Annotated in this window: 48 protein-coding genes, 1 tRNA gene and 3 pseudogenes (2 of these 52 running past the window's edge); 24 read left to right on the top strand and 28 right to left on the bottom strand. The window is 60.3% G+C overall.

Translation table 11 applies throughout. The features are described 5' to 3' along the window. The 9 genes and pseudogenes from ACYZT7_RS19860 to sorB all read left to right on the top strand — a co-directional run. Window positions 1–1,423 carry the 3' portion of a DUF1302 domain-containing protein gene (locus ACYZT7_RS19860; RefSeq protein ID WP_462037902.1) on the top strand. The gene continues 581 nt to the left of window position 1, outside the view, so the window shows 1,423 of its 2,004 coding nt (coding positions 582–2,004); its start codon lies off the left edge, out of view; its stop codon occupies window positions 1,421–1,423. 41 nt (window positions 1,424–1,464) lie between these two features. Then, window positions 1,465–2,823, top strand: a complete 1,359-nt coding sequence (locus ACYZT7_RS19855; protein ID WP_462037901.1) for a DUF1329 domain-containing protein — start codon at window positions 1,465–1,467, stop codon at window positions 2,821–2,823. A 123-nt stretch (window positions 2,824–2,946) separates the two neighbouring features. Further along, window positions 2,947–4,020, top strand: coding sequence for a WD40/YVTN/BNR-like repeat-containing protein (locus ACYZT7_RS19850; RefSeq protein WP_462037900.1), 1,074 nt, complete (start codon window positions 2,947–2,949; stop codon window positions 4,018–4,020). A 31-nt stretch (window positions 4,021–4,051) separates the two neighbouring features. Beyond that, window positions 4,052–6,568 (top strand): efflux RND transporter permease subunit, encoded by a 2,517-nt coding sequence (locus ACYZT7_RS19845; protein ID WP_462037899.1) that lies wholly within the window; start codon window positions 4,052–4,054, stop codon window positions 6,566–6,568. Window positions 6,569–6,575: 7 nt separating this feature from the next. Next, complete coding sequence (locus tag ACYZT7_RS19840; RefSeq protein ID WP_462037898.1) at window positions 6,576–8,354, top strand: acyl-CoA dehydrogenase C-terminal domain-containing protein; 1,779 nt, start codon at window positions 6,576–6,578, stop codon at window positions 8,352–8,354. A 31-nt stretch (window positions 8,355–8,385) separates the two neighbouring features. Further along, window positions 8,386–10,038 (top strand): fatty acid--CoA ligase, encoded by a 1,653-nt coding sequence (locus tag ACYZT7_RS19835; RefSeq protein WP_462037897.1) that lies wholly within the window; start codon window positions 8,386–8,388, stop codon window positions 10,036–10,038. Next, window positions 10,037–10,414, top strand: a pseudogene (locus ACYZT7_RS19830) (reverse transcriptase domain-containing protein); the annotation flags it as partial. The gene ACYZT7_RS19835 and the pseudogene ACYZT7_RS19830, both read left to right, overlap by 2 nt. 126 nt (window positions 10,415–10,540) lie before the next feature. Continuing rightward, entirely contained in the window at window positions 10,541–11,782 is a 1,242-nt protein-coding gene (sorA, locus tag ACYZT7_RS19825) for a SorA family sulfite dehydrogenase catalytic subunit (RefSeq protein ID WP_462037896.1), read from the top strand. Between the two features lie 10 nt (window positions 11,783–11,792). Continuing rightward, window positions 11,793–12,440 carry a SorB family sulfite dehydrogenase c-type cytochrome subunit gene (gene sorB / locus ACYZT7_RS19820; RefSeq protein ID WP_462037895.1) on the top strand — a complete coding sequence of 216 codons (648 nt, stop codon included), beginning with the start codon at window positions 11,793–11,795 and terminating at the stop codon, window positions 12,438–12,440. A 158-nt stretch (window positions 12,441–12,598) separates the two neighbouring features. On the opposite strand, the pseudogene tnpC reads toward sorB, so the two are convergent. Continuing rightward, window positions 12,599–13,129, bottom strand: a pseudogene (tnpC, locus tag ACYZT7_RS19815) (IS66 family transposase); the annotation flags it as partial. Between the two features lie 196 nt (window positions 13,130–13,325). Beyond that, window positions 13,326–13,413, bottom strand: a tRNA-Ser gene (locus ACYZT7_RS19810). 123 nt (window positions 13,414–13,536) lie between these two features. Between ACYZT7_RS19810 and ACYZT7_RS19805 the strand changes: the two genes are divergently transcribed. Next, on the top strand, window positions 13,537–14,208 hold the full coding sequence (locus ACYZT7_RS19805; protein WP_042609827.1) for a Bax inhibitor-1/YccA family protein: 672 nt from the start codon (window positions 13,537–13,539) through the stop codon (window positions 14,206–14,208). 65 nt (window positions 14,209–14,273) lie between these two features. Here the strand turns inward: ACYZT7_RS19805 and ACYZT7_RS19800 are convergent, their stop codons facing one another. Continuing rightward, window positions 14,274–14,711 (bottom strand): Lrp/AsnC family transcriptional regulator, encoded by a 438-nt coding sequence (locus tag ACYZT7_RS19800; RefSeq protein WP_008155029.1) that lies wholly within the window; start codon window positions 14,709–14,711, stop codon window positions 14,274–14,276. Between the two features lie 135 nt (window positions 14,712–14,846). Here ACYZT7_RS19800 and ACYZT7_RS19795 point away from each other — a divergent pair, with 135 nt between their 5' ends. Continuing rightward, window positions 14,847–15,740: a DMT family transporter gene (locus ACYZT7_RS19795; RefSeq protein ID WP_462037894.1), complete on the top strand. Its 894-nt coding sequence runs from the start codon at window positions 14,847–14,849 to the stop codon at window positions 15,738–15,740. 7 nt (window positions 15,741–15,747) lie between these two features. Here the strand turns inward: ACYZT7_RS19795 and ACYZT7_RS19790 are convergent, their stop codons facing one another. Beyond that, entirely contained in the window at window positions 15,748–16,767 is a 1,020-nt protein-coding gene (locus ACYZT7_RS19790) for an FUSC family protein (RefSeq protein ID WP_462041835.1), read from the bottom strand. A 68-nt stretch (window positions 16,768–16,835) separates the two neighbouring features. Further along, a complete protein-coding gene (locus ACYZT7_RS19785; RefSeq protein WP_462037893.1) occupies window positions 16,836–18,461 on the bottom strand; it encodes an NADP-dependent glyceraldehyde-3-phosphate dehydrogenase in 1,626 nt (541 codons plus the stop codon). Window positions 18,462–18,646: 185 nt separating this feature from the next. On the opposite strand from ACYZT7_RS19785, the pseudogene ACYZT7_RS19780 reads away from it, so the two are divergent. From ACYZT7_RS19780 to ACYZT7_RS19770, 3 genes and pseudogenes are all read left to right on the top strand, one after another. Then, window positions 18,647–18,787, top strand: a pseudogene (locus ACYZT7_RS19780) (metallophosphoesterase family protein); the annotation flags it as partial. Between the two features lie 249 nt (window positions 18,788–19,036). Next, window positions 19,037–20,191: a hypothetical protein gene (locus ACYZT7_RS19775; RefSeq protein ID WP_462037892.1), complete on the top strand. Its 1,155-nt coding sequence runs from the start codon at window positions 19,037–19,039 to the stop codon at window positions 20,189–20,191. Window positions 20,192–20,262: 71 nt separating this feature from the next. Further along, window positions 20,263–21,381 (top strand): glycosyltransferase 61 family protein, encoded by a 1,119-nt coding sequence (locus tag ACYZT7_RS19770; RefSeq protein WP_462037891.1) that lies wholly within the window; start codon window positions 20,263–20,265, stop codon window positions 21,379–21,381. 37 nt (window positions 21,382–21,418) lie between these two features. Here ACYZT7_RS19770 and ACYZT7_RS19765 read toward each other — a convergent pair whose 3' ends face one another. Next, window positions 21,419–22,090: a class I SAM-dependent methyltransferase gene (locus ACYZT7_RS19765; protein ID WP_462037890.1), complete on the bottom strand. Its 672-nt coding sequence runs from the start codon at window positions 22,088–22,090 to the stop codon at window positions 21,419–21,421. Window positions 22,091–22,282: 192 nt separating this feature from the next. On the opposite strand from ACYZT7_RS19765, the gene ACYZT7_RS19760 reads away from it, so the two are divergent. After that, on the top strand, window positions 22,283–22,675 hold the full coding sequence (locus ACYZT7_RS19760; protein ID WP_462037889.1) for a GFA family protein: 393 nt from the start codon (window positions 22,283–22,285) through the stop codon (window positions 22,673–22,675). Window positions 22,676–23,021: 346 nt separating this feature from the next. On the opposite strand, the gene katG is transcribed toward ACYZT7_RS19760, so the two are convergent. The 4 genes from katG to ACYZT7_RS19740 form a co-directional block, all read right to left on the bottom strand. Then, entirely contained in the window at window positions 23,022–25,277 is a 2,256-nt protein-coding gene (katG, locus tag ACYZT7_RS19755) for a catalase/peroxidase HPI (RefSeq protein WP_462037888.1), read from the bottom strand. A gap of 378 nt (window positions 25,278–25,655) precedes the next feature. Beyond that, complete coding sequence (locus tag ACYZT7_RS19750) at window positions 25,656–27,692, bottom strand: LTA synthase family protein (RefSeq protein ID WP_462037887.1); 2,037 nt, start codon at window positions 27,690–27,692, stop codon at window positions 25,656–25,658. 32 nt (window positions 27,693–27,724) lie between these two features. Beyond that, window positions 27,725–28,339, bottom strand: a complete 615-nt coding sequence (locus ACYZT7_RS19745) for a hypothetical protein (protein WP_462037886.1) — start codon at window positions 28,337–28,339, stop codon at window positions 27,725–27,727. After that, complete coding sequence (locus ACYZT7_RS19740) at window positions 28,336–29,634, bottom strand: sialidase family protein (protein WP_462037885.1); 1,299 nt, start codon at window positions 29,632–29,634, stop codon at window positions 28,336–28,338. Before ACYZT7_RS19740 ends, ACYZT7_RS19745 begins: the two co-directional genes overlap by 4 nt. Before the next feature lie 326 nt (window positions 29,635–29,960). On the opposite strand from ACYZT7_RS19740, the gene ACYZT7_RS19735 reads away from it, so the two are divergent. The 3 genes from ACYZT7_RS19735 (at window position 29,961) to ACYZT7_RS19725 (ending at window position 32,482) form a co-directional block, all read left to right on the top strand. Continuing rightward, the gene (locus ACYZT7_RS19735) at window positions 29,961–30,467 is read left to right on the top strand and encodes a GNAT family N-acetyltransferase (protein WP_462037884.1); all 507 of its coding nucleotides are present in this window, start codon (window positions 29,961–29,963) and stop codon (window positions 30,465–30,467) included. 129 nt (window positions 30,468–30,596) lie between these two features. Next, window positions 30,597–31,817 (top strand): helix-turn-helix domain-containing protein, encoded by a 1,221-nt coding sequence (locus tag ACYZT7_RS19730; RefSeq protein ID WP_462037883.1) that lies wholly within the window; start codon window positions 30,597–30,599, stop codon window positions 31,815–31,817. Window positions 31,818–31,852: 35 nt separating this feature from the next. Continuing rightward, window positions 31,853–32,482 (top strand): Vgb family protein, encoded by a 630-nt coding sequence (locus tag ACYZT7_RS19725; RefSeq protein ID WP_462037882.1) that lies wholly within the window; start codon window positions 31,853–31,855, stop codon window positions 32,480–32,482. Between the two features lie 16 nt (window positions 32,483–32,498). On the opposite strand, the gene ACYZT7_RS19720 is transcribed toward ACYZT7_RS19725, so the two are convergent. Continuing rightward, the gene (locus tag ACYZT7_RS19720) at window positions 32,499–33,359 is read right to left on the bottom strand and encodes a CAP domain-containing protein (protein WP_462037881.1); all 861 of its coding nucleotides are present in this window, start codon (window positions 33,357–33,359) and stop codon (window positions 32,499–32,501) included. Between the two features lie 102 nt (window positions 33,360–33,461). Continuing rightward, on the bottom strand, window positions 33,462–34,352 hold the full coding sequence (locus tag ACYZT7_RS19715; protein WP_462037880.1) for a DMT family transporter: 891 nt from the start codon (window positions 34,350–34,352) through the stop codon (window positions 33,462–33,464). Window positions 34,353–34,435: 83 nt separating this feature from the next. Here ACYZT7_RS19715 and ACYZT7_RS19710 point away from each other — a divergent pair, with 83 nt between their 5' ends. Continuing rightward, window positions 34,436–35,767 carry an aminotransferase-like domain-containing protein gene (locus ACYZT7_RS19710; RefSeq protein ID WP_462037879.1) on the top strand — a complete coding sequence of 444 codons (1,332 nt, stop codon included), beginning with the start codon at window positions 34,436–34,438 and terminating at the stop codon, window positions 35,765–35,767. Window positions 35,768–35,973: 206 nt separating this feature from the next. After that, window positions 35,974–36,390: an organic hydroperoxide resistance protein gene (locus tag ACYZT7_RS19705; RefSeq protein ID WP_462037878.1), complete on the top strand. Its 417-nt coding sequence runs from the start codon at window positions 35,974–35,976 to the stop codon at window positions 36,388–36,390. A gap of 239 nt (window positions 36,391–36,629) precedes the next feature. Here ACYZT7_RS19705 and ACYZT7_RS19700 read toward each other — a convergent pair whose 3' ends face one another. After that, complete coding sequence (locus tag ACYZT7_RS19700; protein WP_462037877.1) at window positions 36,630–37,418, bottom strand: alpha/beta hydrolase; 789 nt, start codon at window positions 37,416–37,418, stop codon at window positions 36,630–36,632. Window positions 37,419–37,503: 85 nt separating this feature from the next. On the opposite strand from ACYZT7_RS19700, the gene ACYZT7_RS19695 reads away from it, so the two are divergent. Together ACYZT7_RS19695 and ACYZT7_RS19690 are read left to right on the top strand one after the other, a co-directional pair. Continuing rightward, window positions 37,504–38,790 (top strand): NTP/NDP exchange transporter, encoded by a 1,287-nt coding sequence (locus ACYZT7_RS19695; protein WP_462037876.1) that lies wholly within the window; start codon window positions 37,504–37,506, stop codon window positions 38,788–38,790. Further along, a complete protein-coding gene (locus ACYZT7_RS19690) occupies window positions 38,777–39,721 on the top strand; it encodes an aldo/keto reductase (protein ID WP_462037875.1) in 945 nt (314 codons plus the stop codon). The genes ACYZT7_RS19695 and ACYZT7_RS19690 overlap by 14 nt, the downstream gene beginning before the upstream one ends. A gap of 43 nt (window positions 39,722–39,764) precedes the next feature. On the opposite strand, the gene ACYZT7_RS19685 is transcribed toward ACYZT7_RS19690, so the two are convergent. Beyond that, entirely contained in the window at window positions 39,765–41,156 is a 1,392-nt protein-coding gene (locus ACYZT7_RS19685) for an aldehyde dehydrogenase family protein (RefSeq protein WP_462037874.1), read from the bottom strand. Window positions 41,157–41,256: 100 nt separating this feature from the next. Between ACYZT7_RS19685 and ptrR the strand changes: the two genes are divergently transcribed. Beyond that, complete coding sequence (gene ptrR / locus ACYZT7_RS19680) at window positions 41,257–42,138, top strand: putrescine utilization regulator PtrR (protein ID WP_462037873.1); 882 nt, start codon at window positions 41,257–41,259, stop codon at window positions 42,136–42,138. Window positions 42,139–42,185: 47 nt separating this feature from the next. Here the strand turns inward: ptrR and ACYZT7_RS19675 are convergent, their stop codons facing one another. Together ACYZT7_RS19675 and ACYZT7_RS19670 are read right to left on the bottom strand one after the other, a co-directional pair. Continuing rightward, on the bottom strand, window positions 42,186–42,626 hold the full coding sequence (locus ACYZT7_RS19675; RefSeq protein WP_462037872.1) for an Ohr family peroxiredoxin: 441 nt from the start codon (window positions 42,624–42,626) through the stop codon (window positions 42,186–42,188). Window positions 42,627–42,735: 109 nt separating this feature from the next. Further along, window positions 42,736–43,185: an Ohr family peroxiredoxin gene (locus ACYZT7_RS19670; RefSeq protein ID WP_462037871.1), complete on the bottom strand. Its 450-nt coding sequence runs from the start codon at window positions 43,183–43,185 to the stop codon at window positions 42,736–42,738. Window positions 43,186–43,421: 236 nt separating this feature from the next. Between ACYZT7_RS19670 and ACYZT7_RS19665 the strand changes: the two genes are divergently transcribed. Beyond that, complete coding sequence (locus tag ACYZT7_RS19665; RefSeq protein WP_462041834.1) at window positions 43,422–44,429, top strand: Ldh family oxidoreductase; 1,008 nt, start codon at window positions 43,422–43,424, stop codon at window positions 44,427–44,429. 148 nt (window positions 44,430–44,577) lie between these two features. Here the strand turns inward: ACYZT7_RS19665 and ACYZT7_RS19660 are convergent, their stop codons facing one another. The 12 genes from ACYZT7_RS19660 to ACYZT7_RS19605 form a co-directional block, all read right to left on the bottom strand. After that, on the bottom strand, window positions 44,578–46,158 hold the full coding sequence (locus tag ACYZT7_RS19660) for an aldehyde dehydrogenase (NADP(+)) (RefSeq protein ID WP_462037870.1): 1,581 nt from the start codon (window positions 46,156–46,158) through the stop codon (window positions 44,578–44,580). Between the two features lie 74 nt (window positions 46,159–46,232). Next, on the bottom strand, window positions 46,233–47,630 hold the full coding sequence (gene abaF / locus ACYZT7_RS19655; protein WP_462037869.1) for a fosfomycin efflux MFS transporter AbaF: 1,398 nt from the start codon (window positions 47,628–47,630) through the stop codon (window positions 46,233–46,235). Window positions 47,631–47,701: 71 nt separating this feature from the next. Beyond that, window positions 47,702–48,619, bottom strand: a complete 918-nt coding sequence (locus tag ACYZT7_RS19650; RefSeq protein WP_462037868.1) for a dihydrodipicolinate synthase family protein — start codon at window positions 48,617–48,619, stop codon at window positions 47,702–47,704. A 137-nt stretch (window positions 48,620–48,756) separates the two neighbouring features. Beyond that, window positions 48,757–49,785, bottom strand: coding sequence for a trans-3-hydroxy-L-proline dehydratase (locus ACYZT7_RS19645; RefSeq protein WP_415767312.1), 1,029 nt, complete (start codon window positions 49,783–49,785; stop codon window positions 48,757–48,759). 117 nt (window positions 49,786–49,902) lie between these two features. Further along, on the bottom strand, window positions 49,903–50,625 hold the full coding sequence (locus ACYZT7_RS19640) for an amino acid ABC transporter ATP-binding protein (RefSeq protein WP_458509235.1): 723 nt from the start codon (window positions 50,623–50,625) through the stop codon (window positions 49,903–49,905). Then, window positions 50,618–51,268: an amino acid ABC transporter permease gene (locus ACYZT7_RS19635; protein ID WP_008157201.1), complete on the bottom strand. Its 651-nt coding sequence runs from the start codon at window positions 51,266–51,268 to the stop codon at window positions 50,618–50,620. Before ACYZT7_RS19635 ends, ACYZT7_RS19640 begins: the two co-directional genes overlap by 8 nt. 10 nt (window positions 51,269–51,278) lie before the next feature. Beyond that, window positions 51,279–51,944 (bottom strand): amino acid ABC transporter permease, encoded by a 666-nt coding sequence (locus ACYZT7_RS19630; protein ID WP_008157202.1) that lies wholly within the window; start codon window positions 51,942–51,944, stop codon window positions 51,279–51,281. Continuing rightward, window positions 51,937–53,715 carry a cis-3-hydroxy-L-proline dehydratase gene (gene lhpI, locus ACYZT7_RS19625; RefSeq protein WP_462037867.1) on the bottom strand — a complete coding sequence of 593 codons (1,779 nt, stop codon included), beginning with the start codon at window positions 53,713–53,715 and terminating at the stop codon, window positions 51,937–51,939. Before lhpI ends, ACYZT7_RS19630 begins: the two co-directional genes overlap by 8 nt. Before the next feature lie 10 nt (window positions 53,716–53,725). Further along, entirely contained in the window at window positions 53,726–54,544 is an 819-nt protein-coding gene (locus ACYZT7_RS19620) for an ABC transporter substrate-binding protein (protein ID WP_462037866.1), read from the bottom strand. A 250-nt stretch (window positions 54,545–54,794) separates the two neighbouring features. Beyond that, window positions 54,795–55,544, bottom strand: coding sequence for an AraC family transcriptional regulator (locus tag ACYZT7_RS19615; protein WP_462041833.1), 750 nt, complete (start codon window positions 55,542–55,544; stop codon window positions 54,795–54,797). 74 nt (window positions 55,545–55,618) lie between these two features. Further along, window positions 55,619–56,875, bottom strand: coding sequence for an FAD-dependent oxidoreductase (locus ACYZT7_RS19610; RefSeq protein ID WP_462037865.1), 1,257 nt, complete (start codon window positions 56,873–56,875; stop codon window positions 55,619–55,621). Continuing rightward, window positions 56,872–56,992 carry the 3' portion of a (2Fe-2S)-binding protein gene (locus tag ACYZT7_RS19605; protein WP_462037864.1) on the bottom strand. The gene runs 116 nt beyond the window's last position, so the window shows 121 of its 237 coding nt (coding positions 117–237); its start codon lies off the right edge, out of view; its stop codon occupies window positions 56,872–56,874. The genes ACYZT7_RS19610 and ACYZT7_RS19605 overlap by 4 nt, the downstream gene beginning before the upstream one ends.

Below are 56,992 nucleotides of genomic sequence, written 5' to 3'. Positions count from 1 at the left end.
AGGACAGCACAACGTGTTCTGGGGCGAGACCACTCTCAACCCGGTGCATTCGATCAGTTACGGCCAATCCGGCCTGGACCTGGCCAAACTGGCCGCCTCGCCCGGTACCGAAGCCAAGGAGCTGTTCGTTCCGCGTAACCAGTTGTCGATGTCATTCACGGTCAATCCCGAACTGACCGTGGGTGCCCAGTATTTCCTCGATTGGGATGCCGCCCGCCTGCCTGAAGCCGGTACTTACTACGGTGGTTCCGATCTGGTCGGCTTCGGTGCGCAGTCGTTCCTGTTGGGCAACACCAATGGCGTGGTGCCGGGCAGTCCGCTGGGTTGTGGTCTGGCGCCCTGCAACGGGCTGACGAATGTGCGTCGCGGTCACGACCTGACGCCGGACAAGCGCGGTGACTGGGGCGTTATGGCCAAGTGGTCGCCGGCCTGGCTGGATGGCACCCTCGGCGTTTACTACCGCGAAACCTCGGAAATTCTGCCGCAAGCCTGGCTGGATGCCAGAGGCCTGAGTTCGGCCAACCCCAACGGCACCCGGCCGGCAGGGCAAGTGCCTGCGGTGGTCAATACGCTCAACTCGCTGAGCACCGCCACCTATCAAATGGCCTATGCCGACAACATCAAGATCGTTGGCCTGAGCCTGTCCAAGGATGTGGGCGGTGTGAGTGTGGGTTCGGACCTGAACATTCGTCACAACATGCCGCTGGCCAGTATTCCGGCGGTTGTCAGCACTAACAGTCCGCTGGGCCTGGGCGCGGGTCTTGGCCTGTTGCCGGCGCGTACGGCGGCCACCGGTGTGGTCTATGACACCCCGGAGAAGGGCGACAGCATGGCCGCCACCGGCGACACCTTGCACTGGACGCTCAACGGTCTGATGACCATTGCTAAAACGCCTGTGTTCGATTCGGCAACCCTGCTGGGCGAGCTGTATTACAGCAACCTGCTCAAGCTCGATAGCAAGAACGAAGCGCTCTACAAGGGCAATGACACCTATCGCGGCATCGACCAGCCGACCCGGGACAACTGGGGCATCGCGGTCAACTTCACACCGACCTGGTATCAAGTGTTTCCCGGTGTCGACCTCAACGCGCCGATGTCCATCAACGTCGGTCTCGATGGCGTCTCACCGGTCTCCGGTGGCGGTGCCAAAGACACCGGTAACTACGCCATCGGCCTCGGGGCCGTTGTGTACAACAAATACTTTGTCGACCTGAAGTACGTGGACTCTTTCGGCAAGGCCGACAAGTGCAATGTCAGTGGCGTGAGTACCGGCCCGAGCGGAGGTGACGGCGCTGCGCCGAACGCCTTTAGCGGCAACGAAAACTACGCCTGTTACGCCGGTGGCTACTCAGCCTTTTCCGGTGGGGGTGCAACGACTGAGGACCGTGGCGCCGTTTACCTGACGATGAAAACCACTTTTTGATTCACCACTGATTTGCTCAACGCAAGCAGGAGAATAACAAGATGAAATTCGCCAAAACCGTGTTGGCCGCTTCGCTGGCCATGGTCCTTGCCGCCCAGGCGCAGGCCGCTGTTTCACCCCAGGACGTTGCGAAACTCGGCAGCAGCCTGACCCTGGTGGGCGCCGAAAAGGCCGGGAACGCTGATGGTTCCATCCCTGCTTATGAAGGTGGCCTGACCACGCCGCCGGCCAGTTTCAAATCCGGTGACAGCATGCGTCCGGATCCCTTCGTCAACGAAAAACCGTTGCTGGTGATCGACGGCAAAAACGTCGATCAGTACAAGGGCTTGCTCAGTGCAACCACGGCGGAACTGGCCAAACGTTTCCCGAGCTTCCACGTCAATGTCTACCCGACCCACCGCACCGTTTCGCTGCCCAAAGCCATCCTCGATAACGGTGTGAAGAATGCCAGCGGCGCCAAGTCCCTCGAAGGCGGTTTGGCCATCGATAACGTGCTGCCGGGCGTGCCGTTCCCGATCCCGCAGTCGGGCAACGAAGCGATGTGGAACTTCCTGCTGCGCTATCAAGGCGTGAGCATCAATTCCAAGTACGACTCCTGGAACGTCGACTCCGCCGGCGTGCCGAGCCTGGCGACCACCGGGCAGGCGTTCATTTCCTATCCGATCTACGAAAACCTGACGCAGCCGATCAGCAGCGCCGACGTGTACTACCAGATGAAGCTGTCCTACACCGGCCCCGCACGCCGGGCCGGTGAAGCGGTGATGCTCAAGGACGCCGCTAATCCTCTGCAGCAACCGCGCCGCGCCTGGCAATACCTGCCTGGCCAGCGTCGGGTCAAGCTGGCACCGAACCTGGCGTACGACACGCCTAACCCCGGCACCGCCGGCGCGGGCACCTACGACGATGTTTTCGTGTTCAACGGTGCACTGGACCGCTACGACTGGAAGTTGGTGGGCAAGCAGGAAATGATCGTGCCGTACAACACCTACAAGCTGACCTACGCCCAGGACCCCAAGTCGCTGACCACCGCCAATCACCTGGCTCCCGATTACGTGCGTTGGGAAAAACACCGCGTCTGGGTGGTGGAGGGCAACCTCAAGGCCGGCGCTCGACACATCTATCAGAAGCGTCGCTTCTACCTTGATGAAGACAGCTGGACCGCTCTGGCCTCTGACCAATACGACGCCCGTGGTCAGCTGTACCGTGGCTCCTTCGCGTTCCTCAGCCAGAGCTACGACAAGCAGATCCCGGATTCCACGCCCTTCATGATCTACGACCTGGTGGGTGGCTCCTACAACATCAACGGCGTGGTCGGGCCTTACGGCGGCATCAAGTACATCGATCCGCTTTCCAAGGCGCAATGGTCGTCGGAATCCCTGGCCGGCGCCGGTATTCGCTGAGCCAACCGCAAAAACGCTCGCTCGACTCACTGCTCACGAGGCGGTGGGAGCGAGCGGGCGCCAGGTTTCAACGTCAGACACACGGATGTGTGTCCCGGCGCGGTTTTCCGAAGAGGACGCGGTATGTGTTCGTATAAGAATTATTTGCAGGTGGCGTTTGGCGTTGTGCTCGGCCTGTTGCAGGGCGTCACCCACGCGGCCGATTACGTTGATGTGCTGGACCTGCCCGCCAGGGTCAGCGCCTTGGCCATCAACAGTCCGTTGTCCGGCATGGCCCGCGCCGGTGAGCGCGTGATCGCCGTCGGCCAGCGTGGCCATATTCTGTTTTCCGATGATTCCGGCAAGCACTGGCAGCAGGCAGCGGTGCCGGTCAGTGCCGACCTCAATGCCGTGAGTTTTCCTTCTGCCACCCAGGGCTGGGCGGTGGGCGGCGACGGCGTGGTGTTGCACAGCAACGACGCGGGTGCGACCTGGCGCAAGCAACTGGACGGCCGCGAGATCGGTGCCTTGCTGGTCAAGCATTACCAGGCGTTGGCCCGTGCAGAACCTGGCAACGAACAATGGCCACTGCTGGTCGCCGAAGGTGAGCGCCTGGTGGCGCAGGGCGCCGACAAACCCTTGCTCGATGTCTGGTTCGCCAACGACCGCCTCGGCTATGTGGTCGGGGTGTTCAACCTGATCCTGCGCACCGAGGATGGCGGCCAGAGCTGGACCCCGTTCCAGGACCGCACCGACAACCCGCAGGGCTTTCACCTCAACGCCATCGCCTCCACCGGCGATGCGCTGTACATCGCCGGCGAGCAGGGCTTGTTGCTGAAATGGGATGACGCCCAACAGCGGTTCGCCGCCGTGCAGACACCTTATCAGGGCAGTTTTTTCGGCGTGCTCGGTAAGCCCGGGGAAGCGCTCGTTTACGGCTTGCGCGGCAATGTGCTGCGCAGCACCGATGGCGGTCGCAGCTGGACCCCTCAGGAAAGTGGCCTGCACGTCAGCATCACCGCCGGCATCGTCGATGCGCAGGGTGATTACCGCTTGTTCACTCAGGGCGGGCAGATGCTGGTGAGCCAGGGCGCCGGTGCGCAAATGCACTGGGTGCAGCAAGCCGAGCCGGTCCCGGTGACTGGCGTCACGCGCGCCGCCGACGGTGCGCTGGTGGTGGTTGGCAGCCGTGGTGCACGGACGCTGCCCGTTGAATAAGCCCTCGAACCCTTAGAGCGAGAACCCAGACATGGGCAATATCAAACAAGAAACCATGCCGGTGATCCGCGATCTGCGTGACTTCGACCGCCAATCCGGCAATCGGCTGGAGCGGCTGGTGTTCAACTACCGTCCGCTGTTCATGCTGCTGATGGCACTGGCCACCGTGGTGCTGGGCTACATGGCCGCGACTCGCCTGGAGCTGCGTCCAAGCTTCGAGAAAATGATTCCGCAGAGTCAGCCGTACATCCAGAACTTCCTGGAAAACCGCCAGTCGTTGCGCGGTTTGGGCAACTCGGTGCGGGTGGTGGTGGAGAACACTCAGGGCGATATTTTCGACCCCGGTTACCTCGACGTGCTCAAGCAGGTCAATGACAAATTGTTCCTCACCGAAGGTGTCGACCGCGCCTGGATGAAGTCGTTGTGGAGCCCGGCGGTGCGCTGGACTGAAGTCACCGAGGAAGGTTTTCAGGGTGGTCCGGTGATGCCCGATACTTATGAGGGCAAGCCTGAGCAAATCGAACAGCTGCGCCAGAACATTTCCCGCGCCGGTATCGTCGGCAGTCTGGTGGCCAGCGACTACAAGTCGAGCATGCTGATCGTGCCGCTGCTGGACAAGGCCACGGCCAGCGGTCAACGCATCGACTACCACGCCTTTTCGCAGATGCTCGAAGAGCAGTTGCGCGACAAGATCGAGTTCGCCGGCGACAGCGCTGCACGCAAGGCCGGGGAGGAGGGCACGGGCCAGTACAAAGTCCGGGTGATTGGTTTCGCCAAACTGATGGGCGACCTGATCGATGGGCTGATTCAGGTGATGATGTTCTTCGGCCTGGCCGTCGTCACTTCGCTGATCATCATTTACGCCTACACCCGATGCGTTCGCAGCACCTTGCTGGTGGTCGGCTGCTCGCTGATCGCGGTGGTCTGGCAACTGGGCATCGTCGCCTGGCTCGGCTATGCCATCGACCCGTACTCGGTGCTGGTGCCTTTTCTGATTTTCGCCATCGGTGTGTCCCATGCGGCGCAGAAGATGAACGGGATCATGCAAGACATCGCCCGTGGCACCCACAAACTCATCGCCGCACGCTACACCTTCCGCCGTCTGTTCATTGCCGGCGTCACCGCGTTGCTGGCCGACGCCGTCGGATTCGCGGTGCTGATGCTTATCGATATTCCGGTGATCCGGGACCTGGCGATCACCGCCAGTATCGGTGTGGCGGTGCTGATTTTCACCTCGCTATTGCTGATGCCGGTGGCGCTGTCTTACGTCGGTGTCGGCGCCAGGGCTGCCGAACGTGCGCTGAAAATCGACACGCGCGCAGAAGGGCACAAAGGCTTCGGCAAACTGTGGGACTTGCTCGACCGTTTCACCACGGCCAAATGGGCCACCGGGGCGGTATTGGTCGCGGTGCTGATGGGCATCGGCGGCTTCATGGTCAGCCTGCAACTGAAGATCGGCGATCTGGAAAGTGGCGCACCGGAGTTGCGTGCCGACTCTCGCTATAACCGTGACAACGCCTACATCACCAGCCACTACGCGCTGTCCAGCGACCTGTTCGCGGTGATGATCAAGACCGCACCGGAAGGCTGTCTGAACTACAAGACGCTGATCCTCGCCGACCGACTGGCCTGGGAGCTGCAGCAATATCCGGGCGTACAAGCCACGGCCTCGCTGGTCAACGCGGTGCGCCAAATCACCGCCGGCACCTATGAAGGCAACCCCAAGCTCAACAGCATCCAGCGCAATCAGGACGTGCTGAACTATGCCGCGCAGCAAGCCTCGGTCAACTCCCCGGAGTTGTTCAACACTGATTGTTCGCTGATGCCGGTGATCACCTTCCTCAAGGACCACAAGGCCGAGACGCTGGATGCGGTGGTGGGTATCGCCGAAAAATTCGCCCGGGAGAACAACAGCGAAGATCGACAGTTCCTGCTGGCGGCCGGGTCGGCCGGGATTGAGGCGGCGACCAACATGGTGGTGCGCGAGGCCAATCGCACCATGCTGTTGTACGTCTATGCGGCGGTGACGTTGTTCTGCCTGATCACCTTCCGCAGTTGGCGCGCGACCCTGGTAGCCCTGTTGCCACTGGTGCTGACTTCGATCCTCTGCGAAGCGTTGATGGTAGTCATGGGCATTGGTGTGAAAGTCGCGACCCTGCCGGTGATCGCATTGGGCGTGGGAATCGGCGTGGATTACGCGTTGTACCTGCTCAGCGTGCAGTTGCATTACCAGCGTCAGGGCCTGCCCCTGTCTCAGGCTTACCGCAACGCCGTGTCGTTTACCGGCCGGGTAGTGGGTCTGGTGGGCATCACCCTGGCGGCCGGCGTGGTGTGCTGGGTCTGGTCGCCGATCAAGTTCCAGGCTGACATGGGCATCCTGCTGACCTTCATGTTCCTGTGGAACATGCTGGGCGCGCTGGTGCTGATTCCTGCCCTGTCTTATTTCCTGCTGCGTCACCCCGTTCCGCAAGCCCAAGTGGCGCAAGCCGGTACAACCGGCACATCCCGACGCCAGGGCATGCCGCATGCCCTGACCACTTCCGAGTAAGCCAACCATGTCTGATTACAAAGCTCCTTTGCGCGATATGCGCTTCGTACTCAACGAAGTCTTCCAGGTGTCCAGGTTATGGGCCAAATTGCCTGGCCTGGCCGAGGTGATCGATGAAGAAACGGCCGCCGCGATCCTTGAAGAGGCTGGCAAAATCAGTGGCGAAGTTATCGCACCGTTGAACCGCAGCAGTGATGAACAAGGCTGCACCTGGAGCAATGGCACGGTCACGGCGCCGGACGGTTTTGCCGCGGCCTACCAGGCATTCGCCGAAGGCGGTTGGGTGGGTGTTGGCGGTGATCCGCAGTTCGGTGGCATGGGCATGCCCAAGGCTATTTCGGCTCAGGTCGAGGAGATGATCAACTCGGCCAGTCTGTCGTTCGGCCTGTACCCGATGCTGACCGCCGGTGCGTGCCTGTCGATCAATGCCCACGCCAGTCAGGAACTCAAGGAACGCTATCTGCCGAACATGTACGCCGGCACTTGGACCGGTTCGATGTGCCTGACTGAGGCGCATGCCGGCACGGATCTGGGCCTGATTCGCACCCGAGCCGAACCTCAGGCCGACGGCAGTTTCAAGATCAGCGGCAGCAAGATTTTCATTACCGGCGGTGAGCACGACCTGACCGAAAACATTATCCATCTGGTACTGGCGCGGTTACCGGATGCGCCTGCCGGTCCCAAAGGTATTTCCCTGTTTCTGGTGCCCAAGGTGCTGGTCAATGCCGATGGCTCGCTGGGCGAGCGCAACTCGCTGTCCTGCGGTTCAATCGAGCACAAGATGGGTATCAAGGCTTCTGCCACGTGCGTGATGAACTTTGACGGGGCGACCGGCTGGATCATCGATGCGCCGAACAAGGGCCTGGCGGCAATGTTCACCATGATGAACTACGAACGTTTGGGCGTGGGTATCCAGGGTCTGGCGTTGGGTGAGCGCTCGTACCAGAACGCTGTCGAATACGCCCGTGACCGTCTGCAAAGCCGTTCGCCGACGGGTGCGCAGAACAAGGACAAAGCCGCTGACCCGATCATCGTGCATCCGGATGTACGGCGCATGCTGTTGACCATGAAAGCCTTGAACGAAGGCGGGCGGGCGTTCTCCAGCTACGTGGCCCTGCAAATGGATACCGCCAAATACAGCGATGACGCGGCAACCCGCAGCCGCGCCCAGGAGCTGGTGTCGCTGCTGACCCCGGTGGCCAAGGCGTTCCTCACCGACATGGGGTTGGAAACCACGGTGCATGGCCAGCAGATCTTCGGCGGCCACGGTTACATCCGTGAATGGGGCCAGGAGCAATTGGTTCGCGACGTGCGCATCACCCAGATCTACGAAGGCACCAACGGTATCCAGTCACTGGACCTGGCCGGGCGCAAAATCGTCGGCAGCGGCGGGGCGCTGTACCGGCTGTTCGCTTCGGAAATCCGCAACTTTACCGCCAATGCCTGCGCTGACCTCGGCGAGTTCACCAAACCGTTGAACGCCGCCGTCGACACCCTCGACGAACTGACCGCATGGCTGCTGGACCGAGCCCAGAGCAACCCGAATGAAATCGGCGCGGCTTCGGTCGAGTACCTGCACGTGTTCGGCTACACCGCGTACGCCTACATGTGGACGCGAATGGCGAAAACCGCCATGAGCACGCATTCCAAGGACGCTTTCTATGCCAGCAAACTGGCCACCGCGCGCTTCTACTTCGCCCATCTGCTGCCACGCATCCACTCGTTGAGCGTGTCGGCCAAGGCTGGCAGCGAATGCCTCTATCAATTGGATGCAGAGCAGTTCTGAGCCCACGTAAAAAGGACCGGGAACCCCAACCATGATGGCGACAAAAATAATTCCGCCCGCCGACGGCGCCTACGCCTATCCCTTGCTGATCAAGCAATTGTTGCTCTCCGGTGTGCGCTACGAGCCGGGCCGGGAAATCGTCTATGCCGACAAGTTGCGCTACAGCTACCAGACCCTCAACCAGCGGATCCGCCGGCTGGCCAACGCCTTGACCGCTGCCGGCGTCAAGGCCGGGGATACGGTGGCCTTGCTCGACTGGGATAGCCATCGTTACCTGGAATGCTTCTTTGCCGTACCGATGATCGGCGCGGTGCTGCATACCGTGAACATCCGTCTTTCGCCGAATCAGGTGCTCTTCACCATGAACCATGCCGAAGACGACCTGGTGCTGGTGCATGACGATTTTCTGCCTCTGGTTGAACAGATTCAGGGGCAGCTCAAAACCGTCAAAGGTTACCTGCAGCTTACGGACGACACAGCAACTCATACGTCGCTACCGGTGCTGGGGGAATATGAAAACCTGTTGTCCGGGTCGGCCGACCAGTACGACTTTCCCGATTTCGATGAAAACTCCGTCGCGACCCTTTTCTACACGACGGGCACCACTGGCGCCCCTAAAGGCGTGTATTTCACCCACCGTCAATTGGTCCTGCACACCTTGAATGCCGTGGGCACGTTGGGTGTCTATCAGGGGTTGCCGCTGCTGCGCTCCGATGATGTCTACATGTCGATCACACCGATGTTTCACGTGCATGCCTGGGGTGTGCCCTATGTCGCCACCCTGATGGGGATCAAGCAGGTGTACCCCGGCCGCTACGAGCCCAACAGCCTGGTCAGGCTGTATCGAGAGGAGAAGGTCACGTTCTCCCACTGTGTGCCGACCATTCTGCAAATGATCCTGAACTGCGAGGAAGCGGCACAGACCCGTTTTGATGGCTGGAAAATGCTCCTGGGTGGCAGCGCACTGACGTTGGGAATTGCCAGCGAAGCGAGTGCCAAAGGTATTCAGGTGCACAGCGGTTACGGCATGTCGGAAACCTGCCCATTGCTGTGCCTGACTTACCTGCGTGACGAAGACCTTGAACTATCCACGCAAGCCCAACTGGCCGTCCGCATCAAGACTGGCATGCCTGTGCCGATGGTCGACCTGAAAATCATCGATGCCAGTGGCAATGACGTTGCCCATGACGGCGAGTCCCTGGGCGAGATCGTAGTGCGCGCGCCCTGGCTGACTCAAGGTTATTTGAAGGAGCCCGAAAAGGGCGCCGAGTTGTGGCACAACGGCTGGCTGCACACCGGCGACATGGCCTCTATCGACGCGTTGGGTGGAGTGGAAATCAAGGATCGCATCAAGGATGTCATCAAGACGGGCGGGGAGTGGATCAGCTCCCTGGAACTGGAGAGCCTGATCAGCGAGCACCCAGCCGTCATGTCGGTCGCCGTCGTGGGCGTTGCGGACGAGCAATGGGGCGAACGGCCGATGGCGCTGGTTGTGTGCGAGCCTGGGCAGTATCTCGACCGCAAGATTCTGGAGACGCACCTTCAAGGGTTTGTCGAGCGTGGCCGCATCAACAAATGGGCGATCCCCAAGCAGTTCAAGTTCGTCGCCGAGATCCCTAAAACCAGCGTCGGGAAGATCAATAAAAAGCTCATCCGGGAAAGCGAATTGAGCAGCAGGGGATAGCTATGGTTTTCGTTCGGGCAGAAGCGCCCACCAAGCCATCGAAACAGCCCGCGCCCATGTGGCGGCGGGTCACCGCTGGTGCGCGGAACTCGATCTTGAGAAATTCTTTGATCGGGTCAATCACGATGTGTTGATCGCCTATGTGCAGCGTCAGGTCGAAGACCGACGGGTACTCACGCTGATCCGTAGCTATCTCGAGGCCGGCGTGATGTCAGGTGGGATCGCCAGCCGACGGCAAGGCGGCCCGTTCTTGCCGTTGCTGTCGAATATCCTACTCAACGAACTCAACCTCGAACTGGAGCGGTGGGGCCATCGCTTCGTGCGCTATGCCGACGATGCGAACATCTATGCACGCAGTCCTCGGGCTGGCGGACGATACTGGCTTGCTCACCGAAGTCGAACAGTTAAGCGAAACGCCACTTACACATTAAGCCCGATGCCTCTCCGCCCTGACGGGGGGCTGTCAATTGCATCTCAGTAAAACAATCATAGAGAGCGCAGAATGAAGTTCAGTTTTGTAGATAACAGCAAGCCGAGCCGCCGGCGCGTTCTACGCGATGCCTTCACACTGGCTTTGGCGGCCTCTCCGTTGGCAAGCCTCGTCAAGGCAGCCGACGAAACCGCCGAAGAAGTGACCTTTGCTGCTGGCCCACGGCCGCTGGTGCAATACCCGCAAAAACGACCGTTGACCCTGGTGACCACTCGCCCGCCGCACCTTGAGACGCCATTCCCCATCTTCAACGAAGGGCCCATCACGCCGAATGACGCCTTTTTTGTGCGTTACCATCTGGCCAATTTCCCTACCAGCATCGATCCGGACAGTTACCGTCTGACGATCAAGGGCTTGGTCAACACACCGCTGTCACTGTCCCTAGCAGAACTCAAGACTCTGGCCGAACCGGTAGAAGTGGTGGCCGTCAATCAGTGTTCGGGTAACAGCCGTGGCTTCTCGATGCCGCGCGTGTTCGGCGCTCAGCTGGGTAATGGTTCAATGGGTAATGCCCGCTGGGTGGGGGTACCGCTCAAGGCGGTATTGGAAAAAGCGGGTGTGAAAGCCGACGCCAAGCAAGTGACATTCCGTGGGCTCGATAAGCCAGTGCTGCCGAGCACGCCGGAGTTTATCAAGGCCCTGGACATCAGCCATGCCATGGACGGTGAACCCATGATCGCCTGGTCGATGAACGGTACCGACCTGCCATTCCTCAACGGTTACCCGATACGTCTGGTGGTGCCAGGCTACTTCGGCACGTACTGGGTCAAGCACCTGAGTGAGATCGAAGTCGTCGACCACACCTACGACGGTTTCTTCATGGCTAAAGGCTACCGCGTTCCGGACAACGATTGTTTCTGTATCGCTCCCGGCACCACTGCGGCGCAAACTCAGCCGATTTCCAAGTTGCCGGTACGCAGCTTCATCACCAGCGTCAAACACGGCGATGTGTTGCCGCTGAAAAAAAGCGTGGTGCTCAAGGGCATCGCGTTCGACGGCGGCGTTGGGGTCAACAAGGTGGAAATGTCGATCGACGGTGGAAAAAGTTGGCGCGAAGCCAAGCTTGGGCAGGATCTTGGCCGTTTCTCCTTCCGTGAATGGACGCTGCCGATCACCTTTACCAGCAAGGGCGCCACACAGTTGATGGTGCGAGCCAGTAACAGTGCGGGCGAGACGCAACCGCTGCGAGCCGACTGGAACCCCGGTGGCTACCGCCGCCACGTCGTAGAAACCAGCCACGTGACCGTCGCCTGAGGGGGCCCGCATGAAACGCATGAAACGCATGACCACCTTGCTGTGCGCGGCTCAGGTTTGTTTGGCTGCCATGGCGAGCGCAGCGCCACTATCGATCACGTTGCCGCCCGAAACGGCTGTGTTCAAGCCCAATGCGCTGCCTGGTTACCAGTTGGCCCAGCAGAAATGTTCCACCTGCCATTCTGTCGATTACATCAACTTCCAGCCTCCTGGCCTGAGCCTGGAGCAGTGGACTGGAGAAGCAGGCAAGATGCAGCACGTGTATGGTGCTCCGATCAGTGATCAGGACGTCAACATCATCGGCGCCTACCTTGCGGTTATCTACGGTAGCGCCCATGCGACCGATGCCGATGTGCAGGCTGCCTCGAACCCATCGGCAGGCCAGACCTCGGCGGCGCATGTAGCCAAAGTCGACGCCATGGCCTTGCTGCAGAGCAACTCCTGCCTGTCCTGCCACGCGATGGATCATAAGGTCGTAGGCCCGGCCTATCACGATGTGGCTGCCAAGTATGCCAATGACCCGCAGGCACTGGCCAAGGTAACGTCCAGCATTCAGCACGGCGGTACCGGTAAATGGGGGGATATCCCAATGCCGCCTTTCGCGCAGTTAAGTCCGGACGATCTGCAAACCCTGGCGACTTTCATACTGCACAAGTAAGCCCTGTCCCGGCTCGGCCAGGTACCTGATGGTGTAATGCACCCGATGTCGACTTTGCTCATTGATGAATTCCAAGATGTGGGCTCCAACACCATCTCTTGGGTTAGGGCGACCTTCGCCGAAATCGACCATCGTAATTTGCGGGTAGTTACCGATGGTGCATGTTCGCTGGCGCGGCTTGGGCTGAAGTCGTACACGACCGCTGCCAGGTCGGCGAACTGGGTGGTGGCGTAGGCCCAGACGTAAGCGCGATGAGTCTTTTTGGTGCCCGGGGTCAGCATCTGTACCGGCGTTTCGTCAGGGTGTACGACGCCGTGCGTCAGCAAGGCTTCGCGCAGCGCATCGACTAGCGGCTGGAGTTGCACGCCGCAGTTGCCTACCCATTGCGCCAGAGTCGAACGGGCGATGGGCAACCCGGCACGGCCGAAGATTTTCTCCTGCCGATACAGCGGCAGATGGTCGGCAAACTTGGCCACCATGACGTGGGCCAGCAGTCCCGCTGTCGGTATGCCTTTGTCGATGACATGCGCGGGCACTGGCGCCTGGATCAGGGTTTCGCACTGCTCGCAGGTCCATTTCCCACGGATGTGACGCTCGACGGTGAAGACGCCCTGCGTGCAATCGAGCTTTTCGTTGACGTCTTCACCAATGCGTTTGAGGGCGCAGCTGCACTGGCAAAGGCTGTTGTCCGCCGCTTTCTGCGAAATCTATCCCTGAGCCCGTTTCTCAGGGATGTAAATGCAGACAACAGGCCATACGAAAAACTAGCCGCCCGTCGAAAAGCAAGACTTCATCCAAGGTGTGGACTGAAGTGTGGGCTGGCGGATTTTTCCGAACCCAAGAAACGACAAAGCCCTGAATAATCGGGGCTTTGTCGTATAAAGATGGCGGAGGCGATGGGATTCGAACTCATGGACCTGTTACAGTCGACGGTTTTCAAGACCGTTGCCTTAAACCACTCGGCCACACCTCCGTTTGCGTTGCGGGCGCCATAATACCTGAATGAAACACACTGTCAAACTCTCTCCATAGCTTGTTACAGAGCGTCTGTTATGATCTTTGCGACTGAACGTTTCAAACCAACAGGAGTGTCGCCATGCGCGAACAGGATTACGCAGTTAATAACAGCGTGCAGGCTGAGCAGCTAGAGGTTAGCCGCGTCCTGCGCAACACTTACGGCTTACTCGCTCTCACCCTCGCATTCAGCGGCGTGATGGCGTTTGTCGCTCAGCAGATGCGTGTCGGCTACCCGAATATTTTCGTGGTGCTGATCGGTTTCTACGGCCTTTTCTTCCTCACCAACAAACTCCGTGATTCGGCTTGGGGCCTGGTGTCGGCATTTGCCCTGACCGGTTTCATGGGTTTCCTGCTCGGCCCGATCCTCAACCGTTACCTGGGTATGCAGGGCGGCGCCGAGGTGGTCAGTTCGGCCTTCGCGATGACTGCGCTGGTGTTCGGTGGTTTGTCGGCCTATGTGCTGATCTCCCGCAAGGACATGAGTTTCCTCAGTGGTTTCATCACTGCGGGTTTCTTCGTGTTGCTGGGTGCGGTGGTTGCCAGCTTCTTCTTCCAGATCAGCGGTCTGCAACTGGCGATCAGCGCAGGTTTCGTGCTGTTCTCCTCGGTCTGCATTCTGTTCCAGACCAGCGCCATCATTCATGGCGGCGAGCGCAACTACATCATGGCGACCATCAGCCTGTATGTATCGATCTACAACCTGTTCGTCAGCTTGTTGCAGCTGTTTGGCATCATGAGCCGCGATGATTAATCGTCAGCCTTGAGGAAAAAACCCGCTTCGGCGGGTTTTTTCTTGCCTGCGATTTGAATAAAGGCTCACGCCATCGGTGGCAGCCGGCGCTTGACCGGAGTTTTCTTGACGATCGCCGTGTTGGTTTCGGCGTGGGTGTTTAGACGGTCGAGCAGGGTGTCCAGTTGCTCCATCGAACGCACATGCAGGCGTGCGATGAAACAGTCGTCGCCGGTGACTTTGTCGCACTCGGTAAATTCGGGAATGGCCTGAATCTGCCGTTCCACTTCCTGCAACTGGCCTGGCAGCGGGCGAATGCGGACGATGGCCTGGAGTTGATAGCCAAAGCATTTGGGGTCGATCTCGACGGTATAGCCTTTGAGCACGCCACGCTCTTCGAGGCGGCGCAAACGCTCGGCGACGCTGGGCGAAGACAGGCCGCTGATCTGCGCCAGAGCCTTGAGCGAGCGACGTGAATCTTCCATCAGTGCCGTGATCAGCACTTGGTCGATATCATCGGTCATGGCGAAACCCCTATTAGGCAATAAACTCAAACTGCCTTGATAAAAAAGGCAGATTTCGAGTTTAGCCTGCTTTTTGCTCTGGAGAAGCCCTTCGGCGGATTGGCATACTTTGGGCTCAAACACAGGAGTCTGATGATGGACAAAACAATACGTCACGGGTCATTTGAAATGACCGCCGCCATGCTGATTTCCGGGACCATCGGCTGGTTCGTGCTGGTGTCCGGGCAACCGGTGCTGGACGTGGTGTTTTGGCGTTGCGTGTTCGGCGCCGGCACGTTGTTGCTGATCTGCGCGGCATTCGGCTTCCTCCGTCCTGGCATTCTGACCCGCACTACGTTCTTGCTGGCCGTGCTCAGTGGCGTGGCGATTGTCGGCAACTGGGTGCTGTTGTTTGCTTCTTACTCCCGTGCCTCGATTGCCATCGGCACAGCGGTTTACAACGTTCAGCCGTTCATGCTGGTGGGGTTGGCCGCGTTATTCCTCAACGAGAAAATCACCCTGCAAAAACTGTTCTGGCTGGGCATTTCGTTTCTCGGGATGCTGGCGATTGTCAGCGCACATGGCGGGCAGGGCGAAAGCGGCAACGATTACCTGATGGGCATCGCTCTGGCGCTGGGGGCGGCATTCCTTTACGCGATTGCCGCGTTGATCATCAAACGCCTGACCGGTACACCGCCGCATCTGATCGCGTTGATTCAGGTTCTCACCGGCGTGCTGTTACTCGCGCCATTCGCGCACTTTTCGGCAGTGCCGCAAGCGCCGAGCGCGTGGGCCAGTCTGGTCACCCTGGGCATTGTCCACACCGGCGTGATGTACGTGCTGCTCTACGGCGCGATTCAAAAACTACCGACGGCGCTGACCGGAGCGCTGTCATTCATCTACCCGATTGCGGCGATTTTCGTCGACTGGTTCGCTTTCGGCCATCGCCTGGAGCCGCTGCAATGGATCGGTGTCGCCGCGATTCTGTTGGCCGCTGCCGGCATGCAACAAGGCTGGAGCCTGAAGTTTCGTCGAGCGGCAACGCAATAAACCGGCGTCAGATGTTCCATCGCGGCGCGGTCTTGGCCAGTCGCTGGCGCATCTCGCCGATGTTGCTGGCCAACTGTCGGACCAATAGCCGGTAACCATCCAGAGGGTTGTAAACCGGTGCGGCCAGGCTTGAATCCGACGGCAGTTCGACAGGCCGATTAATCCGCTGGGACGCACCGGATTTCAGCGCCCGGGCCATACCAATCAGTTGCACCCGGATCAACCGATGTTCGGCTTTCAAAGCCGATTGCAAATGGGCCATGGCGTCCGCGTCACTGGCATCCGGTCGGGTGTTACCGAGGATTTCCAGGGTGCTGACACACATTCGCAAGTGGCGCTGAATGGCATCGAGTTCAGTCATGGAGATCCGCACTTCCTTGGACACCGACGGCATCAATGAGCGCAGTTGCACCATCACCGTGTTGAGGCGGCCCACGAGTTTATGGTGTTCGTCATCGGTGACCGATTGGCCATTGATGATGCGCCCGTAGATCGTCGCGCAGTCGCGCAAGGCATCGGCCAGGTTATAGCGCCAGGAATACACCGCGTAGAGCGGCAGGGCGAAAGAAAATGCCAGGGCCAGGGCGATGCCGATCAGGATGTCCACCCCACGCCACAACCCGTCGGTGATCGGGTTGTCGCCATGCCCCGCGACGATAAACACGGTAATTGCCGAGAGCAACGCGGTGTAACCGCCCTTGCCGATGGCGTGGTACGAGAAGAACCCGCAGACCACCGCCATCGCGAAATAGGTCAGCCACGGCATCCCGAGCCACGCCTGTTGCGCCACCAGCAGCAAGCCGACGCCGGCTCCGATCAAGGTGCCGATGGCGCGCTCGGCGGCTTTTTTGCCGATGTTGCCGTGGTGCTGCAAACCGCCAATCACCACCAGCATCGTCACCGACGCCCACTCACCGTGGGGCAGATTGATGCCGGTGGTCAGCAGGATCGTTGCCAGCAACCCCAGCGACACGCGCACCGCGTGGATCACTCTGGCGTGGCGATAGCGCCGATACGGGTCCAGCAACGGACGCAACAGTCGACGCAACAGCGGTGGCAGTCGATTGGCTCTGAATGTGCTCAGGCTCGGTCTCCTCAGAAGATGTAATCGGTGGTCAGGAAACTCGAACTGCGTCCGCTGATGATCTCGCTGATGAGTTCTTTGTTGGTTTCCTGGAACTTGGTCGCCACCAGTGTGCGGATCGAAAACACGCGCAGCGCATCATGCACCGACAGCGTGCCTTCGGCGGAGTTCTTGCGGCCATTGAACGGGAAGGTATCCGGGCCGCGCTGGCACTGGGCGTTGAGGTTGATCCGGCCGACCTGGTTGGCGAAGGTGTCCACCAGTCGGCCGACCGCCACCGGGTTGGTGCCGAAGATACTCAGCTGCTGGCCGAAGTCCGATTCCAGGACGTAATCGATCACCGTGTCCAGATGCCGGTAAGGCACGATCGGGACGACCGGGCCGAACTGTTCTTCCTGATAGACGCGCATCTGCGGCGTCACCGGGTACAGCACGGCGGGGTAGAAGAACGAAGCGCGGGCTTCACCGCCGTTGGGGTTGACCACGGTGGCGCCTTTGCCGACGGCATCCGCGACCAGCGAGTGCAGGTAATCGACCTTGCTCGCTTCCGGCAACGGCGTCAGCGCCACGCCGCTGTCCCACGGCATGCCGGGTTTGAGACTGGCGAGTTTGGCGTTGAATTTCTCGATGAAAGCGTCGACTACGTCTTCATGGACGAAGAGGATTTTCAGCGCGGTGCAGCGCTGACCATTGAACGACAGCGAGCCGGTGAGCGCTTCGCTGACCGCGTTGTCCAGATCCACCTCAGGCAGCACGATGCCGGGGTTTTTCGCGTCCAGGCCCAACGCCGCGCGCAAGCGGTGCGGTTTTGGATGAAGTTTTTTCAGGTCGCTGGCGGCCTTGTTGGTGCCAATGAATGCAAAAATATCGATCTTGCCGCTGGCCATCAGCGCGCTGACGGTCTCGCGGCCGCTGCCGTAGATCACGTTGATCACCCCGGCCGGGAAGCTGTCGCGGAATGCTTCCAGCAGCGGACGAATCAACAGCACGCCCAGCTTGGCCGGTTTGAACACCACGGTGTTGCCCATGATCAGTGCCGGGATCAGCGTGGTGAAGGTTTCGTTCAGCGGGTAGTTGTAAGGTCCCATGCATAACGCCACACCCAGCGGTACGCGGCGGATCTGGCCGAGGGTGTCCTGTTCCAGTTCGAAGCGGCTGGAGCGGCGGTCGAGTTCCTTGAGCGCGTTGATGGTGTCGACGATGTAATCGCAGGTGCGGTCGAACTCTTTTTCCGAGTCCTTGAGGTTCTTGCCGATTTCCCACATCAGCAACTTGACCACGGCTTCGCGCTGTTCACGCATGCGCCCCAGGAAAGCTTCGACGTGCTGGATGCGTTCGGCTACGCGCATCGTCGGCCAAAGGCCCTGGCCCCGGTCATAGGCGCGGACGGCGGCGTCGAGGGCGGTCAATGCAGTGTCGGCATCGAGCAGTGGCGTGCTGCCAAGAATCACTTGTTCATCACCATTTTCACCCGTCAGGTACACCGGGCTGCGGACCTGGGCGAGGGGCCCGGGCCAGGTTTTCAGCTCGCCGTCGACCAGGTATTCACGCTGTTCGGTCTGGCCGTCGAGGCGGTATTTTTCCGGTATGTCGGTGGAGTCGGGAAACAAGTTGCCAAGGATGTGTTCTGTGGTCATGTCGCTACCCCGTGTGTGGTGTAAGCCATGCGCTAGCGGCGTGCAGTTCGCAATTGACTTGAAAGGTTATACGCCTTAATGACTCGATTTTTTAACTGCAATCAAGCGCAAATGGGCAGAGCAGAGGGGTGATGGTGTGGATCTTGTGTTCCAAGCGTAGACCGCTTTGCTCTGTACCTCGAGGGCGCTTGCTTAGGCGCGGCGAACAGCTATATCTCAATCCCGGCAGCGCGGGACCGCGGCGGTTTAAGTTGCCGGCGACCCTGGCGCTGCTTGAGGTACTTGAGGCCTCAATTGAGCCGCGTCTGATCTTGCTACTGGAATGACCTTTCCCTGAACTGTCTCGGAGCAACGGCGGGCCGGCGCTGACAGGAAACATTTCGACATAAAATATACGACTGACGCCCTCCGTACGTCGCTTGCAAAGGCTCTACCTCCTACCTTTACTGTTACCGAACGTCAGAGTAATACCTCATCAAATATGTCTTTCATATCAAGGTTTAAGCACGCCTTTTGAAATTCCGCCTGAATCTTTTTCTGATCTACCACCAGAAAATTCAAAGGATGATTAAGAAATGAAAGGGGACTTGGCGGCAGTTATCCGAAAACTCGTATCTCCTTCAATGCGGTATGAGATAAGAAACGCTTCAAACTGGTTGCGAGACATCCTTGGACGTGCGTGTTTCTGGCGTTGGGAAATTGCCAGGTTCAGACTGCAGAGCGAAAGTCCCTACGAATTCCTCTATATCGGTAGGAAAAAGCAGCGGGAGATGGCGAAGCTTCTCATAGGGGGGAAGTCCCAAGGGAATACCCCTATGGCTGGCGGCGAACCGGAACCTGCCGCGTCAAATCATGTGGTAGTGGTCAGTGAAATGCCGACCTCGGGGGCCTTGTATGTACCCTTGTATCTGAGTGCCGTCGTACCGCTGGGGCGATCCATAGAGGAGATCACCACAAAATACGATAGCGAGTTGCGTCGAAATATACGCAAGAACCGACCGCGCTACCGAATGAGACAGACGCTGCTGGATGAAGAAATTGAAAAGGCAGACAGGGAAATGCTTCGGCCTTATGCCACGGCAAGGCAAGGCATCCACGCTGCGCAATTTGCCACGCAGGAGGTTTTCAGGATAGCCAAGACTGTGGGCCGGCTCGACTTGATAATGCTGGAGGACGAAGTTGTTGCCTGCCACCTTGGCTGCGTCATAACTCGGGGTGGAAAGCGCTACTGGAGCACACTACGTTTCGGCTATACCGAGGCGATTTTTTCAGATGCCAAAAGACTGCGCGAGGTCAATTCGATCACCACTTTCATGGCGCTTGAATGGGCGATCGATCATGGCTTCGATTATTACGACATCGGTCTTTGCGTGGCACGGCCGGATGACGGTCTTCTGAAATGGAAAAGAAGGCGCGGCGGTGATATTGATTCCTTGGGAAACCACGCTTATATGTTTGTCCGGCTGCCCAAGACCGGTACAGCCAAATTCCTCTGGGACACACCGCTATTCGCCGTCGAAGGGAAGGAATTGACCCTGCACCTTGGCTTACCGGACGGGCCAAGCGATGAGGAGGTCGCCAGCCGCTATCATGAAATGGTCTTTGGCGGGCTGCACAAAATTTATCTCTATTGCGCACAGAGCTCGGGCGAACAGTTCCTCGAAACCTTGCGCAGTCGCTATGCCAGTTTGCAGACCCCACCCATCATGCAAAGGATTGCATCCAGCTGAACCATTTCCAGGTCTGAAATTACAGCGTTTCGCGCCTGACTATTGACCCTGTCCCGCAGGGAGGACTTTTCATGGAAAGCGATGTCTCGCAAATAAGCACTTCGACCGCTGGCAATCGAAAAAAATGGACCCTTGCCGCCTACAGGTATATGGCGAGAAAAAGGCTGGCACGCAAGGCGGAGATCAACTTGAAAAGCGTTGCGGTGAAAAGCTGGGATATTGCGCCGGGTGGGATATCGCATTCGCCGCCGGCTATCTTCCTGCCCGGTCAAATGGAACGTGTGACAGGATGGGAGGCGAAGCGCTTTTATCCTTTCGAGCATCCCGCTCGCACCATGGAAGGCCTGGGTGACGTGGTACAAGGCCCGACCCGTGGCTACTTGATCAAGGATGTCTGGCTGATCGATGGCGCGCTCTACAAGGACAATGCAAGTCTGTGGTTGTCTCTCAAACCGGGAATGTTTCCGCGAATTCTCGTGGAAAACGAGATCGAGCGCGGTGCCGCTTACTGCACGCAAAATGGAAATACATGGTTTGGCACATGGTTGATGGAAGACTGCCCGACCTATTCGTTGGCCTGCGACGAAGGCGTCCCGGTGACCACCGCGCCATCCGCCAGGTTTCCCATATTTACCCAGGCCCCCGCGTATGAGGACTGGTTTGGCATGAAACCGGTTCGCTTGAACGGTGCGTTTTTTCGTGAGCTCGTGCTATTCGACGATCTGAGCAACAATCGAAGCCGGCATTTACGTTTCCGTGCCATGGGTGAAAAGCTACTGTCGCACGTGAGCTATGAGTCTCACCCTGGCGTGTTCATTCTCCGGGGTGGCGACGGTGACTTGCGCTTTTTGCGCAATGAAATTGAGCTCGCTGAACATCTGCGCAAGAGTAGGGGGTTTCGCATCATCGATCCTTTGAAAACCGATGTCCCGACCATAGTGGCGACGTGTGCCGGGGCGCGGACCGTGGTGGGAGTCGAAGGGAGCCAGCTCGTACATGGTGTCAATGTACTCCGGGAGGGTGGTTCGTTGCTGGCACTGCAGCCGCCGAACCGTTTCGTCAGCTACTTCAAGTACCTGACGGATCGCGATAACCAGAATTTTGGCTTTGTGGTCGGAACGCCAGAGGGCGATGGCTTCAAAATAGACATTCAAGAGGTTGAGCGCACACTGGACCTGTTCCCATCATGACGGCTGCCCAGGGGCGTGAGTAACCAGGTGTGGGGGCTCATCCCCGTTGCTCGGCCACCAACAGCAACGACTGCGGCACAGGACTTTGTGGGTGCTGCGGCTCCTGCAAGCTGGCCAGCCGAAAACCGGCCATGTCCAGCGCATTGATCCAACTGGACAGCGTGCGCAAGTACCACGGCATGGGTTGCCACTGCCCCTTGAACCCAGCGAAAGTCTCTTCCCGCCAACCATCCTGATAGTCTCCCGCCGCCGCGGTCCACGGATGCAGCGTCTGGATCACCAGCGCACCGCCAGGGGCGAGCAGGGCGTTCATGGCGGCGAGCAGAGGGATGATGTCCTGGTGCAGCAGGGCGAAGTTGGCGCAGATCAGGTCGTAGTCGCTGCCGATGTCCACCTTCGCCTCCACTAACGCTTCATAGCTCGCCAAATGCACCTGCGAAGAACCTGCCGCCCGAGCCGCCTCGACTAGCGTCGCATCGCCATCCACACCGACCGCCTCGATGCCCCGTTTAGCCAGCGCACGCAACAGCCAGCCCTCGCCGCAACCCAGGTCGAGCACGCACTCGGGCTGGCGGCCTAGCACCGCCAGCAGAATTGCCTGGTCGGTGACTTTGAGGCGGCTTTCAATGGTGCCGGTGCGAATGGCTTCGATCCAGGATTGGGCGTTGTGGTGCCAACTTTGGAGGAGGGTAGATTCGGAGGCGGGCATTTTGATCTCCGCAGTTGTTGGTTGGATGGAAGGATAGGACAGATGCTGGTGGATCGGACCTTATCTGTGACGCTTCACCTGCGTCATAATCACCGACAGTGACCTTTTGCGAGGTCACGCTGGCGCGTCACTCGGGAAGACCGGCTTTGCGTTGCAATCATTCCGACCGCTTGATTTTAGAGGAGACGCAGCATGGACCGATTCACAGGCGGTTGCCTGTGCGGCAATGTCCGAATTGAGGCTTCGGGACGCCCATACCGGGTCGGCCTTTGTCACTGTCTCGACTGCCGAAAGCATCATGGGGCCCTTTTTCACGCCTGCGCGGTGTTCCCTCAGAGTGCGGTGACGATCAATGGCGAAACACGCGACTACGCCGGGCGGTTTTTCTGTCCCCGCTGCGGCTCGTCCGTTTTCGCACGCACCGCCGACGAAATCGAAGTGAACCTGGGATCCCTGGATGCCCCTGACCAACTGATGCCCACCTACGAAAGCTGGATCGTCCGTCGCGAGTCCTGGTTGCCGCCGTTTCCGCTCACGAGACGATACGAGCGCGATCGTGACGCGACGGGTCGCTTTGAAGAGTAGGCCGCGCAGTAAAAAGCCCGCTGAACCGGTGATGGTCAGCGGGCTTTTACGTGGGTGGGTTTTTTTCTGATCCGTATTTTCCTTCGCTATCTGCATCTGTAACGCACTCAGCCGGCGGCTCACAATGACAGCACGCTCCACAGTCGCGGCAACCGCCGCACCGCAAACTCATACCGTAGGAGGCCCAATGGGCAAAATGGCAATTTTCCTGGGTGGATTTCTGGTGTTGACCATTTTGATCGGTGCCCTTGCCACGATTTCTCCCGTTTAGCCACTTCCTTCAATCAGCAAAAAGCACAACGCCTCCACACTGGGAGGCGTTGCAGTTTCAGCACTACCGCTCGCGTTACTTCAGATCGAAACGATCCAGGTTCATCACCTTGGTCCAGGCAGCCACGAAGTCTTTAACAAACTTTTCCTTCGCATCAGCGGTTGCATAGACTTCCGCCAACGCCCGCAACTGCGCATGTGAGCCGAAGACGAGATCGACACGAGTGGCTGTCCACTTCACTTCGCCGGTTTTGCGATCGCGCCCTTCAAACTCCTCATTAGCCTCCGAGACCGGTTTCCATTCCACGCCCATATCCAGCAGGTTCTTGAAGAAATCGTTGGTCAACGCCTCCGGCTGCTGCGTGAACACACCGTGTTTGGTTTGTCCGACATTGGTGTTCAGCACGCGCATGCCGCCAATGAGTGCGGTCATTTCTGGCGCGGTAAGTGTCAGCAGTTGCGCCTTGTCGATCAACAGCTGCTCAGCCGGTACGCGGTATCTGCCTTTGAGGAAGTTACGGAAACCATCGGCGATGGGTTCGAGGAAGCCGAAAGACTCCACATCCGTCTGTTCCTGGGAGGCGTCCATCCGCCCCGGTGTGAACGCAACCGTGACGCTGTGCCCAGCGTTTTTCGCCGCCTGTTCGACACCAGCGCTACCGGCCAGCACGATCAGGTCTGCCAGCGAGATCTTCTTGCCGCTGTTGTTGAATTCGCTCTGAATGCTCTCGAGTTTCGCCAACACGTTCGCCAGTTGCTCAGGCTGGTTGGCCTGCCAGAATTTCTGCGGAGCCAGACGCAAACGCCCACCGTTGGCGCCGCCGCGTTTGTCGGAGCCACGGAAGGTCGAGGCCGCCGCCCAGGCAGTTGATACAAGCTGCGAGATTGTCAGGCCCGAGGCGAGGAGTTTGCTCTTGAGCGCGGCGACGTCACTGTCGTTGACCAGGGCATGGTCGACCGCTGGAATCGGGTCTTGCCACAGCAGTTCTTCGCTTGGCATTTCCGGGCCGAGGTAGCGGGAGAGGGGGCCCATGTCGCGGTGGATCAGCTTGAACCAGGCGCGGGCGAACGCGTCGGCCAATTGGTCCGGATTTTCCAGGAAACGCCGTGAAATCGGTTCATAGATCGGGTCAAATCGCAGCGACAGGTCCGTGGTCAGCATGGTCGGATTACGACGCTTGGATGGGTCGTGAGCATCCGGAATGATGCCGGCACCGGCGCCGTTTTTCGGTATCCACTGATTCGCGCCCGCGGGGCTTTTGCTCAGTTCCCACTCGAAGCCGAACAGGTTTTCCAGATAGTTGTTGCTCCACCGGGTGGGCGTGGTGGTCCAGGTGACTTCCAGGCCGCTGGTGATGGTGTCCGGCCCTTTGCCGGTGCCGAAGCTGTTCTTCCAGCCAAAGCCCTGCGCTTCGAGGCCAGCGGCTTCGGGCTCGGCGCCGACATTGTCGGCAGGTCCGGCGCCGTGGGTCTTGCCGAAGGCGTGGCCGCCGGCAATCAGTGCCACGGTTTCTTCGTCATTCATCGCCATGCGCGCGAAGGTTTCGCGGATGTCCTTACCGGCAGCGACCGGGTCGGGGTTGCCTTCCGGGCCTTCCGGGTTGACGTAGATCAGGCCCATTTGCACGGCGGCGAGCGGGTTCTCCAGGTTGCGCCCTTGGTCAGTACGGCTCGCCTCATTTTCCCCTGGCTCAGCTACGAGTGGGCCTTCGCCAGGCTCTTGCATGGGCTCGTTCTTTTTACCGTAGCGGGTGTCGCCGCCCAGCCACTTGTTTTCCGAGCCCCAGTAGACGTCCTCATCCGGCTCCCAAACGTCCGGACGACCGCCGGAAAAGCCGAAGGTCTTGAAGCCCATTGACTCCAGCGCGACGTTGCCGGTGAGGACGATCAGATCAGCCCAGGAAATTTTGCTGCCATATTTTTGCTTGATCGGCCAGAGCAGCCGCCGTGCCTTGTCGAGGCTGACGTTGTCCGGCCAACTGTTGAGCGGCGCGAAGCGTTGCTGACCGGAACCGGCGCCACCACGACCGTCACCGGTGCGGTACGTACCGGCGGCGTGCCAGGCCATGCGAATGAAGAGTGGCCCGTAGTGACCGAAGTCCGCCGGCCACCAGTCCTGGGAATCGGTCATCAACGCCGTCAGGTCTCTTTTGACCGCTTCAAAGTCCAGGCTTTTGAATGCTTCAGCGTAGTTGAAGCCCTCGTCCATGGGGTCGGACAGGGACGAGTGCTGATGGAGGATCTTCAGATTCAGTTGGTTCGGCCACCAGTCGCGGTTTGTCGTGCCACCGCCAGCGGCGCTAATGAATGGGCATTTCGATTCGTTTGCCATGTGTGAGCTACCTTTGGTCGTATTCATCCGGCTATCCGGCCCAACGTGGGCGTTAAACAGCAACGGGCGAAACCAATGACACAGGCTGCAGGGCCAGCAGTTTGATCAACTGATTGTTTTGATCACACGGGAATTCTGAACAGTGGCAATCGAGTTGGCTGCACGGTGGCCTACGGCAGGTTTAGTCAGGCTTCTGACCCATTCCTATCTCCTTATCAGCTCTTAACCGGCCGGCTAGGGTGCCAGCGCTCGAGTAAGGTTAGACCCCAGTTGGGAAGTCAGCTAATAGGTGGAGTATTGGGTCGCGATAGGCAGAGTCTTTTACCGGCATCTGGGGTGGGCCCGCGTCTATTTGCAGCATAGACGCGGGGGAAGCCGTTACTTTCGCACGTTCTGGTACAGCATCAACCTTGAGGTTTCATGCATGGCGCGGGTCAGCTGCGACAGGCGCTTGAACTCTTCAGGGTTTTGCTCGGCGACGTTGTCCAGTGGTGTCATTGAGGCCAGGTCGTGGAGGGTCGGCGAGCTGCCGTCGTGCTCCATCTGCACCATGTAGTGTTGAGTCACGCCGGCAATCAGCGGGAATGTGCCTTCACGTAACACCAGCGGCACCACACGCTCACCCTCGGGCGCTGGCTGCTGGATATCACGGCCCATGCCGCTGTTGCGAAACTCAAGACCGGCCATGCCCGCCACGGTGGGCAGCAAGTCCACCAGGCCAACCGCTTCTTTGACCTTGCGCGTCCCGAGCAAGCCCGGCGCGTGGATGATCATCGGCACCGCGTTGCTTTCCAGGCCTAGTTGCTCGTAGGCGGGTGCCAGGAAAGGGATCTGGGCGATTCGGGTGTTATGGTCGCCAAACAACACGAAAATGGTGTTTTCGTAATAGCCGCCTGCTTTGGCGATTTCCATCAAGCGTCCGATGTTGAAGTCCAGCAAACGCACGGCGTTGTACTGCTCGACACTGCGCGATCCTGCGGCCTGGACTTCCGCCAGGGTAGGGTGCTTGACTTCGAATCCATCGTTGCTCTTGGGAATCGTGAAGGGACGGTGATTGCCGGCCGTCTGTACATACGCAAAGAACGGTTTGTCCTTGGGCAGCGCTTGCAGGATCTGGTCGGTTTCCTTGAACAGATCCAGGTCTGAAATCCCCCAGACATCCACCACCGGGGATTTCCAGTCCCGCTCTTCAAACAAGCGAACGCCGTCGATGCTTTGCCGAATCAAGGCATTCATGTTGGCCCAACCGGAGTTGCCGCCGATGGTGTAGATCTTCTCGTAATCGGTGAAGGCGTTGATCAGTGTGTTTTGCTTGGTGATCAACGGATTACGCGTCGCGGTTTCCTGGCGGGTGACGTCAGGCACCCCGCTGATGCTGGCCCAGACGGTTTTTGCGGTCCCCGTCACCGGCACATAAAAGTGCTCGAAGAACCAGCTCTGAGTGGCCAGGCGATCAATATTGGGCGTCGGATTGATCGGGTTGCCATAAGCCCCGACGGCGCTGGTGCCCAGCGATTCAAGCATGACGAACATTACGTTCGGCGGCCGGGAACCCGGTACTTTGTAGGGTTGTGGCGCCTGTTGACGTACGAAATCAAGGGTTTGCGCGTCGGGCTTGTCCACCCCCAGGTAGTTGGCCATCACCGGGTAGTGTTCGCGCACCTGCGCTTCGTCATAGCGCGACTGGCCGACTTTGACTGTGTCGTAGAGGAACAACACCGGGTTCAGGCCCAACGCGGCAACCTGGTTATTGCCCGAGAAGAACGCATCGCTCCAGCGTAACGGGACCGGATTTTCAAGGTTCATGTTTTCGACACGACCTAAAATGCCCAGCAGCACCACCACGACCATCAGCGCGCCGCCCCATGTCGCAGAGAGCGGGTGAATGGCTTTGCGCGGGCGGTCCAGCGTTACGCGTTCCAGACGCACCAAGGCCAGTATCGCCAGCGTGACCGTTACCAGCCAACCCAGTGAAATCCAGATAACCGGGTAAGTTTGCCAGACCATGTCACGGGATATTTGCGCATCCTCGATGAAGCGCAGCACGGTGGCGTTGATTCGTACGCCCAGGTAGGCGTAATGGCCGAAGTCGATGATGTAAATCAGCAGCAGGACGCTCAGGGCTGCAACCAGATAAACGCGTGCGATCCGGCGAAGCAGACGGCTGCCGATCAGATTCCAACGAGGAATCCAGGCCAGCAACGCCAACGGCAACACGACCAGGATGGCCAGGCGCAGATCGAAGCGAAAGCCGATGCCCAGGGTTTCCACGACAGCATTTTGGTCGATCAGGGCGCTGGCGTCGAAACCGGAAAAGCCGAAGAAAAACACGACCCTGAGCAGTGCAAACAGCGCAAACGTAATCGCTGTCGCGCCCAGCCAGTAATGCAAACGTCGAGATTGCAGCCAACCCATCCATGTTCCCCTGTTATTAAAGTCGTTAAATCTCAAACGGATTTGGGCATGTCGCCCACTGCACCGCGCCGATTGCTTACCCGGCGAAACGTCCAGCGCATGACAAGCATCAGCAGTGCCACGCAGCAATACAGACCCAGCAGTGGATCAATCAAATAATCCCAATAGTTTTGCGAAGGTTTCACCCCGGCGATGAACGCCAGGGTCGCGCTGGCCAGCATTACGACGGCCAGGCCGTTGCGCAGGTAAAACAGACCCAGTGTGAGTACTGCGAGGAAAATCAACATGGGGCGCGGGCTGTAGCCAAACCGATAGGGGTCCAGATCACTCATGCCCAGGGTTGCCGGGTACAGCACCAGGGCCATTGCGGCGAAGAGGATCAATACGCTGGTTTTACCCCGCGCAGGTGGCAGGATGTCCAGCCGACGCAAGCAGCCCCACGCCATGAACACCAGGGTGGTGATCGCCAGGTCATCAATGTAGCTGCGCAAATATGCGGCCAACGACAACCCGTCCAGCGGTATGAAGCTGGCGGCCAACAACGCGGCCAACAGTGCGATCCGCAAGGTCCTGGGCAGGCCGAAAGCAGGCAGCACCAGGAAAAGGATCATTGCGAAGCTGGCATGGGCTTGCCACAGGCTGATCATTTGAGACGCTCGTTGAGCCACGCATCGTTAAAGGTGACGTGCTTGATGAAGGTGTTGTTCCAGGAATAAACCAAGTGATACATACCGTCGGGACTGCGGATGAAGTACGGGTACTCATATTCGAATTCACACCCTTGGCTTTTACAGACACGGTTGTCGAGGTTGTCCAGGAACTGCGCCTCCAGCGGTTGACGCAGAGCGCCACTGGAACCGCGGAACTCTTTGCCGATGATTTCCTTGTAGGCCTCGGGTGAAAACGGCGCGCCCGCTGGATCGGGTGACTTGTCGAGGTCGCGCAACGAGCGCCAATCGTCCATTTTTGCATCGGTCCCGTAAAGACTCAGCTTGAAGCGCCCCTCCTGCAGGTCGTTGAGCGCCACCAGCAACCCTTGTTCGGGCGTCGCGACGGCCGCCAGCGAGGAATTCGGATTCGAGGGATCGAGCGGATAAGGCTCACTCCAGGTTTGTCCGGCATCTTCGGTGCGGGTCGCCAGAACACGGTGGTGGGTGTTGCCGGCATAGCGCAGCAAGGCGATGCCGCGCTGCCCGTCCAGCGGAACCACCGTGGGTTGCAATGAGTTCTTGCCGTGGCTGATGCGGAATTTGTCGATCACATCGCCGTCTGCGCTCAAGTAGAGGTACTCGGCAAACTTGCCCAGAAATTCGTGGTAGACCGGTAAGCCGATGGAGCCGTCGGCATGAAACACCGGTGCCGACCGGACCAGGGTGCTGATGTTCAGAAAGGGTGAAGTGATCAGCTGGCGCGGAGCGGACCAATGTCCACCGAAGTCGTCTGAAACCATCACATTGACCGCGCTACCGGCCCAGCCACCCATGGACACAGACACGTAGAACAACCACAGGCGATTATCCGGCGCGAGGGCAACCACCGGGTTGCCCAGTTTGCGAATGTATTTTCGAGTGCCCTGTTGGGTCGAATCCCGAGTCGCCAATACCTGTTCAGCCCCCCATTCGCCGGTTTTCGAGTCGAAACGGGCGGAGCGCACCTGCACATCGGCTGCGCCTTCGCGCGAGCCAGCGAACCAGACCGTCATCAGGCTACCGTCGGGCAAGGCGGTGACCGCCGAGGAATGCACGAAGTCAACCAGCCCGGAGGAGGCGAAACGGCTGGTATAAATGGGCTTGGCCACTTGGCCGGCCACTGCCATCACGGGGCTTATCAGGGCAAAGGAAGAGTGCGTATTGGCGGGATTGACGAACCACGCGGCGGCAAACAGGCAAGAAAGTGCAAGGTATGCACCGAAGGCAGAAATGCTGGGAAATTTGATGCGCATAATTAAGACTTTGGCATCTCATGGGCCTGATCAGGCGCTCAAACTAACACTCGATAGTACAAGATCGAATTTTATGAATTTCTATTTTGTAAGAAATTGTTTGTAGTGCGCTGCCATGTCGATCAGCAACACTCAATGGACAGGCTGAAACTGCCGGATTAGAGGGATGCCGATTCGAGCCAGCGGAATTGACGGGCCAATCTCGCCGTTGGTCGTAAAAGCCGGACCTGAACAGTGACGAGAGTGAAAAGGAAGCTGATTTCACGCTTCTCTCCAGCGTCCGCAAAAAGTAATCTGTCACACCGACACTTGGATGGATCCAAACCATGCACCTGACCCACCGCCCCGTCAGCGCTGAAGATATTCCGACCCTTTGCGCCTTTGCGCAAAATCCCCAAGAGCTGTTCTTTATGTTCCCGAAGGCGCAATACCCGCTGACGGAAGATCAACTGCAGGCATCGATTACTCAACGTTCTGACTCAACGGTGGTTGAGGGCGACGGTTCTGTTATGGGCTTCGCGAACTTTTATACGTTTGATCGCGATGGCGTCTGCGCGATCGGCAATGTGATCGTGTCACCCAAAGCTCGGGGGCAAGGTATCGCGAAGTTTTTGGTGCAGACGATGGTGGGGCTGGCGTTTGAACGTCATCGGGCACGCGAGGTGCAGCTGTCGTGCTTCAACGAGAATACGGCGGGGCTGCTTCTTTATCCGCAGCTTGGGTTTGTGCCGTATGGGGTTGAGGAGCGCTTGGCGCCGGACGGGCGCCGGGTAGCGCTGATAAAGATGCGGTTACTCACCGAAGCCAAAAGCATGGAAATCCCCTGTGCGTAGATAAAGCTTGCCCCGTAGTGCTGAGAAACAAGAGTTGCGAGCGCTTCCGGAAGAGCCTGGTGGAGGATCGTGAATTAGACTAAACAGCGAACATCCGACGGTGGGAGTGACAACTGTGGCGGGATTCATATGGACTCGCTGATCACAGCCGCAGCACAGGCGCTGGCAGCGGGTGATCCGCTCGGCGCGCTGAACCGGGTCGCGTTGCGCGACGATGCGCCAGCGCTGGCGTTGCGCGGTATTGCGATGGCGCAACTTGGCGATCTGGTGCGGGCCAAGGCGCTGGTGCAGAAAGCAGCACGGGCCTTCGGTCCGAAGGAGACCTTGGCTCGGGCGCGGTGTGTGGTCGCTGAAGCCGAGATCGCCCTGGCCTCCCGGGAATTGGGCTGGCCGGTGAAGGCACTCGACTCGGCGCGGGTGACACTTGAGGCGCACGGTGATCGAGTGAACGCCGGTCATGCGCGGTATCTGCAGATTCGGCGTTTGCTGCTGATCGGGCATCTCGATGAGGCCGACGTGCTGCTCGCCGAGCTTGACCCCGCGCCATTACCGCCGGCATTACGCGCCGCCCACGAACTGGTCGTGGCGGGGATCGCGATGCGGCGACTCGAGACGCAGAAGGCGCGGTCTGCACTCACCAGGGCCGAGCACGCCGCACGCGATGCCGGTATTCCTGCGCTGACGGCCGAGGTGGAAAACGCTGTCCTTGCCCTGAACACGCCTGTCGCGCGGCTGATTGCCCGTGGCGAAGAACGGCCTCTGTTGCTGGATGAGGTTGAAGCGCTGCTCGGGTCAACGTCGCTGGTCGTGGACGCGTGTCGCTACGTCGTGCGTGGCGCCGGCATGTCGGTTTCCCTCGCCACACGCCCGGTCTTGTTCGCCCTCGCACGGGCACTGGCCGAAGCCTGGCCCGCCGACGTGTCGAGGGAAACGCTGATTGCCCAGGCCTTTCGTTTGAAGCTCGCCGATGAGTCCCTTCGCGCACGGTTGAGAGTCGAAGTCGGGCGGCTGCGTGCGGCGCTTAAACCCTGGGCCGGCGTCACCGCAACTAAACGTGGTTTTGCGCTGGTGTCGCTGGTTGCCTGCGACGTTGTGGTGCTGGCGCAACCCGTCGAAGAGAAACACGCGGGGGTGTTCGCCTTCCTCGCCGACGGTGAATCGTGGTCGAGCTCGGCCCTGGCACTGGCCCTTGGCGTCAGCCAGCGGACGGTGCAACGGGCACTCGACGAACTGGCCTGCGCGGGCAAGGTGCAGTCGTTCGGTCGCGGCCGGGCGCGTCGCTGGATGACCCCGCCGGTGCCGGGTTTCGCGACGACCTTGTTACTCCCGGTGCCACTGCCGGGTGACTAGGATGAACGCCACCCACCCGTAACGAGGAAACCAACATGAAACAGTCAGAAGCTCAAATCCTTCGTGAATATGGACCCTTTGCCGGTGTCGACACGGTGCATGGCGTCACCTGGGATGGTCGGCACATCTGGTTTGCAACCGGCGACACACTCAACGCCCTGGATCCAAAGAGTGGCAAGACACTGCGCTCAATCGACGTCGCCGCCCATGCCGGCACCGCCTTCGACGGCCAGCACCTGTTCCAGATTGCCGAGGAACGCATCCAGAAAATTGACCCGCAGACCGGCCGCGTACTCGCGACTATCCCGGCGCCTGGCGGCAGTGACTCAGGGCTGACGTGGGCGGAAGGGACGCTGTGGGTCGGTGAGTATCAGGATCGCAAGATTCATCAGATCGATCCCGAGACCGGCGCGATTCTTCGCACTATCGAATCCAACCGCTTCGTCACCGGGGTGACCTGGTTCGATGGGCAGTTGTGGCATGGCACGTGGGAAGGCGATGAGAGTGAGTTACGCCATGTTGATGCGAAGACCGGCGAGGTGCTGGAGAGCGTGAAGCTGCCGGCGGGCGTTGGGGTGTCGGGGCTTGAATCGGACGGTGGCGATCAGTTTTTCTGCGGCGGCGGTGGCAGTGGAAAGGTGAGGGCGGTGCGGCGCCCCAAATAAGGCGCCGCTCAATCACTCAAGGCGCCCCAAACAACATCGTCCAGTAAACCCCCTCATCGCTGCGCGCGTCTGCTGCATAGGCTGCACCCATCTGGGTAAACATCGGGTTCATCAGGTTGGCGCAATGCCCTGGACTGGCCAGCCAGCCCGACATTGCCTTGCCGGGTGAGCCCTGACCGGCGGCGATGTTCTCGCCGATCTGCCGGCCACGGAAACCAGCGGCTCGCGCCCGGTCTGCGGGCATCTCACCGTCGGGGTCCTGGTGTGCAAAGTAGTTGCCGTAGGCCATCGCTTTGCTGTGCCCTTGCGCCGCAGCGCCCAAAGCGGCGTTCCAGGCCAATGGCCGTGCGGCAGCGAAGCGCTGACGACCGCAGAGCCGTGGCTTTGAACGCGCCGCATTGACTTGTGCCAGCAACGCCTTGCTGACCGCTCGCGTATCGCCCACCTGATTGTCGAGCACCGGCCGCGCCAGCACGATCTGCCACTCGCTCCGGGCGCGACTGACGCCAATGTCGGCGAACTGGGTATCGAGCAACGCCGCGCAGTGATCGCTCTGAAGCATGTCGAAGGCCTCATCGGCATCCCGCGCACCGACTACACGTAGGGTGCGCACCGTCACCGCCCGATAGCCGGACGCTTTCAATCTATCGCGCAACCCGCCGCCATAGCCGATCGGCAAGGCCAGGTTCGCCTTCAACGCCAGCGGCGATAACGCTCGGCCCGCGCGCCCCGAGCAGCGATCGGGGTGAGCGCGGTAATCGTTGATGGCTTCCACCAATTGCCTTTCGGCACCGGCGTGGGCGGGGTTGGCGAACAGGGAAAACAGAGGAATGAAACAGAGCGAGGCAACGCGAAAGGACAGGAGGGTTTGGCGCATGGATGGACAGCTCTGAGCGGGCGAGTGGATTTTACGGCTCGGCTATGACTGACGCTTCAACACAAGGTTCACGAGCGCAAGAGATCTATTTGTCGCGCCCGCTCACTTCGAAAACTTTCGCGCCCCGGCCACGCAAAGGATCACCGCGACGGTAACCCCCAGCATGCCAATGCTGACCTGCTCGTGAAGCAGCGTGGCCGCCAGCGCCAAGCCAAAAAACGGCTGTAGCAACTGAAGCTGGCCGACGGCAGCAATTCCCCCTTGGGCAAGCCCGCGGTACCAGAAGACGAAACCGATCAGCATGCTGAAGATCGATACGTACGCCAGGCTGGTCCACGCAGGTGTCGTAATTCCCGAGAACGAAGCGGGGGCCATGAACCAGGTCAGCGGGATCATGACGGGCAGCGACAGCACCAATGCCCAAGAGATCACCTGCCAGCCACCCAGTGTTCTTGAAAGCTTCGCACCTTCTGCATAACCCAGCCCGCAGGCGAGAATGGCCAGCAGCATGAGCATGTCGCCTGTCGGAGAAGCTGTCAGGCCTTGAGAGACTGCAAACCCCACGACCAACGCGCTTCCCAGGACCGAGAAAAACCAGAACACCGGCCGTGGACGCTCCCCTCCGCGCAACACGCCGAACACCGCCGTGGCAAGTGGCAACAGGCCAACGAAGACGATGGAATGCGCCGACGTCACGTACTGAAGCGCCAGCGCCGTCAGCAGTGGAAACCCGACTACAACGCCCACCGCCACGATCACCAGGGGCAGAAGTTGACGCTTGGCGGGTCGATTTTCTTTAAACAGCACAAGCATGCAAAGCGCCAGAACCCCGGCAATCGCCGCTCGGGCAACGGTCAGGAAGACCGGGTCGAATTCCATCACGGCCAACCGCGTGGCAGGCAGCGAGCCGCTGAAAATCAGCACGCCGATGAACCCGTTGAGCCATCCGCTCGCGGTCTTTTCCGTCGTTGGGTTTTGCAGGGTCCGTTCCATTTCAGGGCACTCTCAATTTGCAGAGATCCATCGTATGATCGACGGACACTACAATCAAAAAATTGTCATGGATACACCTCGACATGCCTCGCTCACGGTACAAGTCATTAGTGGATGCTTTTGCGGCTGACATCCGGTCCGGACGATTGTTGCCGGGTACGCGATTGCCGACGCATCGTCAGCTCGCAGCGACAGAAGGGCTGGCGCTTGTGACCGCCACTCGGGTCTATGCAGAGCTCGAAGCCATGGGCCTGGTCAGTGGCGAGACGGGGCGAGGCACGTTCGTACGGGAGACTTCGTTGCCGCCTGGCTTGGGTATTGACCAGAAAAACGTGGCAGTAGGAATGACCGACCTCAACTTCAACTACCCCTCGCTGCCAGGGCAGGCGGAACTCTTGCGCAATGCGCTGCGCCAGCTCGCATCGGCCGGTGATCTGGAGTCTCTGTTGCGCTACCAGCCACATGCCGGCCGTGCGCATGAGCGGGCCTCTGTGGCGCGCCATTTGCTCGTCCGAGGGCTGACGGTGGATGCCGAGCAAGTGTTAGTGGTCAGTGGTGCTCAGCATGGGCTGGCTGTGACAATGATGGCGCTGCTGCAACCCGGTGATGTGATTGCGGCGGATGCGCTGACCTATTCAGGATTCATCGTGCTGGCCGAAGCCTTGCACCTTGAAATCGTGCCCATTCCCGCGGGCGAACATGGACCTGATCTAGAGGCGCTGGACAGCCTGTGCCTTCGTCGTCGCGTGCGGGCGGTGTACACGATGCCGACGCTGCACAATCCGTTGGGATGGGTCATGAGTGCTAACCAGCGTGAGTCGCTGGTGACGATTGCGCGCAGGCATGACTTGCTCATCATCGAGGACGCCGCTTATGCCTTCCTCGCAGAGGACCCGCCTGCACCGTTAGCGCAACTCGCTCCCGAGAGGACCGTTTACGTTTCAGGGCTCTCCAAGAGTGTTGCTACCGGATTGCGCGTAGGTTTCGTCGCCGCCCCCGCCGAAAAAGTGCCTGCGTTGGAGCGAACGATCAGGGCGACCACCTGGAATACCCCGGGCGTGCTGACGGCGATCGCGAGCACGTGGCTCGACGATGGCACGGTCATGCAACTGGAAGCTGAAAAATGCCGGGATGCGCAGGCCAGGCAAGCCATGGCCCGTGAAGTGTTGGCAGGACTTCCGTGCGTAGGTCACCCTTCGTCCTATTTTCTTTGGCTGCCCTTGTCTGAAGATGCAAGGGCTGACCAGATTGCCGCGGCGCTGATGCGTGAAAAAGTGGCGGTTTCAACCGCTGAGCCTTTTGCTACTTCTGCTCATGTACCGCATGCGATCCGCTTGGCGCTGGGCTCAGCGGAGATGGGCGCACTTCGCGAAGCGCTTGAAAAAGTTAAGTGGGTGATTGGCGCTTATTCATAGCCTGAAGTCGGCCAACCTCAATCATTTGTTGTTCCCCTCTTGCGCGACGCACGAGGGTCACCAACGACGTCTATATTGAAAGGTCCAGTCCGCTGCAGAATACGCAAGCGCCCTGACGAGTGGCGAATCCATCAAGCAAGAAGGACTGGTCGATACGCTCACGGAGGGCAATCTTTTCATCCAGCATTTTCAATCAGGAGATCATCATGACCCAGATCGAAAAAGTACTGTACACCGCCAAAGTCCACACCACCGGTGGGCGGGACGGCGCATCACGCAGTGATGATGGACGTCTCGAAGTCAAGCTTTCGTCCCCTGGCACCAAGGGCGAGGGCACCAATCCGGAGCAGTTGTTCGCCACGGGATGGTCAGCCTGCTTCATCGGTGCGATGCAAGTCGCTGCCGGTAAAATGAAAGTCACGCTCCCGCCTGACCTGGCCATTGACGCCGAAGTTGACCTGGGCACCAACTCAAGCGGTTACCTCCTGCAGGCTCGCCTCAACATCAGCCTGCCGGGAATGGACCGCGAAACAGCCCGAGCGCTGGTGGATGAAGGGCACAAGCTGTGTCCGTACTCCAAAGCCACACGGGGCAACATCAACGTCGAAATCAACCTGATCTGAGCCGGACCTGTTACGCAATTTGGGCAAGGGATCGCAAGGGTGAAACAGAGCGTTTTCGCCCTTGCGATGTAGCTCACGTGCCCCCTGCATCCTCTGACTGGCAGGCAAGGGCGGCCACTTCGCGGCCTGGGAACAGCCGCAGCTTTTTACCGAGGAACTTCGCACGGCGTTCCGCTCGCTGCGCTAAGTCGCAAGGCGTCCACTTGCGTTTTTCACTCGCGTGGCTGAAAAGCGGCCACTTACAAACCATTGCCCAAGACCTTGAGATAGTCGGGACTCTCGGAAATTGAGTTGTGCCCCGTACCCGGTATGACCTTCAGCGACGCCACCCCGTTGGCGAAATGCGTGAAGAGCCGCTCCGTGCTGGAACGCGGTATCACTTCGTCGTGCTCAGCGGCGATCAAGAGTGTCGGCACCGTGATGTGGGCGGCGTACTTCCAGGATTCAAAGGTGTCCTTCAGCAACCACTTCACCGGGAAGATGGGGAACTGCCGGGCGGCGAGCTCTTCAAGACTGTTGTAGGGCGTGATCAGCACCAGACGCGCCGCCGGACGTTGGCTGGCGAGGCGCACGGCGACGCCAGAGCCCAGGCTGCGACCGACCACCGTAATGTGTGGATGGGTGGCGTAGACCTGGTCAAACAAAGTCAGGGCGTCGCGTGAAATCATCTCCTCGGAGGGCGATCCGGAACTGCCACCGTAGCCTCTGTAGTGCAGCAAGTAGAGGGCTTGATCGGCATAGGCTTCGGAAAACGAAGGCAGGCTGCGGGAGACGTCCTCGGCATTTCCACCGAAATAGATCAACGCTTTGGGCCCCTCGTGCGGCCTGACGGACACCAGCACCTGCGCGTCGTCGACCGACAGCGTGAGCAGCGTTGCCGAGGTGCCGACAGCGCGAGGTTGCGGGTAGTAGATGAGGGCGCGCTGGAACACGAACAGCGCAGCGCAGAGCGCCAGATACACGACGGTGAGGATGACGACGATTGACACCAGGATTCGTGGCATTCGGCTAACTTTAGTGGGCGGCATTGACGGCTCTGGCCGGAACACGGCTATCGCTTGATCGCTGTCAGAGTGTAGTAGACCGATAGCGCGACGCACCGGGAGGGCACCCATGCCCATCGTTGTTAAATGGCTTAACGTTCTGCCCGCCGAACGAGCGGCACTGAGGCTGGGCTTCGTCTTCCATTTCTGCGTGCTGGCCAGTTATTACCTGGTACGACCGCTGCGCGATGCCTTGGGCCTTGAAGGCGGAGCCGACAAGTTGCAGTGGCTGTTCACGGCCACCTTCGTGGTGATGCTGCTGATGGTGCCATTGTTTGGTGCGCTGGTTTCGCGGTTGCCAGCCACCCGATTCGTGCCGTTGATCTATCGCTTGATCGCCTTGTCGATGCTGGTGTTCGGTGTGTTGATCGCTAATCACGTTGCGCCGGTGGCGGTAGGTCGGGTGTTTTTCGTCTGGATCAGTATCTACAACCTGTTCATCGTCTCCATCTTCTGGAGCGTGCTGGTGGACCGGTTTTCCAGCGAACAAGGGCGGCGGCTGTTCGGCTTCATCGCAGCCGGTGGAACGCTGGGCACGTTCATCGGGCCGTTGCTGGCCGCGACCATGGCCACCCGGTTTGGCCCGGTGGCGTTGACCTTCGTCGCGGCGCTGCTGCTGGAAGTCGCGGTGCGCTGCTATCGGGCGCTGTTGTTTCGTACCGCGTCGCAGTCCGGCAGCCGGTTGCTGGATGATCGGCGCATGGGCGGCAGCGTGATCGCCGGCGTCACGCTGATTCTGCGCTCGCCTTATCTGCTGGGGCTGGTGTTGTTCATGCTGTTGCACACCAGCGCCGCGACCTTGTTGTATTTTGAACAGGGGCGAATTGTCGCCGGTAGCTATGCTGATGTGGCCAGCCGAACGCAATTCTTCGCCGTCGTCGATTTGATCGTGTCGGCGCTGACCTTGATATTTCAGCTAGTGCTGACGGCGCCGTTGATCCGTCTGATGGGTATCGGCGGAGCGCTTGCAGCCTTGCCGTTGGTGACGATCGTGGCGTTCGCCGCCATGGCCCTGGCGCCCGTGCCTGCAACCGTGGCGCTGGTTCAGGGGCTGCGCCGTGCGGTCGAGTTCGCCATCGTGCGTCCGGCGCGAGAAGTGCTGTGGACGGTGGTCAGCCGCGAAGAAAAATACAAGGCCAAGAATGTGATCGAAACCTTGGTGTATCGCGGCGGAGATGCCGCCAGTGGCTGGCTGTCCGCCGGGTTGACGGCGCTGGGAGCGGGTTTCGCTCTGGTGGCGCTGGTGATCGTGCCGTTTGCCGGGCTGTGGGCCGGGTTATGCCTGTGGCTGGCCCGGCAGCAGGAGCAAAGGGCTGACAGCAAAAATGTGGAAGGGCAATTCCATGAACCACACTGATGGGTACACGCGTCGCAAAATACTCACGCTGGCTGCCGGAGTTTCGGCGGTTTTCACCTTCGATCCGGCCTTTGCAGCATCCACGCCGTCGACGGAAACAGGAGGCAAGAACATGCTGACCCGGGCCATTCCATCCAGCGACGAGCCATTGCCGATCGTCGGGCTGGGCACGTATCGCGGCTTTGATGTCGAGCCTTCAAGCCCCGCCTACAAGCAGTTGCCCGCCGTTCTCCGTGCGTTGTTCGAGAAGGGCGGGACAGTGATCGACAGTTCGCCCATGTACGGTCGCGCCGAACAGACGACCGGTGAACTGCTGTCGATTCATGAGCCGCGTTCGCCGGCCTTCCTGGCCACCAAAGTGTGGACCCGTGGCCGCGAGGAAGGCATCGCGCAGATGGAACAGTCTTTCAAACTGCTGCAGACCGACCGGATCGACCTGATGCAGATCCACAACCTGCTGGACTGGAAAACCCATTTGCCGACGCTGCGCCAATGGAAGGAAGAAGGCCGCATTCGCTACATCGGCATCACCCATTACACGGCATCGGCGTATGACGAGGTGGAAGCCGTGCTCAAGGCTGAGCCGTTGGACTTTTTGCAGATCAACTATGCCCTGGACGATCGCGGGGTCGAGAAACGAATTCTGCCGCTGTGTCGTGAGCGCGGCGTGGCGGTGATCTGCAATCGGCCATTCGGCGGCGGTGATTTGCTCGCCCGCTTGAAGGACAAACCGTTACCGCGCTGGGCCTCGGATGTGAGGGTCAATAGCTGGCCGCAACTGGCGTTAAAGTTCCTGCTGTCTCATTCGGCGGTGACCTGCGTCATCCCCGGCACCGGCAACCCGCGTTACATGGCGGAAAATGCCGGTGCCGGTTTTGGTCCGATGCTGACGGGGGCGCAGCGCGAGCAGTTGATTGACATTGTGGGTTAGTTGCGCTGGCGAAACCGCTTCGGGATAGCTTCGGCAAACGCGATCAGCGCCGATCCAGCCACACCGTCTGGGCATTGCAGAATTCGCGCACACCGAAATGCGAGAGCTCACGGCCAAAACCGCTTTTCTTCACGCCGCCGAAAGTGACACGCGGGTCGGATGCGCAGTATCCATTGATGAACACGCCACCGGTTTCCAGTTCACCGGCCATCTGTTGGGCAAGCTCGACGTTGCGTGTGTAAATGGTTGAGGCGAGGCCGAATTCACTGTCATTCGCCAGTTCCAATGCGTGCGCTGCATCTCGCGCCATGATGATCGACGCCACCGGGCCAAACAGTTCCTGTTTGAACGAAGTCATCTGGTCAGTGACATCACCGAAGACCGTGGGCTCGTAAAAGTTGCCGGGGCCTTCAGCCTTCTTCCCGCCCATCAACAACGTCGCGCCTTCTTCCAGGGTGTCCCGCACCTGTTGATCGAGTTCATCACGCAGATCAAAGCGGGCCATAGGGCCGATGTAGGTGTCGGCGGACAGTGGATCGCCGACCACCAGTTTGCGCGTGGCGTCGACGAACTTGCGCGTGAACTCCTCGACAATGCCTTGCTCGACAATCAGGCGTTTGGCGGCCGCGCAGACTTGCCCGGTGTTTTGGTAACGGCCAATTACGGCGGCTTTGACTGCTTCGTCGAGGTCGGCATCGTTGAGCACAATGAAGGGGTCGGAGCCGCCCAGTTCCAGTACACACTTCTTCAGCGCCGCACCGGCTTGAGCGCCAATGGCCATGCCGGCTCGCACGCTACCGGTGAGGGTCACCGCAGCGATGCGTGGATCAGCAATCGCGGTGGAGACGCCGTCCGGCGTGACATTGATGACCTCGAACACACCTTCGGGAAAGTCGGCGCGATTGAAGGCTTCTTGCAACAGATAAGCGCTGCCCATCACGTTCGGCGCATGTTTGAGCACGTAGGTGTTGCCGGCGATCAGCGCTGGAACGGCGCCGCGCAGGACCTGCCAGATCGGAAAGTTCCACGGCATGACGGCGAGAATCGGACCGAGCGGGCGATATTCAATACGCGCTTTTCCACCTTCAACCAGCGTTGGTTCAGCGCTCAGCATCGCCGGGCCGTGCTCGGCATACCACTCGCAGAGCTGCGCACACTTTTCGATTTCGCCGCGTGCCTGAGTGACCGGCTTGCCCATCTCCAGGGTGATCATGTTCGCCATCGCTGCGGCGTTGTCGCGCAATGCCTGAGCCAGGGCGATCAACAACTGCGAACGTTGATCCACGGGTTTGCTGCGCCAGACGCGGAACCCGGCAGCCGAGCGGGCAAGGGCGGCGTCCAGTGCCGATGCGGATTCGAAAGGGTAGTGGCCGATCTGCTCGCCGTTGGCGGGGTTGATCGAAATGGCATAGGTGAGGCTGGAGACTTGGGTCATGGCACCGTCCTGCGAGGTGGGGATGCGCTCAGGTTACGGTGGCGATTGTTTTCTGGAAACTGAATAATACTGAGCATATCGTTCACGTTTGGAGAATGACTTGGATCTGGTTCAGCTCGAAATTTTCAAAGCCGTCGCCGAGCACGGCAGCATCAGCGCGGCCGCTCAGCACATCCACCGGGTGCCCTCGAACCTGACGACGCGGATCAAGCAGCTGGAGCTGGATCTGGGCGTGGACCTGTTTATCCGCGAGAAGAGCCGCCTGCGCTTGTCGCCGGCCGGCTGGAGTTTTCTGGACTATGCACGGCGCATCCTCGATCTGGTCCAGGAGGCCCGCGCCACCGTGGCGGGCGAAGAACCGCAGGGATCGTTTCCCTTAGGGTCGCTGGAGAGCACCGCTGCGGTGCGTATCCCTGAACTGCTGGCTGCCTATAACCAGAAGCACGCCAAGGTCGAGCTGGACCTGTCCACCGGACCCTCGGGGACCATGATCGACGGGGTGTTGTCTGGCCGATTGGCGGCAGCTTTTGTCGATGGACCGGTTCTGCACCCCGCATTGGAAGGCGTGCCGGCGTTTGAGGAAGAAATGGTGGTGATCGCACCGCTCAACCATTCCCCCATCCGGCGTGCGGCAGATGTTAACGGTGAAAATATCTATGCCTTCCGCTCCAATTGTTCTTACCGGCACCACTTCGAAAGCTGGTTCGCCAAGGACGCCGCGGTGCCCGGCAAGATTTTCGAAATGGAGTCCTATCACGGCATGCTGGCGTGTGTCAGTGCCGGTGCAGGCCTGGCGCTGATGCCCCGCAGCATGCTCGACAGCATGCCCGGATGCACCACGGTGAGCGTCTGGCCGTTGTCGGAATCGTTCCGCTATTTGCACACTTGGCTGGTGTGGCGCCGGGGGACGGTGTCACAAAGTTTGACCATGTTTGTGCGCTTGCTTGAGGAGCGCGGGGTGGTGCGGGATGAGGCTAACTGAGAGTTGCGGCCGGTTCGACGGTAACGTCGAACCGGTCGTGCGGTGCATCATGCGGTCAAGGCGTGTATGACCACATTGATATTGCCTCGCGTCGCCTTCGAGTACGGGCAGATTTGGTCTGCGGCGTGCGCCAGCTCCGTCGCGACGTCTTGCGTCAAACCTGGCACGCGAAGACTCAGCCGGGCCTGGAGGAAGTAGGCCGGACCGGTTTGACCCAGATCGACCTCAATATCAATGGCCAGATTGGGCGGCAGCGTCACCTTCATATTTTTCGCCGCCAGCTCGACGGCAGCGGTGTAGCAGGCCGACCATGCGCCGGCGAACAGCTGCTCCGCGGTGGGGTGCGGCACGATGGCTGCGAACTCGTGTGCCAGTCTAGGGTTTCCAGGCGACGAGAGCTGGATGGCGAGGCCGCGGGAGGAGTTGTCACCGTCGCTGAACGTCGTGTGGGTTTTGCCTGTGGCCAGGACTTTTTCGATCTTGTTCATGGATGAGTCCTCAACGTTTTGATGGGGTTGTGATTCGTATGCGCCTAAAGCGCATGCGATATATATGGCGTATCGACAAGGCCAATCGATATCAACGCCGCGCGGTGCGTCAAGCCGTGAGGACGTTCAGGGCCACGTCAATGTTACCCCGCGTCGCTTTCGAGTACGGGCAAATTTGATCTGCGGTGTGCGCCAGTGTCGTCGCGATGTCATGCGCCAGACCCGGCACGCGCAGGGTCAATCGAGCCTGAAGGAAGTAGGCCGCACCGGTCTGACCCAGATCGACTTCGATGTCGACAGACAGATCCGACGGCAGCACCACGTTCATCTCACCGGCCACAAGGCCAACGGCGGCGGTGTAGCAGGCGGACCAGGCGCCAGCGAACAGTTGCTCGGCGGTCGGGTGAGGCTGGGTGGCTGCGAACACGTGTGCCGGTTTCGCGTTACCCGGCGACGACAGCTCGATGTCGAGGTTGCCGTGGCCACGGGTCGTGTTGCCAGCGTCGCTGAACGTGGTGTGGGTCTTGCCGGTGACCAGTACTTTTTCGATCTTGCTCATGGAATGAATCCTCAACGTTCAATAGGGTGCATTTAATAGTCGCATACGTTTGTATCGCATACGATTGAAATAATAATCGCGCAGAGCCCAATCGGTGTCAAGGGGTGGTGCGCGGCCCAGCCGACGAATGGTCGTATTGCCGGGATATGCCGAATTCGTCGTCGACCGGGCCTAAAGCGATCAAGCCGTGGTGTCTGGAATGGGCCAGTCTGAGCGGTCTGTCCAAGGAGTTGATGATGAAACGACTGTCCCTGGCCGAAGCTCGCGAGCTGGCCGAATCGATCTTGCTGCACAACGGTTTCAACCTTCCCCACGCTCAGGCGGTGGCCGCCACGGTGATTGCCGGCGAACGCGATGGCTGCGCCTCCCACGGTTTGTATCGGGTATTGGGTTGCGTAAATTCGCTCAGGGCCGGCAAGGTGGTGGCCGATGCCGAGCCGCGGGTGATCGACCAGGCACCTTCGATCGTGCGGGTCGATGCGGCGGGTGGTTTCTCCCAGTTGGCGTTCCAGGCGGGACTGCCATTACTGGAGGAGAAAACCCGGGCAAACGGGATTGCGGCGTTAGCGATCAATCGCTGTGTGCATTTTTCCGCCCTGTGGGTCGAGATCGAGCAGCTGACCGCTGCCGGCCTGGTGGCGCTGGCGTGTAATCCCAGCCATGCCTGGGTCGCGCCGGCGGGAGGCAGTCAGCCGGTGTTCGGGACTAATCCCATCGCCTTCGGTTGGCCGCGCTCGGGCACGGATCCCTTTGTGTTCGACTTCGCCACTAGTGCGATTGCCCGTGGAGAGATCGAGTTGCATCGACGCGCCGGCAAGGTGATTCCCGAGGGTTGGGGCGTGGACGCTGACGGGCAGCCGAGCACCGATGCGAACGTGGTGCTCGATGCGGGTGCGATGCTGACGTTCGGCGGGCACAAGGGCTCGGCCTTGGCCGCCATGGTGGAGTTGATCGCCGGGCCGTTGATCGGTGATTTGACCAGTGCCGAATCGATGGCCTATGACGCCGGCAGCAAGTCATCGCCGTACCACGGCGAGCTGATCATCGCCCTCGATCCGCGGCGCTTTCTTGGCGAGGCCACCGAGCAGCACTTGGCCCGTGCCGAAGTGATGTTCCAGAGCATACAAGGGCAGGGCGCGCGCTTGCCGTCGCAACGGCGTTACGAGTCGCGAGCACGCAGTCTGGTGGAAGGCGTGCAGATTCCCGAAGCCTTGTACAACGACTTGAAGGCACTGCTGGGCTGAAGAAACGGGAGGCGCCCAACCCTGTGGGAGCGAGCTTGCTCGCGATGAGGCCATCAGATTCAACATCTTCGTTGACTGACACACCGCCATCGTCGGAACGCCGCCCGGAGCAAGCTCGCTCCCACAGGGGGCACAGATGAGTGGTTGTTTAAACCGGTTCGCGATGGCTGTTGCCGTCGACCAGACGGGTGATGCCCAGCGGATTGGCGTTTTTCAGCGCCTCGGGCAAGAGCGCATCCGGGCAATTCTGGTAGCACACCGGGCGCAGGAAACGCTCGATGGCCAGGCTGCCGACCGAGGTGCCACGGGCATCGGAGGTGGCCGGGTAGGGCCCGCCATGCACCATCGCATCGCAGACTTCGACGCCAGTCGGGTAGCCGTTGAACAGCACCCGGCCGACTTTCTGTTCGAGCAGCGGCAGCAGTTCGTCATGGGTTTGCAGGTCACCGGCCTCGGCAATCAACGTGGCGGTGAGTTGACCGTGCAAGCGCTGCAATGCCTGTTGCAGTTCAGCCTTGTCAGCCACTTCCACCAGCATCGTGGTGGGGCCGAAGACTTCTTCCTGCAGCAGCGGGTCGCCGTTGAGCAGCAGGCTAACGTCGACTTTGAACAGCTGCGGCTGGGCTTGTTTACCCTGTTGTTCGCGGCCGGCCAGATGGGTGATTTGCGGATGCGCGCGCAAGGCCTGTACGCCCTTGGCGTAGCTGGTTAACGTGCCGGCGTTGAGCATGGTTTGCCCCGGCTGTTCGACCATTACCGCGCTAAGCGTTTCAATAAATGCGCTGAACTCGGGGGAGCGAATGCCGATCACCAATCCGGGGTTGGTGCAGAACTGGCCACAGCCGAGCACCACTGACGCGGCAAGTTCGCGGGCGATTTTCTCGCCCCGCAACTGCAGCGCTTCGGGCAACACCAGCACCGGATTGATGCTGCTCATTTCGGCGAATACCGGAATCGGTTGTGGCCGTGCGGCGGCCATGTCGCAGAGGGCGCGACCGCCCTTGAGCGAGCCGGTAAAACCCACCGCCTGGATCGCCGGATGCTTGACCAGCGCTTCACCGACCCCCGCGCCGTAGATCATGTTGAACACGCCTTTGGGCATGCCCGTTTGCTCGGCGGCGCGAAGGATCGCATCGGCCACAAGCTCGGCAGTCACCATATGCCCGCTGTGGGCCTTGAACACCACCGGGCAACCGGCGGCCAGGGCAGCTGCGGTATCGCCACCGGCGGTAGAAAACGCCAGCGGGAAATTGCTCGCGCCAAACACCGCGACCGGGCCGACGCCGATCCGGTACTGACGCAGATCGACCCGTGGCAGCGGCTGACGCTCGGGCATAGCCCGGTCGATGCGCGCACCGTAGAAATCGCCACGGCGCAAGACTTGGGCGAACAGGCGCATCTGACCGCTGGTGCGACCGCGCTCACTTTGAATGCGCCCGGTCGGCAGCGCCGTCTCGCGGGATACCAGGGCAACAAACTCATCGTCCAGTGCATCCAGTTGCGCGGCGATGGCCTCGAGAAATTCCGCGCGCCGGCTCGCCGGCAAGTTGCGAAAGGCCGGGTAGGCTGCCGCGGCGGCCTGAGCAGCGGCGTCGACTTCTTCAACGGTGGCTTGCATGAACGACCAGGGCAGCGCTTCACCGGTGCTGGCGTCATGGCTTTGCACAGTGATGTTGCCGGCGGCGCTGCGCGCACCGCCGATGTAGTTGTGGCCGATGATGTGGGGCATGAAAAACTCCTGTCGGAATGTGAGGCCAAATACGTTGTTGCCAGACTGCAGCTGCTATGGGTTGCGTATTGAAGTCAAGCCAACGAATCACCCTGGCGTGCAGTGACGGGGTCGGCGTTACCCAGGGCAGCGATCCGTGCAGCAGATTCGCTATCCACCAGATGCAGCGACTTACCCCGGGTTTCCCGAGTCAGGCCGACGGCGACGATGGAGATCAGCGCAGCGCCGACCAGGTACCAGGCGATCGGTGTCGAGCTGTGGTACTTGTTGAGCAGGGTGAGGGCAATCAGCGGCGCCAACGAGCCGGCGAAGATCGGTGCCACCTGATAGCACAGGGACAACGCGGTGTAGCGCACGTGGGTCGGGAACATTTCGGCCATCAGTGCCGAGTAGGGCGCGTAGGTCATCGACTCGATCGCCAGGCCCAGGGTGATGGCCGCGATGATCAGCCAGTTGTTGCCGGTGTCCATCATCGGGAAGCCGATGAAGCCCCAGAATGCGGTGAGGATTGCACCCGTCAGGTACACCGGTTTGCGTCCGACCAGGTCGGACAGATAACCCATCAGCGGGATCATGAAAAAATGCAACAGGTGCGCACCGAACATCAGAAACAGAATCTCTGAGGTGTCCTTGTGCACCACCAGCTTCAGGTAGGTAATCGAGAAGGTCACGACGGTGTAGTAGAGGATGTTTTCGGCAAACCGCGCACCGATGCCGATCAGCACTGCACGCCAGTGATGACGCAGCACTTCGACTACGCCCAATTGCTGTTGCTTGTTTTGCGCCTGACGGGCCTGGGCTTCCTTGAAGATCGGCGCGTCATCGACGCTGGTGCGAATCCAGTAGCCGATCAGCACCACCACCGCCGAGAACCAGAACGCTACACGCCAGCCCCACGCGAGGAATTGCTCCTCCGACAGGTTCGACGACAACAGCAGCAACGCAACGGTCGCCACCAGGTTGCCGGCCGGCACGCCGGCTTGTGGCCAACTAGCCCAGAAGCCCCGGCGATTGTCCGGGCAGTGTTCGGACACCAGCAGAATCGCACCGCCCCATTCCCCGCCGAAAGCGAAACCCTGGATCAGCCGCAGCAGCACCAGCAACACAGGCGCGGCGTAGCCGATCTGGTCGAAACCGGGCAGGCAACCCATCAGGAACGTGGTGATGCCGACCACCACCAGGCTCAGTTGCAGCAGGCGTTTGCGGCCGAATTTGTCACCGTAATGACCGAACACCAGACCACCCAACGGGCGGGCGAGGAAGCCGACGGCATACAGGGCGAAGGCCGCGAGGATGCCGTCGATCGGGCTGTCGGTCTGGCGAAAGAACAGCTGGCCGAAGACCAGCGCCGAGGCGGTGCCGTAGAGGAAGAATTCATACCATTCGGCGACGGTGCCGGCCATGGCGGCGGCCACGACACGTTTGAGTCCCGAGGGTGTGGTTGCGCGGCAGGTGCTGTGAGGATTGGACATGCTGACGTTTCCTGTAGAGGCGCAAAGACAGGCAGCCGGGCCGGGTCCTCAAGGACCCGCCCGGCAATCACTCAGAGACCGACGTCCGGCAACTCCGGACGATTGGCCAAGGCCTTGGCCATGATCTGCTCGACGAAGACGCGATCGGCTTCCGGCAGGGCCAGACGGGGTGGGCGGGTCAGGGCGCTGCCGCGACCGGCGATGGCTTCGCACAGTTTGATGCACTGCACCAGGTCGGCGCGGGCGTCGAGGTGCAGGATCGGTATCAGCCATTCGTAGATCGGCATGGCGTCGGCGAAGCGACCCGCCTTGGCCAGGCGGAAGATGGTTTCACCTTCTTTCGGGAACACGTTGGACATGCCCGAGACCCAGCCTTCGGCCCCCACGGCGATGCTTTCCAGCACCACGTCGTCGAGACCGGCGAACAGCACAAAGCGGTCACCGACTTCATTGCGCACGTCGATGAAACGCCGGGTGTCGCCGGAGGAATCCTTGAAGCACACCACGTTGTCGCAGTCGGCCAGGGAAATCAGGATGTCCGGGGTGACGTCGTTTTTGTAGATCGGCGGGTTGTTGTAAACCATCAGCGGGACATCGGCATTCTTGGCCACGTAGCGGTAGTGCTCGGCGGTCTCGAACGGCTTGGAACCGTAGACCAGCGCCGGCATCAGCATGACCCCGTCGACACCGACCCGGCGCACGGCGTTGGCGACTTTGGCCGCTTGAATGCTGGTGAATTCGGCCACACCGCAGATCACCGGCACGCGGCCGCGGGAGGCGTCGACCGCGACTTCGGTCACGGCGATTTTTTCTTCGGCGGTCAACGAGGTGTTTTCCCCCACCGAACCGCAAACCACCAGGCCCGACACGCCGTCACGGATCACGTTGGAAATCACCTGGTGGGTTTTTTCCAGGTTGATGGTGAAGTCGTCGTTGAATTGAGTGGTCACCGCGGGGAAGACACCACTCCAGTTAATGCGCTTGCTCATTGTTGCCTCCGGTTCAGTAATTGTATTTCGTATACGATATTTCAAGTGACAACACTCGGCCAGTGCTTTTTTCAGTTACGTAGGGTTTTTTGCTAGCCGTTGGTCAGAGTTTTTGGTGATGGGTTGGAAGACAGTGCTCAGGCCCCAGGCCAGGTGTCAGACAGTCGATAGCCTTGTGGCCACGGATCGCTCGGATCCAGCAGCAACTGGTGGGTGCCGGTGATCCAGGCCCGGCCGGAAATGCACGGGTAGATCGCCGGGCGTCCGGCCACTTCGGTCAGCGAATCGATGCGGCAGTGAAACTCGGAACCGATGATTGAGCGGCCGATAAAACGCTCGCCGACCTGCATCAATCCTTTGGCCTGCAGCACCGCCATCCGCGCCGAGCAACCGGTGCCGGTCGGTGAACGGTCGATCTTGCCGGGTTGAATCACCACCGCGTTGGCCCCGGTGGCGATGCCATTTTCATAGACGAGGGGAGCAGCGATCTGGCAGAAGGAAATGTGCGACCACTCGGGGTTCAGCGGATGGACAAATCCGAGTTGTTCATTGGCCGCGCGAGTGATTTTCAGCCCGACCTCGACCAGCTCCGCCGCTTCATCAGGACGAATGGAAAAGCCCAGGCGCTTGGCATCGGCGATCACAAAACTGTCGCCGCCGTACGCGGTGTCGACCTGCAATGAGCCGAGACCTTCGACTTCGATCCAGGCATCAAGGCGGTCAGCGAAGGAGGGCACGTTCTTGATTTCCACCCGTTCGACCTTGCCGTCACGGCAGTCGGCAACAGCTTCGATCAGCCCGCCCGGTGCTTCGAGCACCAACCGGGTTTGCGGTTCAGTCATCGGCAGGATGCCGCTGTCGAGCAGCACGGTGGCCACGCACAGCGAGTTGGAGCCGGACATCGGTGGCGTGTCGGCCGGTTCCATGATGATCCAGGCCATCTGCGCCCGAGGATCCTTGGCCGGCACCAGCAGATTGACGTGGCGGAACACGCCGCCCCGAGGTTCGTTCAGCACGAAGTTGCGCAGGGTCTGGTCCTTGGCAATCCAGCGTGACTGTTCCCACACGGTGGCCCCGGGCGGTGGTGCGACGCCGCCGACGATCACGTCGCCGACTTCGCCTTCGGCGTGACAGCTGACTACATGGATGACTTTTGATGAGCGCATGGTTTGCTCCTTGTTTTGTCTGTTAGGGCCTCATCGCGAGCAAGCTCGCTCCCACAGGGTTTGGTGGTGTACACAAAATCACTGTGGGAGCGAGCTTGCTCGCGATGGGGCCATTAGTTATTTCACCGACTTCAGAAAGGCCGCAGTTTCCGCATGCACCGGATTACCGATGACCTGATCAGGCGAGCCAATCTCGTGCACCAAACCATTGCGAAAGAACGCCACTCGGTCGGACACATCGCGGGCAAAGCGGATTTCATGAGTCACCAGGACCATAGTCATGCCGTCTTCGGCGAGCATGCGCATGGTGTCCAGCACCTCGCCCACCAATTGCGGATCGAGGGCCGAAGTGGCTTCGTCGAACAGCATGTAGTCCGGCGACATGGCCAGGGCGCGGGCGATCGCCATGCGCTGCTGCTGGCCGCCGGAGAGCTTGCCGGGAAAGGCTTTGAGCTTGTCGCCCAGGCCAACGTGAGTCAGTTGCTTGACCGCCAGTTCCTCGGCGTCGCACTTGCTCTTGCCCAGCACTTTGCGTGGCGCCAGCATCACGTTTTCCAGCACGGTCAGGTGTGGGAAGGCGTTCCATTGCTGGAAGACGATGCCGATCTTCTGCCGCAGACGGTTGAGGTCAGTGGCGCTGTGATGGACCTCGACACCGTCGACGCGGATGTTGCCTTTCTGGATCGGCTCCAGGCCGTTGATGCACATCAGCAGGGTCGACTTGCCCGAGCCGGAGCCGCCGATGATCGACACCACCTCGCCTTTGTTCACCGTCAGGTTGACGCCCTTGACCACTTCGAGGTTGCCGAAGGATTTGTGTACGTTGTCGATCTCAATCATTTTCTTGCCACCTTCTTTCCAGACGAGCGCCGAGGCGAGCGACCACCAGGCTCATGACGTAGTAGATGAGGCCCGCGATGCACAGCACCAGCAGCGGTTCCTGAATGCGGGTCACGATGGTTTGCGAGGCGCGCAGCAGTTCGACGATGCCGATCCACATCACCAGCGCGGTGTCTTTCATCACGCTGAGCACCAGGTTCAGCCAGCCGGGAAAGGCTACTCGCGTGGCCATCGGCAGAACGATCCAGCGCAGGTCCTGCAGGAAACTCAGGCCCAGCGAGCGACTGGCCCGGCGCACGGTGAACGGCACCGAAAGCACGCCGCTGCGCACGATCTCGGTGAAGTACGCGGCGGCGTAGACCCCGAGCACAATGCAGCCAACGCTGAAGGCGCTGATATTCAAGCCGACGATGCTTTTCAGCGAGTTGAACAAGACAAACTGGATCAGCAGCGGCACGCTGCGAAACACGTCCAGCACCCAGGCCAGAGGCAGGCTGGCGCGCGGCAACAGTGCCCGCAGCAAGCCAAACAACAGCCCGGCGAAAGAGCCGAGGATGATCGACCAAAACGTGAGTTTCAGAGTGACCCAGGCGCCATCAAGCAAGAACAACAGGTCATTCCAGGAAAAACTGGTGGTCAACATGGTCACCTCCTCAGTAGCGGAACAGTCGCCAGGCCATCAGCCGGGCGACGGCGACGATCGCCTTGGCGATCAGGTAATACAGCGCCGCGGCGATGGCGAAATATTCGAAGGTGCGGAACGTCTTGACGTTGTAATCCTGGGTCACGCCGGTGAGGTCATTGTTCAGCCCGACGATCACCCCCAGCGACGTCATCAGCACCGCCCAGACCATCTGGTTGCTCAACGGGTAAAACACGATCCGCAGCAGCTGCGGGACGATGATCATCCGGTAGGCCTGGAAGGCGCTCATGCCCAGCGAACGCGCGGCGCGCACTTGTGTGCCGGGTACAGCCTTGAGGCCACCGCGAAAGTTTTCCGCCAGGTAGCCGGCGTTGTTGAAGGTGATCCCGGCCAGCAGCGCGAACCATGAGCTGACATGCAAATCGAGTGAGCCGAGGCCGAAGTAGAGGACGTAAATCTGGAACAGCGACGGGGTGTTGCGGGCGATCGACACCCAGCCGTTGCCAATGCCGCGCAACAACGGTTGTTTGGTTTCGCGCATCACCGTCAGGGCCAGGGCGATCAACACGCCGAAAATCATCGACAGTGCGGCGGTCTCGAAGGTGACCCAGGCGCCGGCAAGCATGTCCGGCAGGGCGCGCAGGGTCGCGCGCCATTGGAAGGTGTAATCAAACATGCGCGTGTCTCTCCAGAGAGGCGGCCGATTGCAACCAGGCCGGCAAACGACCGCTGGCCGTGGCGCTGCAGGCGGCGTCGACGCATTCAGCGAGGTTGGCGAAGTGCACCTTGCGGCCCACCAGGCCGGGTGCGTAATGGGCGTACTTGCCCGAGTTGGTCATCAAGGTTTTGGCGGCCAGCGGGATCACCGGTTCGCCGAGCATGCACCAGCAGGTATCGGTGACCAGCGTCGCACCGAAGGCTTCGATCACCGCGATATGCCCGGCCTCGCGGGCCTGCTCCAGCACCGCGCGGCCGCAGGTGATGGCAAGCACGACTTCGGGGTGTTTGTGCCGACCCCGGCACAGCCGCGCCAGATGCGCGAATTCGCTGAGGGAGAAATGCGGGTTACCCAGCGAGACCACATCCACCCGGTTGTCGCGGGCACTGTTGAGCTCCCGCCAGCTGAGCAGCAAATCCTTCAGGCAGATTTTTTCCACCGGCACATCGGCATCCGCCTCTAGCACCTGCGTCGGGTCGAGTGCTTCCGGCGTCACCCCGGCGATATGGAACAGCGGCGCGGCGGAGGTGGTGGCGAAAGCGGCGCCGAAGGCTTTCAAATCGTCCAGGCTCGGCTTGCTCTGTTCCAGTCCCAGCACCAGCGGAATCCGGCTGCCGGCCAAGGCACCGATGTGGTAACCGAGCAGCGGGTAGAAGGCATCATCCAGCTCGCGCAAAACCGGTAATTCGATATGCAGTCTCGCTTTACGTTGCGCGTCCAGATGGCAGCCGATCAACGGCGCGCGGCCGGTCAGGGCGATGCAGATATCCAGGTAGTCCGGGTATTTCAGGGTGCGTGCGCCGAGCACGCTGTTGGCATACACCACGGCGTTGGATTCGGCCCAGACGATTTGCTCGCCGGCCTTCGGCGCGCTGTCGAGCAAGTAGGGCGCGCAGGTAAAACTCAGCTGTGCGCCCATCGCCATGTACGCATCGCCGAGGGCGCTGGCCGGCACACCGAGTGCCGGATCAATGCCCAACTCGCGCCAACGGCGCTGGTCGACGGAAATCGAATTGAGGGTGGTCGGCACCCGTACTTTTGCTCCCCACTGCACCAGTTGTTCAGCAAAGCGCAGGCTCGCAGGTCCGGTATAAATGCAGCCGTCGATGTGTGCCTGGGTGACATCCACCAGGTTGCGCGCACCTTGCAATTGCGCCATGCGCAGGACGATCTGCATGGCCACTTGGGCGGCTTTGCCATGCTCGCCGTCGAGCAGCGCCTGATCGTGTTCGGTGAGTTCGATTGAGGTGATTTTTTCTACTGTCTGCAACGGACTGTCGAGTGCCTGCCAGGCATCGCCCGGCAGGTGTTCGAACAGGGTCACCGTTGATGCTTCGACCCGAGCAAAGGCCTTGCCGCGCAACGCGGCGAAGGCCTCCCGGCCGATGCACAGCACCGGCAGGGAACGCTCGAAAATGGTCTGTGCCACCAGCACGCCCAAGGTCAGGATCTCATCGGGTTCGGCCAGCACCAGTGCGGCCGGCGCGTGGCCGTTGCTGATCAATTCCATCAGCACACTGCTGCCAGTGCACGAGCCGCGGCCGCTGGGAATGGCCAGCACCCGGTTGGCCAGGTATTCGCCGCTGAGCGGGTGGTGACGGTCGATGACCTCGCCGCTAAACGGGTCGACTCCACCCCAAAAACTCAGCCCGACATCGGCAAACAGCAGGGCACCTTGTGCGGCGCCGGCGACCAGGCTGCGACCGGTCAGAGAGGTTGGCCTAGGCATGCCGGACACCTCAGTAATAGACCTTGGGCACGGTCAGGTCGGTGGGTGAAATCTCGGTGCCGACCCATTTGGTGAACAGCTCGTTGTAGCGGCCGCTGCGCACCTGCTGATTGACGAACAGGTTGAGGTAGTTGAGCAGGCCATACTCGTTACGCTTGGCGCCCAGGGACACGTAGTCGATGGTGTACGGCGCGTTACCGGCGATTTTCAGGTTCTTGTATTTGCCCGACTTGATCGTGGCAGCGGCCACGGTGTTGGTAACCACGGTGGCGTCGATGTGGCCCTGGGCGACCGCTAGCAGCGTGTCGTTCTGCGACTGATAAGCGCGGAAGGTGCCGGTGCCCCAGCTCTTCACGTCTTTTTCCAGAGCGATGGCTTCATAGGTGCCGCTGGTGTTGCCCAGGGCTTTGCCTTTGATATCGCCGAAGCTGTTGATGCCGGTGTTGTCGCGGGTCAGCACCACCATCTGGAAGGCGAAGTACGGCACGGTGAGGCCGACGGTCTTGGCCCGTTCGAGCGTGTCGGAAGTGGAGGCAACGATTACGTCGGCGCGCCCGGAGACCAGCGCCGGAATTCGATCGGGGAAAGGCGTTTCAACCACTTCAGCCTCGACCCCGAGGATTTTCGCCAGGTCGCGGCAATAGTCCACGTCGAAACCGGCCGGGTTGTTGCCTTCATCGCGAAAACCCATGGGCGGGAAGTCCAGGGTCACGGCGCAACGCAGCTTGCCCGAACCAATAATCTCGTCGAGCTTGTCGGCCTGGGCGGTGGCGATGAAGGAAGTACTGAGAACAGCGCTGAGGGCTACGGCAAATGCGGGGTTTTTCATAGAGGCCTCGTGGTCGGAAAGTGCTGTTAGATATCGTATTGTGAATTCCGTATACGATATTTGATTAGCAATGAGCGTGCCTGTTTCCGAACAGCGGCGAAAATTATTCGCCAAGCCTTGAGTTAAACGTCCTGCAAGAGGGTGGGAATAAGGCGCGGGAAAAGAACGCCTCGATGGCCTGTATCAGGCAGTGTTACAGAAGGGAGCAGTGGGGACGCCGGGCGCCCCTTAAAGGAACACTCGCCCGGGTTCAGCGACGGCTTTCGCGATACTGACTCGGTGCCAGACTGGTCAAGGCGCGGAACTGTCGGCTGAAGGCACTGTGATCGGTGTAACCGCAGCGCAGGGCGATCTCGGTGATGGGCAGGTCAGTGTGCAGCAACAGCCGGGAGCCTTCTTCCAGACGCGCCTTATGAATCATCTGCCGTGGGGTGAGTTGGAACACCCGTTTGCAGTGGCGCTCCAGTTGCGCCACGGAAAGCCCGGCGATCGCAGTCAGTTCGGCGAGGCTGATGGGCCGGGCGAAATGGCTGCGGATATGCGCGTCCACCGCCGCGAGTTTCTGAAAGGCCGGATGGCTGGACTGTGGCAGTTGCAGGTCGCGGGAGATACCGGCCAAGCCGACCACATGACCCTGCAGGTCGCGCAGCGCGAGTTTGTGGGTCAGGCACCAGACCGGCTGGTTGCCGTAATACAGGTGCAGTTCGAGTTGGTCAGCCAGCTCGCGCCCGGTGGACAGCACCCGCCGATCCTGCTCGGTATACAGCGGGCCGAAGCGCTCGGGAAAGACCATGTCGGCGGTGCGCCCGAGCAACTCGTCACTGTGTTTGAAGCCGCAGCGGCGGGCCAGGGTCTGGTTGACGAAGGCGTAGCGGGCCTCGCTGTCCTTGATGAAAAACACCACGTCCGACAGGGTGTCGAGCAGCGCCGCGATCGGCTGCAGACTGCTTAGCAGGGTCGGCAGATCGCAGGGTTTGAAGGTAGTGAGCGAGGCATACATGGCGCTGGGTGTCTGGTGGCAATGCCCCGGATCATAGAGACTCGGCAGCGAACCCGAAAGTCCCCGGCTGGCATTCAGGCCGGTGGGGTGTCGTCCAGGCACAACAAAGTCTCGATCCGCGCCGGACTGAAAGGCGGGCGTGGTGCCGAAGGTTGCCAGCCGAACAGGTGCTGCAATGCGCCGCCACACACCCGGCCTTGGCAGGCGCCCATGCCGCAACGGCTGGCCAGTTTGGCCCCGCGCCAGTCAGTGTGCCCGGCAAGCAGCCCGTAAGGCACGTCTTCACAACGGCACACCAGGGTGTCGGGTTGCGCCAGCAACTTGAGTTGCGGGTCGAGGGTGAATGCCTTGTTCAGGGCGTTGGCGAAACCCTGCCAGCGCGCACGACGCGGCCACAATGCTCGGGCTGAATCAAGGTCGCCGACCGCGGCGTGACCGGCGATTGCGCCTTCGACCAACGCCAGTTCACTGCCACCGAAACCGGTGCATTCACCCGCCGCGAAGTGGTCGGCGCGGCTGCTGGCCTGCCAGGTATCGACCGCGAGCGCCTGGCCGTCGAGGTCGCAGCCCAGGGCCTGGCCGAGTTGGGTGTTGGGGATCAGACCGAAACCGCAGGCCAGGCGATCACATTCCAGTTCGACGATTTTTCCTTGCTGTTGCAGGCGCACACCTTCCAACCGCCCATTACCCAGCGCGGCCAGTACATGGGTGCCGGTACGGTAATGGCGGTCGAACAACGCGACCGACTGCATCAGCTTGTTGGGCCAGCGTGGCAGTTGCGCGGCGAAACCGGCGACGGCGGCCGCGCCGGCCTGCTCGGCGATGCGCAGCACTTGGGCGCCGTTGTGTTTCGCGGTGGCGGCGCTGGCGAGCAATAACGGTCCGCTGCCGGCAATCACAACGCGTTCGTCCTGCACTGGCAGCCCGCCTTTGATCAATGCCTGGAGGCCACCCGCGCCAGTCACGCCGGGCAGCGTCCAGCCGGGGAAGGGCAGGAGCAACTCGCGGGCGCCGGTACACAGAATCAGTTTGTCGTAACCGATCAGCCAGCCTCGATCGGCGTCTTCGACCAGCAATTGTTTCGGTCCGGCGCAGGCAATCACCCGCGTGCCGGAGTGGCGGTGGATGTTGCTGCATGCCTCCAGTCGCTCGCGCATCTGGCGTGCCGGGTTCGGCAGCTTGGCTTGAGGCCCGTCGCGCCAGATTTGCCCGCCCGGCAGCGGGTTGTCGTCGAGCAGGACGATGCGCGCACCGCTTGGCGCCGCAGCGAGCGCGGCGGCCATGCCGGCGGGGCCGGCACCGATGATCAGCAGGTCGGCGTATTCGCTCATGCTTGAGTCTCCACGTGCATGCCGTCACGGCACAGCGTCTGGCAGGCCAGGCGTCGGCGACCGTCGATGGTCACCCGGCATTCCTGGCAAATGCCCATGCCGCACAGCGGGGCGCGA

The sequence above is a fragment of the Pseudomonas sp. RT4P38 genome (genome assembly GCF_054897765.1).
This window is presented reverse-complemented; position numbering and strand designations above follow the sequence as displayed.

Excerpts from the sequence above, each read along its gene's own strand:
- katG (WP_462037888.1), bottom strand. The coding sequence starts at position 25,277 with ATGGCAAACGAATCGAAATGCCCATTCATTAGCGCCGCTGGCGGTGGC.
- ACYZT7_RS19635 (WP_008157201.1), bottom strand. The coding sequence starts at position 51,268 with ATGTTGACCACCAGTTTTTCCTGGAATGACCTGTTGTTCTTGCTTGAT.
- ACYZT7_RS19715 (WP_462037880.1), bottom strand. The coding sequence starts at position 34,352 with ATGGAACGGACCCTGCAAAACCCAACGACGGAAAAGACCGCGAGCGGA.
- lhpI (WP_462037867.1), bottom strand. The coding sequence starts at position 53,715 with ATGCCTAGGCCAACCTCTCTGACCGGTCGCAGCCTGGTCGCCGGCGCC.
- ACYZT7_RS19845 (WP_462037899.1), top strand. The coding sequence starts at position 4,052 with ATGGGCAATATCAAACAAGAAACCATGCCGGTGATCCGCGATCTGCGT.
- ACYZT7_RS19695 (WP_462037876.1), top strand. The coding sequence starts at position 37,504 with ATGCCCATCGTTGTTAAATGGCTTAACGTTCTGCCCGCCGAACGAGCG.
- ACYZT7_RS19725 (WP_462037882.1), top strand. The coding sequence starts at position 31,853 with ATGAAACAGTCAGAAGCTCAAATCCTTCGTGAATATGGACCCTTTGCC.
- ACYZT7_RS19775 (WP_462037892.1), top strand. The coding sequence starts at position 19,037 with ATGAAAGGGGACTTGGCGGCAGTTATCCGAAAACTCGTATCTCCTTCA.
- ACYZT7_RS19745 (WP_462037886.1), bottom strand. The coding sequence starts at position 28,339 with ATGATCAGCCTGTGGCAAGCCCATGCCAGCTTCGCAATGATCCTTTTC.
- ACYZT7_RS19855 (WP_462037901.1), top strand. The coding sequence starts at position 1,465 with ATGAAATTCGCCAAAACCGTGTTGGCCGCTTCGCTGGCCATGGTCCTT.
- ACYZT7_RS19665 (WP_462041834.1), top strand. The coding sequence starts at position 43,422 with ATGAAACGACTGTCCCTGGCCGAAGCTCGCGAGCTGGCCGAATCGATC.
- ACYZT7_RS19805 (WP_042609827.1), top strand. The coding sequence starts at position 13,537 with ATGCGCGAACAGGATTACGCAGTTAATAACAGCGTGCAGGCTGAGCAG.
- ACYZT7_RS19650 (WP_462037868.1), bottom strand. The coding sequence starts at position 48,619 with ATGAGCAAGCGCATTAACTGGAGTGGTGTCTTCCCCGCGGTGACCACT.
- ACYZT7_RS19750 (WP_462037887.1), bottom strand. The coding sequence starts at position 27,692 with ATGGGTTGGCTGCAATCTCGACGTTTGCATTACTGGCTGGGCGCGACA.
- ACYZT7_RS19795 (WP_462037894.1), top strand. The coding sequence starts at position 14,847 with ATGGACAAAACAATACGTCACGGGTCATTTGAAATGACCGCCGCCATG.
- sorA (WP_462037896.1), top strand. The coding sequence starts at position 10,541 with ATGAAGTTCAGTTTTGTAGATAACAGCAAGCCGAGCCGCCGGCGCGTT.
- ACYZT7_RS19785 (WP_462037893.1), bottom strand. The coding sequence starts at position 18,461 with ATGACCACAGAACACATCCTTGGCAACTTGTTTCCCGACTCCACCGAC.
- ACYZT7_RS19620 (WP_462037866.1), bottom strand. The coding sequence starts at position 54,544 with ATGAAAAACCCCGCATTTGCCGTAGCCCTCAGCGCTGTTCTCAGTACT.
- ACYZT7_RS19835 (WP_462037897.1), top strand. The coding sequence starts at position 8,386 with ATGATGGCGACAAAAATAATTCCGCCCGCCGACGGCGCCTACGCCTAT.
- ACYZT7_RS19615 (WP_462041833.1), bottom strand. The coding sequence starts at position 55,544 with ATGTATGCCTCGCTCACTACCTTCAAACCCTGCGATCTGCCGACCCTG.
- ACYZT7_RS19765 (WP_462037890.1), bottom strand. The coding sequence starts at position 22,090 with ATGCCCGCCTCCGAATCTACCCTCCTCCAAAGTTGGCACCACAACGCC.
- ACYZT7_RS19840 (WP_462037898.1), top strand. The coding sequence starts at position 6,576 with ATGTCTGATTACAAAGCTCCTTTGCGCGATATGCGCTTCGTACTCAAC.
- ACYZT7_RS19730 (WP_462037883.1), top strand. The coding sequence starts at position 30,597 with ATGGACTCGCTGATCACAGCCGCAGCACAGGCGCTGGCAGCGGGTGAT.
- ACYZT7_RS19710 (WP_462037879.1), top strand. The coding sequence starts at position 34,436 with ATGCCTCGCTCACGGTACAAGTCATTAGTGGATGCTTTTGCGGCTGAC.
- ACYZT7_RS19685 (WP_462037874.1), bottom strand. The coding sequence starts at position 41,156 with ATGACCCAAGTCTCCAGCCTCACCTATGCCATTTCGATCAACCCCGCC.
- ACYZT7_RS19735 (WP_462037884.1), top strand. The coding sequence starts at position 29,961 with ATGCACCTGACCCACCGCCCCGTCAGCGCTGAAGATATTCCGACCCTT.
- sorB (WP_462037895.1), top strand. The coding sequence starts at position 11,793 with ATGAAACGCATGAAACGCATGACCACCTTGCTGTGCGCGGCTCAGGTT.
- ACYZT7_RS19760 (WP_462037889.1), top strand. The coding sequence starts at position 22,283 with ATGGACCGATTCACAGGCGGTTGCCTGTGCGGCAATGTCCGAATTGAG.
- ACYZT7_RS19645 (WP_415767312.1), bottom strand. The coding sequence starts at position 49,785 with ATGCGCTCATCAAAAGTCATCCATGTAGTCAGCTGTCACGCCGAAGGC.
- ACYZT7_RS19610 (WP_462037865.1), bottom strand. The coding sequence starts at position 56,875 with ATGAGCGAATACGCCGACCTGCTGATCATCGGTGCCGGCCCCGCCGGC.
- ACYZT7_RS19630 (WP_008157202.1), bottom strand. The coding sequence starts at position 51,944 with ATGTTTGATTACACCTTCCAATGGCGCGCGACCCTGCGCGCCCTGCCG.
- ACYZT7_RS19705 (WP_462037878.1), top strand. The coding sequence starts at position 35,974 with ATGACCCAGATCGAAAAAGTACTGTACACCGCCAAAGTCCACACCACC.
- ACYZT7_RS19670 (WP_462037871.1), bottom strand. The coding sequence starts at position 43,185 with ATGAGCAAGATCGAAAAAGTACTGGTCACCGGCAAGACCCACACCACG.
- ACYZT7_RS19800 (WP_008155029.1), bottom strand. The coding sequence starts at position 14,711 with ATGACCGATGATATCGACCAAGTGCTGATCACGGCACTGATGGAAGAT.
- ACYZT7_RS19640 (WP_458509235.1), bottom strand. The coding sequence starts at position 50,625 with ATGATTGAGATCGACAACGTACACAAATCCTTCGGCAACCTCGAAGTG.
- ACYZT7_RS19850 (WP_462037900.1), top strand. The coding sequence starts at position 2,947 with ATGTGTTCGTATAAGAATTATTTGCAGGTGGCGTTTGGCGTTGTGCTC.
- ACYZT7_RS19660 (WP_462037870.1), bottom strand. The coding sequence starts at position 46,158 with ATGCCCCACATCATCGGCCACAACTACATCGGCGGTGCGCGCAGCGCC.
- ACYZT7_RS19770 (WP_462037891.1), top strand. The coding sequence starts at position 20,263 with ATGGAAAGCGATGTCTCGCAAATAAGCACTTCGACCGCTGGCAATCGA.
- ACYZT7_RS19675 (WP_462037872.1), bottom strand. The coding sequence starts at position 42,626 with ATGAACAAGATCGAAAAAGTCCTGGCCACAGGCAAAACCCACACGACG.
- ACYZT7_RS19720 (WP_462037881.1), bottom strand. The coding sequence starts at position 33,359 with ATGCGCCAAACCCTCCTGTCCTTTCGCGTTGCCTCGCTCTGTTTCATT.
- ACYZT7_RS19740 (WP_462037885.1), bottom strand. The coding sequence starts at position 29,634 with ATGCGCATCAAATTTCCCAGCATTTCTGCCTTCGGTGCATACCTTGCA.
- ACYZT7_RS19690 (WP_462037875.1), top strand. The coding sequence starts at position 38,777 with ATGAACCACACTGATGGGTACACGCGTCGCAAAATACTCACGCTGGCT.
- ACYZT7_RS19700 (WP_462037877.1), bottom strand. The coding sequence starts at position 37,418 with ATGCCGCCCACTAAAGTTAGCCGAATGCCACGAATCCTGGTGTCAATC.
- abaF (WP_462037869.1), bottom strand. The coding sequence starts at position 47,630 with ATGTCCAATCCTCACAGCACCTGCCGCGCAACCACACCCTCGGGACTC.